Raw genomic sequence first — 55,710 nt, forward strand, 5'->3', positions numbered from 1 at the left:
AAACCCGACGTTAAGTGAGAGAGCGTCGCCCAAAACCCGACGTTAAGTGAGAGAGCGTCGCCCAAAACCCGACGTTAAGTGAGAGAGCGTCGCCCAAAACCCGACGTTAGGTGAGAGAGCGTCGCCCGAAACCCGACGTTAGGTGAGAGAGCGTCCAGGGGTTAGGCGTTGGCGATGGCCTCATTGAGCGCCCCCAGCACCAGGGTCACGGAGGCCGGGTTGGCATTCGGGCCCATCATGCCGATGCGCCACACGGTGTCCGCGAACTCCCCTACGCCCGAGCCAATTTCCATGCTGAAGTTCTCCAGAAGGTAAGCGCGGACGGCAGCCGAGTTGACGCCGTCGGGCACTCTGACGGTGGTGAGGCTCGGCAGTCGGGCGCCCTCGGCAGCGAACAGTTCCAATCCCATTTCCTGCAGCCCGTTCTGCAAGGCCGTGCCCGCTGCCCGGTGCCGGGCCTGCACCACGTCCAGGCCCTCGGCGAGGATACGGTCCAAGGCCGCTTCGAGTCCGGCGATCATGGTGACCGGTGCAGTGTGGTGGTAGGTTCGGGCCCCGCTGGCCGCGCCGACGTACCCGCCGAGCAACCCGATGTCGAGGTACCAGGACCGCGGATCCTTGATGCGGCGCTCGAAGGCGTGGTCGGACACCGTGAACGGCGACAGTCCCGGCGGGACACCCAGGCACTTCTGTGTTCCGGCGTATCCGACGTCGATCCCCCAGTCGTCTGCCAGGAGCTCCAGTCCGCCGATGGATGTCACGGCGTCGGCGATCAGCAGGGCGTCGCCCTTGCCGGCGCCCAGTGCGGCGATATCGGAGATGACGCCTACTGACGTCTCAGCGTGAACCGCGGCGATGACTTTCGGATTGGGGTGCGCCGACAGAACCCGGTCAGCGTCGATGGGCTGACCCCATTCGTGGTCGACGCGAACCACCGTCGCCCCACATCGCCGGGCGACCTCACACATCCGCGCCCCGAAAAGTCCGTTGACAGCGATCACTGCCACGTCGCCGTCGGACACGGTGTTCACGAAAGCCGCTTCCATCCCGCCGGAACCTGTGGCACTCAAAGGGAGTGTCCGCGCGTTGGAGGTCCCCCAGACAGTCCGAAGGCCCTCGCAGGTGTGGTCGAGCCGCTCGATGAACACCGGATCAAGGTGCCCCAGAACGGGGTAGGCCAAAGCAGCCATGGCTTCGGGGTAGCAATTGCTCGGGCCGGGACCGAACAGGAACCTGGACGTCAGAATGTCGGGCATGTGCGAACTCCTTCAGCTGGTTGAGGTCATTCTGCCCCAGCATGCTGTGCGGGGCGAGCCAAGCGTGCGCGGGCAGGCTTCCTGGGGCGCCGGAGCCGCTCCGTCCCCCAAACCGCAAAGGCCAGCAACGCGAAAAATGCCCCGAGAGCACTGGCCCCGGTCCAGCCCCATACGTCGTACACAGGCGCTACCGACGCAGCACCGGCCGCACTGCCCACGGAGTAGAACACCATGTAGCTGCCGATAATGCTGCTGGCGGATTCCTCGGCTCCGGTCACGATCATGGTCTGGCTGCTGACGTGGACCGCTTGAACAGCGGCGTCCAGCACGATGATGCCGGCAATGAACCACAGCAGCGACCAACTCCCCAGTGACAACGCCACCCACGAGCCAAGGAGCGCGGCCAGGCTGACTCCGGTGACCCGTTGTCCCCAACCCCGGTCCGCCGCAGCACCCGCCCGGGAGGCAGCCACGATCCCTATCAGCCCGGCCAGCCCGAAGAGTCCGATCAGGCTTGGCGGAAGGTTCCACGCCGGTCCGCTCAGCAGCAGTGACATACCGCTCCACAGCACCCCAAAGGACGCGAACAGCAGCATGGTGATGAGGGCACGGGTACGGAACACGGGACTGCTGCGGGTCAGGACCACGACGGACGAAACAGCCCGCCAGTAGCGAACATCTCCGCGGGCGCCACTGTCTGCCGGCAGGGCGCGGAAGGCGGCGATCGACAGGACTATCCCGGCCACCGCCGCGAGGACGTAGACCGACCGCCAGCCCCACAGCTCCGTCATACCTCCCGCCGCTGTCCGCGCCAGGATAATGCCACTCACGACGCCGGCAGTTACGGTGCCGATGCTCTCTCCCCTTTGGTCGGCGGTACTCGAGGCTGCGGTGTACGCCACGATAGTCTGCACCACGGAGGAAGCCACACCCAGGAACATGAAGCCGACGAGCAATGCAGTTTGGGATGAAGCCAGGGCCACAACACAGGCGCCCGCCGCGGTGGCCCCGATCTGCAGGGCGATGAGTGCGCGGCGGTCCACCATGTCCCCCAGTGGCACCAGGAGAACCAGCCCAAGGAGATACCCGGCTTGGGACGACGCCACCACCCACCCCACACCGGCCACGGCGATTCCCATATCCGCCCCGATGCGTTCAAGCAGGGGCTGTCCGTAGTAGAGGTTGGACACCATGAAGGCGGCCACGACGGCGAGCAACAGCAGGAGACGGCGGCTCAGGCCCCGCCTGGAAGACGTCTGATTGTTATTGCCCATGGTGCCGGCCTCCGAAAGATTGGTTTCAATATGCAACCAAATGAGCCTATGGGACAATGGTTTCATGTTGCAACCAAGCGATGTCGACTGGACTGACCCCGAATGCCCCGTTGCGAGGGCAGCCGACCTGGTGGGCGATAAGTGGATCCTGCTGATCATTCGGGACTCACTGGACGGCAAGCGCCGATTCTCGGAATTTGAGCGGTCACTGGGCGTAGCGAAGAACATTCTTTCGGACCGCCTGCGCCTCCTCGTGGACAGGGGCATCCTCACCCGGACTCCGAATGACCGTGGGACGCGGAGCGAGTATGAGCTCACAGGGGCCGGTCGCGATCTGTTCACGCTGATCCTCAGCCTCCGGCAGTGGGGCGAGCGAAATGCCTTCGCAGCCGGGGAGAAGCACTCCGTGGTGATCGACCACCTCACAGGTGAACCGGTCCCACAGCTCCAGCCACACAGGGAGGACGGCAGCGAACTCAGCCCCGAGCAGACGCTGCTCGTCAAAGTGGGCCAACCGCTACCCGAAAACGTGAAGTAGCTGCACCCCCAGGAAACCCCCAAGCCCAAACTGCTAAGGTTACTCACCAACACGGAGGCCGCCACGGACAGGGGACATGAGTGACGACTGAAGGTAAAGAGTCGGCGGAGACCGGCATACGGGGTGAAGTCAGCCAGGACCGGTTCGTCGCCGGACAGGACCTGACGCGCTGGAAATCCCCCGTCGGCCGGACCATGGCCCGGAGCGCCGAGTGGGCCACCAGGCTGCTGGGACCCTACGCCGCACTGGTCATCACGCTGGCGGCGGGGCTGGCCGTGGCATTGTCCCTCGCTTGGGCTTTTGGCGAAGTCTACGAGTCCGTGACGGAAGCCGACGGCGTGGCAGGCTTGGACGACCCCGTGCTGGCTGCAGCCAAATCAGTCCGATCCCCCGCCCTGGATGTCGCTGTCACGGCGTACACGAATATCGGCGGCACCGTGGGCATGCCCATCATTGCCGTGGGCATCATGATCTTCCTGGCCACCAAACGGCGGTCTTGGACGCCGGTTATCCTGATGCTCGCTGCCGGACTGGGATCGCTGGTCATTACCGTCCTGGGCAAGCCGATCTTCGGCCGGACCCGCCCGGACATGGCCGATGCAATTCCGCCTTACGAGCATTCCGCCTCATTCCCCAGCGGCCACTCCTTGAACTCGATCGTGATCGCCGGCATCGTGGCCTACCTGATCATCCTGCGGCTCAAGACCATGCAGGCACGGGTGATCACGGTACTCGTGGCCGCGGCGTTCGCCCTCACCATGGGCTTGAGCCGGGTCTACCTGGGCCATCATTGGCTCACGGACGTGCTGGCAGCATGGGCCATAGGCATCGCGTGGCTGGCCCTGGTGATCACCGCACACCGCCTTTACCTGACAGTGCGAACAAGAGGTCATGGCGCGGTAGTCTCTTGACACCGAGCCGCTCACTCAGCTTAACTGAATTACGTATGCTGAAATAACAGTTCCATGATGCGGAAGCTCGAAGCAAAGGCTTCCTCTTGCAACAGCAGGAGTTCCGCATAGCCCACACCATGGATGCCAGCATTTTTGCACGAGGATGACACAAGCATGGAGCTTGCAGTATTCAACAGTGTTGACCGGGACGAGGCCATCAGGACCCTGACCCCTTGCCTGGATATCAGCCGCTGGGTGGAGGCCATCGTGGACGCGCGCCCCTACGCCAGTGTCGACGAACTGCTGGGGCAAGCCCAGCGTGCCGCCGAGCCCTTCACCGCGGCCGAAGTGGAGTCAGCCATGGCCCACCACCCCCGCATCGGCGAACGCCCCAAGGCCCAAACCACCGAGGCCGCGATGTCGCGTTCGGAGCAGGCCGGCGTGGACCCGGGCGACAACCAAACCACCACCGCCCTTGCCGAGGGAAACCGCGCCTACGAGGAGAAGTTCGGCAGGGTCTTCCTGATCCGTGCTGCAGGCCGCAGCGCACAGGAGATGCTCGCCGCCCTCCAGGAACGAATCAGCCACACCCCCGAAGAAGAAGACACAATCGTGGCTGGCCAATTGCGGGAGATCGCACTGCTGCGCCTTTCCGGATTGATCAGCGAAGGAGTCAACGCATGAGCGTTTCACAAGTAACCACCCACATCCTGGACACCGGTTCCGGGCGTCCGGCGGCGGGTGTCGCCGTCGTACTCTACGTCCGCGAAGGTGACGACTGGACCTTGGTGGCGAAGGGTGAGACCGACGCCGACGGCCGCATCAAGACCCTCGGGCCGGAGCGGATCCCCGGCGGCGCCTACCGGCTGAACTTCGCCACGGGCGCCTACTACGAGGGCCTTGGCACGGAGACGTTCTTCCCGGAAGTGGATCTGAACTTCACAGTTTCCGACGCCGGTGAGCACTATCACGTGCCGCTCCTTCTGAGCCCGTTCGCGTTCTCGACGTACCGCGGCAGCTAACTCCAGGACTTTGTGTACAGATAATGCCCTTAAGGTGACTCCTTAAGGGCATTATCTGTACACAAACGCGGAACGGTACGCTTGAAGGCATGGCTTCAGAGGACACCACCCCCAACTCCGCCCGCCGCGAGATCACCGTTCGCAGGGCACCCAAGTTTGTACCCTTCATGATTTTGGGAGCAGTGGTTGGTGCAATTGTGGCGGCAATCATCGCTTACGGCCGCCAGGCCGACCCCGCCTTCGACGCCGGCACAGTCTTCGGCTTCTTCCTGATCGTTTGCGCCGGCGGCGGCGTCATTCTGTTTTCGATCCTCGCCCTGATCCTGGACCGCATCAGCGTCAAGCGATCACAGCGCGCCGTAGTGGAAGCCGTTCCGGATTCGGTTCCGGATGAAGGGCCAGAACACGACGACGTCCGCTAAGTTGGGCGCCCGGCCGCCTCTTTGGAGGGGAGCCAATGTGAGACACACCGCATTTTCGCCGGAACACGCCAGTTCTGCGCCCATTCCCAGGGTCACATAGGCCGCGAAGGAACTTACCACGGCCACAACATGAGACAATCGACCAGTGGCACGTGGCGACGGAAAACTTTCTCATGATCTTCTCCCCGGCGAAAAAGGCCCCCAGGACGCTTGTGGCGTCTTCGGGGTTTGGGCTCCCGGTGAAGAAGTAGCAAAACTCACCTATTACGGGCTGTATGCGCTGCAGCACCGCGGACAAGAATCGGCTGGTATTGCTACCAGTGACGGCAAGCGCATCAATGTCTATAAAGACATGGGCCTTGTGTCCCAGGTCTTCGATGAGACAACCCTGAACACCCTTACCGGGCACCTGGCTGTTGGCCACTGCCGGTATTCCACCACCGGTGCAAGCCACTGGGCCAATGCGCAGCCAACCCTGGGTGCGACCGCAACCGGCACGGTTGCTTTGGCCCACAACGGCAACCTGACCAACACCGCTGAGCTCCGGGAAATGATCCTTGAGCGCAACGACGGCCAGTTGACCGGTGAAATGAAGCAGGGCAATACCTCGGACACCGCTCTGGTGACCGCTCTCCTTGAGGGCGAAGAGGGCAAGACCCTGGAGCAGACCGCACTGGAGCTGCTGCCCAAGATCAAGGGTGGCTTCTGCTTCGTCTTCATGGATGAAGGAACCCTCTACGCAGCCCGCGATACCTACGGCATCCGCCCGCTGTGTCTTGGCCGCCTGGACCGCGGTTGGGTTGTCGCTTCCGAGCAGGCAGGCCTGGCCACCGTTGGTGCGAGCTTCATCCGCGAGATCGAGCCCGGCGAGTTCATTGCCATCGACGAGGACGGCGTCCGTTCGCAGCGCTTCGCCGAAGCAACGCCCGCTGGCTGCGTCTTCGAATACGTCTACCTGGCCCGTCCGGACGCTGCCATTGCCGGCCGCTCCGTGTACGAAGCCCGCGTTGAGATGGGCCGCCAATTGGCCCGCGAAAACACGCATGAGGCAGACCTGGTCATTCCTGTCCCCGAGTCCGGCACCCCCGCGGCTGTTGGCTACGCCGAGCAGTCGGGCATCCCGTTCGCGCACGGCTTCGTCAAGAACGCCTACGTGGGACGAACGTTCATCCAGCCGTCGCAAACCCTGCGCCAGCTGGGTATCCGGCTCAAGCTCAACGCACTGGAATCCGTGATCCGCGGAAAGCGCATTGTGGTGGTGGATGACTCGATCGTCCGCGGCAACACCCAGCGCGCCATCGTTCGGATGCTCCGGGAAGCCGGTGCCGCTGCGGTGCACGTCAAGATTTCTTCTCCCCCGGTCCAGTGGCCCTGCTTCTACGGCATCGACTTCGCATCCCGTGCGGAACTCATCGCCAACGGCGCCACCATCGAGGAGATCTCCCAGGCCATCGGCGCCGACTCGCTGGCCTACATCTCCGAGGACGGCATGATCGGGGCAACCCAGCAGCCGCGCGAACGCCTCTGCACGGCCTGCTTCACCGGCAAGTACCCCATCGAGCTGCCGCACGCGGACAAGTTGGGCAAGAACCTCCTGGAGCGCACCGACCTTGGCGGGCTACCTGCTGCCGAGGACACCGCCGTGGACGATTCCGAGGATCCGGCCGAGAAGCCGGGCGCCACGGGTTGCGATCCCGGGCCTGACGCTGAATTCGAAAACCTCCTTACCGACGCTGATCGTTTGACCGACGCCGACAAGAAAGAGTCTGTATGAGCTCCGCAACACCCGCCGCTGAGAACAACTCCGGTATCACCTACGCTTCTGCCGGCGTCGACGTTGAAGCGGGCGACCGCGCAGTCGAACTCATGAAGGGCGCCATCAAGGCGACGCACAACTCTTCGGTGATTGGCGGCGTCGGCGGTTTCGCTGGCCTGTACGACGTCTCGAAGCTCCTGACTTACAAGAAGCCGCTGCTGGCCACGTCCACCGACGGTGTTGGCACCAAGGTAGCCATCGCGCAGGCCATGGACATCCACGACACCATCGGTTTCGACCTGGTGGGCATGGTGGTGGACGACATCGTTGTAGTGGGTGCTGAGCCGCTCTATATGACCGACTACATCGCCTGCGGCAAGGTTGTCCCGGAGCGCATCGCTGACATTGTCCGCGGTATCGCTGCTGCCTGCTCCGTTGCCGGCACCGCCCTGGTGGGCGGCGAAACCGCTGAGCACCCGGGCCTCCTGGGTGAGCACGAGTACGACGTCGCAGGTGCCGCAACCGGCATCGTCGAGGCCGACGCCCTGCTCGGTCCGGACCGCGTCCGCGCCGGCGACGTCGTCATCGGTATGGCTTCATCCGGCCTGCACTCCAACGGCTACTCCCTGGTCCGCCGCGTCATCAACCACGCCGGTTGGGCCCTGGACCGCCAGGTTTCCGAGCTCGGCCGCACGCTGGGCGAAGAGCTCCTGGAGCCGACCCGCGTCTACGCAGCTGACTGCCTCGACCTTGCCCGCACCTTCCCCGTTGCAGGTGGCGCAGCCGTTCACGGCTTCAGCCACGTCACCGGTGGTGGCCTGGCCGCCAACCTGGCCCGCGTCCTCCCGCAGGGCCTGGTGGCCACGGTTGACCGCAACACCTGGGAACTGCCCGCCATCTTCAAGCTGGTTTCCGAGCTGGGCAACGTTCCGCTGGCCGACCTGGAGCGCACGTTGAACCTCGGCGTGGGCATGGTCGCCATCGTTTCCGCCGAAGCAGCCGACGCCGCAGTGGCCCGCCTCAACGACCGCGGACTGCCGTCCTGGGTCATGGGCACCGTTTCAGCTGACAGCGACTCGATCGACAAGACCGGCCCGGACTACGTCCAGGGTGCCAAGGGCGTCGACGGCGGCGCTGTCCGTTTGGTGAACGCCTACGCCTAAGCGGTATATCGCTTCATAAAGAGAGCGGCCGGGCAGTCTTGGACTGCCCGGCCGCTCTCTCTTTGCTGCCTGGTTCTATGTCTGGATCAGGCTCAGGATTCCGCCCTGCGGATCCTGAATGGTGGCGAGGGACCCCGCCTCAGGTTTCTCCTCCGGCTCCACCAGGAGCTCTCCCCCGGCCGCCACAGCAGCTTCGGCGGCCTTGCGGACATCCGCTACGCCGAAATAAATCTGCCAGGCGGCCTCGTCGCCTTCGTCGGCAGGGACAACACCTGCCACTTCGTCACCGTTGACCATCAGCGTGCTGTAGCTGCCGCCGTCGTCCTGGGGATATTCGGTAACCTCGTGACCGAAAAGCTGCTGGAAAAACGCGACGGCGGACTGCGGCTCAGGCGTCAACAGTTCAGCCCACGCCAACGCACCGGGCTCGTTGAACAGGTGGCTTCCCACATGCGTTCCAGCCTGCCAAACGCCGGTGGTTCCGCCGCCGGGAGGTTCAATGAACGCCAGGACACCGGTATCCGCAACAGCCTCGGGTCCGAACTGGAGCTTCCCGCCGGCATGGACAGCGTCGTCTGCAATTTCTTCAGTGTCCGTGGCGGCTATGTAAATGTTCCATTGGCCGTGCGTTCCCGCAGCCTCCTGCATGGGGTTCTGCGGTGCGATCACCGCCACTAACTGGTCCTTGACGAAGGCCTGCGCATAGCTGCGGCCATCAGGAGTGGGCAGGTCTTTGTACTTCCAGCCGAATACGCGCTGATAGAAGTCTTTGGCCGCGGCGACGTCCCTGGTCTGCAGGTCCGCCCAGCACGGCTCGCCGCTGGGGTAGTGCTGCCGGGCCGTCATGCGGTGAGGCCTGTCATGATGCTGAACGCCGCCCCGGCCGGATCCATGAGGACAGCCATGCGGCCAACGCCGGGCACATCGAAGGCGGGCGCGATGATATGGCTCCCCAACTCAACGGCCTGCTGAACTGCCGCATCCACTTCCTCAACGGCGAAGTAGGTCATCCAAAATGGCGATAAGCCCTCAATGGGCAACGTAAGCGCGCCGGCTATGCGCTTTCCTTCCACCAAGAGGCTGGTGTACTCCTGCAGGTCACCGGCCGGTTCAGTTTCGCTGGTGCACCCTGTCACAGCCTCATAGAACGCTACGGCCTTGGGGACGTCATTTGTTTGCAGCTCATTCCAAATCATGGTCCCCGGTTCATTGACCAGCCCTGATCCGGGGTGGTTGCCGGCCTCCCAAAAGCCGATCTGGGCCCCGGTGGGATCTGTGGCGAAGAACATCCGCCCGCTGCCGTTGGGCACCGAGTCGGGAGGGAAGAGAAGGGTTCCGCCAGCGGCTTCCACGCGTTGGGCGGCCTCGTCAGCGGAATCCACGGCAATATAGTTCGCCCAGTATGAAGGCATCCCCTCCGGAGCGTCGGGCATCTGCTGCATCATGCCGGCAACGTAGCGGCCCTGGAGCTTGGCCATGTAGTAGGTGGCGCCGTTCCCGGCGTCCATGGCGTCCAGCTCCCATCCAAAGAGGTCACTGTAGAACTTCCTGGACACGTCGATGTCGGTGGAGGACAGGTCCACCCAACACGGTGTTCCCTGCTTGTAGCTGTCGACCTCCGGCATGGATTTCCCTTTCGATGAGCTCGAACTCCAGCCTACGCAAAAAAGGGCCCTCAGGGTACGCCAATGAATGGCGTGCCCTGGGGGCCCTTTTTCAGAAGATATACGGCATCCGGAGATGCGCGATGACCTTGATGTACGACGGCGGTCCGCAACTCAGCACCTACGGCACCTGTTGGTTGCGACAGCTATCCGATTCGGCGGGTGTCAACCTCGTCGTCATCGTCTTCCGCGTACTTGTCCTCGTAGGCCGAATAGTCCGGCTCCGAGGGATCTTCGGGGAAGTGGCTCTTGACACGACTGGACGGACCCGTGAGCTCCCGCTCAAGTGCCGAATAGTCAGTGTTCGGGGAGTAGTACTTAATATCCCGAGCCTGCTTGGTAGCTTTTGCCTTTTGACGGCCGCGCCCCATGGCGTGACCCCCTTTTGTACTTGGACCGGAGGTGGTCACCTTGGCTATCGGTGAGGCCCCGGAATGTTTGGTCAATTTGTCGTATGTCTAGATTACATGCTTTCGGGAGTGCCTGCGCGCCACCACAGCGCGGCGCGAGGGCCGACTCCTGCCAAAACCAAGGCTGAACACCTCCCAGGGACTCGAAAATTGGGTAGAGTCTGCCTCAATGCGGCGTCACAGCAGGAAGGCACACCCAGAAAATGAGCCAGGACAACACTCCCCCGCGCGATGGTTCACCACGCGATCAAGCCAAGGATGGGGTGCCCCCCGCGCCCGAAACACCACCGGCAGCCGGTGAGCAGCCGCGATCTGAACCTTTGGTGCCACCGTCGGGCCTCGAGCCGGACCCTGCGCCCGAGATCGATCCCGACTTCGTGCCGAACCCAGGGGAACAGCCCGATCCCGCAGCGCCACCGACGGACGCCCAGGCACCTGCTTACCCCGCCGGGTATCCGGGACAGGAGTGGCAGCCTGAACCGCACGGAGATCCGGTCAAACGGCAAAGGCTGGTCATCGGCGGGATAGTAGTGGGCGTACTGGTGCTCATTGGCGTGGTGATCTGGGTGCTGCTCAATCTGCTGGGAACGCGGCCTGAAGCTGCGGTCACCACTCCGACTGCCACAGCGACCCCTGGCCCGCTTCCGCGTGACGCGAATGCGAAGGACTTCCTAGTGGGCGATTGCTTCGCTGATTTCGATCCCAATGCCAGTGTGGCAAGGGCCGTGGCCTGCGACACCGAGCACTCCGCCCAGCTCATTGGGGTCCACGCCTACCCGACCGACGATTCGTTCCCCGGAACCAACGCCATGCGGGACAAGGGCCGGGAAGTCTGCAAGGCAGCTGTGGCAAAGCTCAACGCGGCAGCCGGCAATTACGTCCTCCTTCAGCAGAACGTTTATCCGAGCCCCACCAGTTGGGATCGGGGCGACCGCCGCGTTGATTGCTTCATCGTGGTGGACTCAGGCAACACCATTAAGGAAGATCTCCTCCAGAAATAGCCCACCAGCCACCATTACTTCCTGCGAACCGTGAGTCCCGTCCCCGCGGGCATGCCGCCGTCGGGACCTGCCAACGACTCCAGACCCTCAATGGTGAGTTCGTCGAGGTCGGCGGCGGTGTCCACCAGCACGGTGTCGCCGTCGCTGATCTCGCCGGCGAGGATCTCCTTGGCGAGGCGGTCGCCGATCTCACGCTGAACCAGCCGACGCAGCGGCCGGGCTCCGTAAGCAGGATCGAAGCCGGACATGGCCAACCAGGCGCGGGCACCGTCAGTCACCTCGAGGCTCAGGCGACGATCGCGGAGCCGGTTGGCCAGTTCGGCCACGTGCAGCTCCACAATCCGGGCCAGTTCCTCCACGGACAGCGGATCGAAGAGCACGATCTCGTCCAGGCGGTTCAGGAACTCAGGCTTGAACGATGCCTGCACCACGGCCATGACGGCCTCTCGCTTGGCCCGGGCATCCAGCGACTGGTCCACCAGGAACTGGCTTCCTGAATTGGAGGTCAGCACCAGGATGGTGTTTCGGAAATCCACGGTGCGGCCCTGACCGTCGGTGAGCCGTCCGTCGTCGAGGACCTGCAGGAGGATGTCGAAGACCTCAGGGTGGGCCTTCTCCACTTCATCGAGCAGGACTACCGAATACGGACGGCGACGTACAGCCTCGGTCAGCTGCCCGCCTTCCTCATAGCCCACGTATCCCGGAGGGGCACCCACCAGGCGGGCTACGGCGTGCTTCTCGCTGTACTCGGACATGTCGATCCGGATCATGGCGCGTTCGTCGTCGAAGAGGAAGTCAGCCAAGGCCTTGGCCAGTTCCGTCTTGCCGACACCCGTGGGGCCAAGGAACAAGAACGATCCTGTGGGCCTGTTGGGATCGCTGATGCCGGCTCGTGCACGCCGCACGGCATCGGACACCGCCTGCACGGCTTTGGTCTGGCCGATCAGTCGCTTGCCAAGCTCTTCCTCCATGTGGAGGAGCTTCTGGGACTCACCTTGGAGCATGCGTCCGGCAGGGATGCCGGTCCAGGCGGAGATGACCTCGGCAATGTCGTCAGCGGTTACGTCCTCGGCCACCATGAGTTCCGGTTTCGAGTCGCTCCGGGCGGATTCCTCCTCAGCAGCGGCGCTCAGCTCCCGTTCGAGGGCAGGCAGCTCTCCGTAAAGGATCCGTGAGGCCGATTCGAGGTCGCCTTCGCGCTGGGCCTTGTCCGCGACGGAACGCAGTTCGTCGATCTTGGCCTTGAGGTCGCCGACGCGGTTCAGTCCGGCTTTCTCAGCTTCCCAGCGCGCGTTCAACGCACTGAGTTCTTCGTTCTTGTCCGCCTTGTCCGCGCGGAGCGCAGCCAGCCTCTCCACCGACGCAGGGTCAGTTTCGCCCTGGAGGGCCAGTTCTTCCATGGTCAGGCGGTCGACGGCGCGGCGGAGCTGGTCGATCTCCTCCGGTGCGGAATCGATCTCCATGCGGAGCCGTGACGCGGCCTCGTCCACCAGGTCGATGGCCTTGTCCGGCAACTGGCGTCCGGAGATGTAGCGGTTGGACAGCGTTGCAGCGGCCACCAGCGCGGAGTCGGCGATGGCCACCTTGTGGTGGGCCTCGTAGCGCTCCTTCAAACCACGCAGAATACCGATGGTGTCCTCAACGCTGGGCTCGCCAACGTAGACCTGCTGGAAGCGGCGCTCCAAGGCCGGGTCCTTCTCGATGTTCTCGCGGTACTCGTCCAGGGTGGTGGCCCCGATCAGGCGCAGCTCGCCGCGGGCCAGCATGGGCTTCAACATATTGCCCGCATCCATGGCGCTGTCACCTGTGGCACCGGCACCAACTACGGTGTGGATTTCGTCGATGAATGTGACGATCTGGCCGTTGGAGTTCTTGATTTCCTCGAGTACGGCCTTCAGTCGCTCCTCGAACTCGCCGCGGTACTTGGCGCCGGCCACCATGGAGGCAAGATCCAGTGCGATCAGCGTCTTGCCGCGCAAGCTTTCGGGGACGTCGCCGGCCACCATGCGCTGGGCAAGGCCTTCGACGACGGCGGTCTTGCCGACGCCGGGCTCACCGATCAGAACGGGGTTGTTCTTGGTGCGGCGGCTCAGGACCTGGACGACGCGTCGAATCTCGCTGTCCCGCCCAATGACGGGGTCCAGCTTGCCCGAGCGGGCCACCGCGGTGAGGTCAGTACCGAACTTCTCCAAGGCCTGGAAGGTGTTCTCCGGGTCCGGGGAATTGACGTTCCTGTCGCCCCGGACACCCGGCAGGGCGGCGAGCAGAGCCTCGTGGGAGGCGCCGGCGTCGCGCATTAATTTGCCGACGGAGTCACTTCCGGCCGAGAGGCCCAGCAGCAGGTGTTCGGTGGAGACGAAGGAGTCGCCGAGTTTGTCGGCCTCGTTCTGGGCAGCCTGGATGGCCTGCATGGACTGACGGGACAGCTGTGCTTGCTGGACCGAGCTGCCCGATGTGGACGGAAGCGCCTTGATGGCGGAGCTGGCCTGCACGCTCACGGCATCAGGATCGGCCCCGGTGGCGCGCAGAAGTGCCACGGCGACGCCCTCGCGCTGGTCCATGAGGGCTTTCAGCAGGTGGGCAGGCTCAAGCTGCGGGTTGCCGGCAGTTGATGCGTTCATGGCGGCCGCAGAAAGGGCCTCCTGGCTTTTGGTGGTGAATTTGACGTCCAAAGAGTGCTCCCTTTCTGGGTTAGACCAATACTTTCAAAGTTGAGTCTACTACGCTCAACTTTGAATTCAGGGTCATTGTGTTCCATGTTTGCCCACGGCGAAACTGCTGTCCAGAGTCCACCGGAATCGGGGGAAAGTAGGCTGGGGTCATGGACACAATCTCCAGTACGGAAGAACTCGAAGAGCTGATCGGATTGCCCCTTGATCGTGTGCGAAAGAAGGTCCGCACCTCGCTCAGTGATTTCGACCGGCAATGGTTGGCCGCAAGTCCCTTCTGCGTGATCTCAACGACTGACGCGCAGGGTCGCGTTGACGCCTCACCCAAGGGCGACCCCGCCGGATTCATCCTCGTCCTGGACGAACACACCATCGCCATCCCGGAACGCCCCGGAAACAAGCTCACCTTCGGCTTCCACAACATTCTGGAGAACCCGAATGTCGGCATCCTCTCGGTGGTTCCGGGCCGCACGGATACCCTCCGGATCAACGGGACCGCGCAGATTGTCCGCGACGCCGATTTCTTCGATCTCATGGTGGTCAAGGGGCACCGTCCGCGCGCCGCCGTGGTGGTTTCCATCGAAGAAGTGTTCACACACTGCGGCAAGGCGTTCATGCGCAGCGGCCTGTGGCAGCCCGGGACCTGGGAGACCGGCGACCTGCCGAGCATCGCGGTGCTTTCACAGGCCTACACGCAGCCGGAAACTCCGCTGGAAGAGCTGGAGACCTATTACGGGCCGTCCTACGCGGAGAAGATGTATCGGGAGTAGACAGGCTCAGGCCGGATAGACCGCCACCAGCGCAGACTTGACCACGAACCGCACGTCCATGCCCGGGACAAGTCCAAGGTCGGCTGACGCCGCGGGGGTGATGTCGGCGGACAATGCCTGGGCCGAACCGCCCGCGGCGCGGACCCGGATCTGGTCACCGTGCGGTTCAAGGTCCGTGATGGTGACGGGAAACGAATTGCGGGGGCTTCCGTGGACATCGCCCAGGAAGACGGAAACGCTCGACGGCGGGAACGCCGCCACACCTGCCTGGCCGGGCGAAGGTGACCAGCCGGAATCGTGTTGACCCGCGAAAACCCGGCCATCCGGCGTCGTGATTCCTTCCTCGGTGAGCGTCCCGGTGACGAGGTTCAGCCCGGCGAGTCCAGCTGCAAAGTGGCTCCTGGGCCGTTCGAGGACATCCCGGGTTGGGCCTTCTTCAACAATGCGGCCCTTTTCCACCACGATGACACGGTCGGCCAGCATGTAGGCGTCCAGGACATCGTGGGTGACGATGATGGCCTTCCGATCCTTCAAAACCCGCTTAAGCACGCGGCGAAGCAACGGTGCCGCATGGATGTCGAGGGCGGCCATGGGCTCATCGAGAAGGAGGAGCTCGGGCTCGGCGGCCAAAGCGCGGGCCACTGCCACACGTTGGGCCTGCCCGCCGGATAGTTGCGAAGGTTTTCGGTTGGCGAGGGGCATGGCGTCCACTTCGGCAAGCCAGTGCTGTGCGGTTTCCCGTGCCGCCACTTTGGAAGCTCCGGCACTCCGAGGTCCGAACGCCACGTTGTCCAGGGCGTTCAAATGTGGAAACAGCAGCGCTTCCTGGGCCAACAAAGCAGTCCCCCGCAGGTGGGGTGCCTTCCAAAGGCGAGTGCCGTCGTCGAGGTTGAACAGCTGTTTGTCGGCGATCCGTGCCGAACCGGAATCCGGTCGCAACAGCCCGGAAATCACACCCAGCAGAGTGGATTTGCCCGCACCGTTGGGACCGAGGATGGCCACAGTTTCGCCGTCGGCGAGGCTGAGTGACATGTCGAAGTTCCTGGCGTGGAGGCTGGCTTGCAGTTCGAAACTCATGCTTGGCCCCCCGAGGCCGCGCTGCCCCGCCGGCGACCATAGCTGAGCCCCACCACAGCCACCGCGACCGCCACCAGGACCAAGGACAGCGCTACTGCGGCGTCGGGGTCGGTCTCCCGCTGCAGATAGATCTCCAGCGGCAGCGTGCGGGTCACCCCTTCCAGGCTTCCGGCGAACGTCAGAGTCGCACCGAACTCCCCCAGGCTGCGCGCGAACGACAACACGGCTCCCGACGCCAGCCCCGGCAGGACCAGCGGAAGCGTGACGCGGCGAAGGACCGTGGTGGGTCGGGCCCCGAGGGTCGCCGCGACGGCTTCATATCTGTTTCCGGCCGACCGCAGCGCCCCTTCCAGGCTGACCACCAGGAAGGGCAAGGCCACGAACGTCTGCGCCAGGATCACGGCGGTGGTGGAGAATGCGATCTGGATACCCGCTACCTCCAGGGACTTCCCCAGGAGGCCCTGCCGCCCAAACGTGTACAGGAGCGCGATACCCCCGACGACTGGTGGCAGCACCAGCGGCAAGAGGACGAACGCCCTCAGGAGCCGCTGGCCCGGGAACTCGCCGCGGGCCAGCACCAACGCCAAAGGAACTCCCAGCACGACGCACAGCAGAGTGCTGGCGGCCGAGGTCCGCAGGCTCAGCCCCAAGGCGGCGAGCGAGGGTTCTGACGTGATGAGCGGAATGAACTGCGGCCAGTTGACCTTTGCGACCATAGCCACCAATGGAAGGACCACCAGCATCCCGCCCACGGCTGCCACAGCGTAAACCCACCGTGGGACACCGTGATAGCCAAAGGTGCTGCGCCTGTTCATGGGCTTCCTACGGGGTTCCGAAGCCGGCGTCGCTGAGAACCTTCTTGCCTGCCTCGCCGGTGACCGCCGCGATGAACGCCGCTGCCAGCTCTTTGTTCTTGCCGGTGCCAACAGTGGCAATCGGGTAGGTGTTGACGGCCTTGTCCGATTCCGGGAACGGGATGCCCTTGACCTTGTCCCCGGCTCCCTTGACGTCTGTGACGTACACCAGGCCCGCGTCGGCTTCACCCGAGGTGACCTTGCCCAGCACATCGGTCACGGACGATTCCTCGCTGACAGGACTCAACGGGATTCCGGTGGCCTTCTCAACGGTGTCCGTGGCCGTTCCGCAAGGCACCTGGCTGGCGCAGGTGACCACCTTGACTTCGGGTTTGGCCAAGTCGGCAAAGGAAGAGATCGACGCCGGATTGCTGGGTGGGACGGCAATCTCCAGGACGTTGGTGGCGAAGTCGGTCGCCGTACCATCCACGAGTTTGGCCTCGGCGAGCTTGGTCATGCTCTTGGTGTCGGCTGAGGCGAACACGTCAGCGGGGGCACCTTGGGTGATCTGGGTGACCAGGTCCGAGGAACCCGCAAAGCTCAGCGTCACCTTGGTACCCGGGTTCTTGGCTTCGAAGTCCTTGGCCAGCTGCGTGAACGTGGATTTGAGCGAGGCAGCGGCAAAGACTGTGACAGTTCCGGAGAGCTGCCCTGTGGCACTGCCGTTGGAAGGTTCCGGGGCGCCGGAAGCACAGCCTGCCAGGCTGGCGGCAAGGGCGCCTCCCAGCAACGCGGCGCTGAAGGAAGTACGCAGGATCCTCATATGATGCTCTTTCCCTGCGGAGTTTCGATAATGACGGTGGTGGCTTTGACCACGGCGGTGGCAACAGAACCGAGCTCGAGTCCAAGTTCCCGCACGGCCTCGCTGCTCATGAGGGACACCACCCGGAACGGACCACACTGAAGCTCCACCTGGGCCATGACCTTGTCCGTAGTGATCCCTGTAACCAGGCCGACGAACCGGTTGCGGGCCGAACTGCCCGGACGGGAGGGATCGTCCGGGAGGTGCGACTGGTCGCGGGCAAGCGTTGCGAGTTCCAGTCCGTCCACGGCGAGACGTCCAGCCGGGTCCTTCTGGGCGGTCAGCGTTCCGTTCTCCGTCCAGCGCCTCACGGTGTCATCGCTGACACCCAGGAAACGCGCGGCTTCGGAGATTCGTATTTGCGGCATGGAATGAGTTTAGTTCCGCATTTGAGGATTAAGCGATTCACATCATCCGCAAACGAAATATGACCAACGGTTCTTGCCGTGCGCGACTCAGTGCGCGGCCGCCGTCGTGAACGCAACCTCAGCACCTCGGATGAACTTGCTCCACCTCCAGGGTGAACCAGGGCCGAAACGGCACCGAAGCCGGAGTCCGACACCCTAGTGTTGAGGTCATGCCCACTCGAATCCAGGCTCTCCGCCCCGCCGCAGCGCCGATCGTTGCCGCTGCCATGCTCCTGGCGTTGATGATCCTTGACGAACGCGGCTTCGATGCTGCGAGCGCCGTGCTGTTGGCGCTGACGGCAGCGGTGGCTGCAGCGGAGCTGATCCCGGTTCCGGCGTTCATCTTCGCGTTCGCAGCCTTGGGACTCCAAGCATTCGGCATCTTCCCGAGCGTGATGGTCACCGGCGCAACCCAGTTCGTCATGCTTCCTGTTCTTGTCTTCTTCGCAACCCTGGGCTGGAGGGAACCACAACGGTGGCCGCTACCCGTCGCCGCTGTTGCCGCCGCCGGGATGGTTGCTGTGAACTGGTTCGCTGACACCAGCTGGATCAATTTCGTGTTCGGCAAGCAACTCGCCGAAGCGGGTACTTTCCGGATCGCGCTGTACGCCTTCCTGGTTTTTGCCTCCTTTTCGGCACTCACCCTGGCAGGGTGGGCTGCTGCGTCCGCGGTTCGGCAGGCCGCCATCAACCGGCAGGCCAAGGAACAGGCAGAATCGCGCCTCGAATCGACGGCCGGTGCCTTGATCGTTGAGCAGGAGCGCAACAGGATTGCCCGGGAACTGCACGATGTCCTTGCACACTCGCTGGCTGTGATCACGGCACAGGCCGAGGGGATCCGCTACGTCCACAGGACCGAGCCGGAGTCAGTGGAGGAAGCGGCCGGCATCATCGCGTCGTCAGCCAGGAGCGCACTGCAGGAGACGCGGCGGCTGGTGCAGAGCTTCGGCTCCGAGCTCGACGGCCCGGCCCCCGGAACAGCTGACCTGCCGGCCCTCGTGAAAAGGCTTAGCAGCAGCGGCATGCCCGTGGAACTTCACACCGGCGGCCTGGAAGGACTCTCGCCCGTGGAGGATCTCACCGTGTACAGGATTGTGCAGGAGAGCCTCACGAATGCCTTCAATCACGGAGACCGCAGCGCGGGCGCCACCGTGATGGCGGATCGTGACGGCACCGGCCTGCGGCTGACGATCCGCTCAAGGCTGGCCGACGGCGGAACGGGCGTATCGCCGTCGGGAACCGGCCGCGGCATCCCCGGCATGCGTGAACGCGCGACGGCGGCAGGCGGCTACCTGACAACGGTCACCAACGGCCAACTCTTCGAAGTGGAGGCGATCCTGCCATGAGTGCGGCAAAGATCCGTGTAGCGCTGGTGGACGACCAGCCCCTGTTCAGCGCAGGCCTGAAGATGATCCTTCGCAGCCAACCTGACCTGGACCTGGTGGGAGAGGCGACGGACGGCGAGCAGGCTGTTGCCCTCGCGGCGGACGTCGGACCGGACGTGATGCTGATGGATATCCGGATGCCGGTGATGGACGGAATCACCGCCACTCGGCGGATCACGGACAGTCCGGGCGGGACAAAGGTCATTGTGCTCACCACCATCCAGCACGATGAGGCAGTGGTCCGGGCCATTCAAGCCGGTGCCGGCGGGTTCCTGACCAAGGATGCAACACCGGAATTCCTGCTGGCAGCCATCCGGACCGTCCATTCGGGCCACGCGGTCATGGCACCGTCGGTCACAAATGAACTGCTTCGCGACTACACCACCCCTTCGGCCGCCAATTCGTCCGTCCTGGAGCCGCTGTCCGCCCGCGAGCGCGATGTGTTCATGCTGGCAGCCAAGGGCCTCGCCAACGGGGAGATTGCTGCGTCGCTGATGCTCAGTGACGCCACCGTCAAGACCCACATCGGCAGCATTCTTTCCAAGCTCACGCTCAAGAACCGTATTCAACTGGTGGCATTTGCCTACCAGAACAGGCTGCTCGGTTAGCTCAATCTGCCCTACAGAACGCCCCGGGACTACTGGGGCTGGCCACCGCATTGCCAAAAACAGACGATAATTCGTCACGAAGGAGAAACAGTGAAGAAGAAGACTATTGGGGCACTGATTCTTGCCGCCGGTGCAGCCGCCTCGTTGGCCGCCGCTGCCACACCTGGAGTTTCCTCCATCCTGACCAAGCCTGCCGAGCGTCCGGTCTCCGGCATCACCGCTGCCGCTGAGCAGTTCGCGTCCGAGGATGCGACGGCACAAAGAGGCGTGGCGGAAGCCGTCCGGCAGTGCATGGCGAAAGCCGGTTATGACTACACCCCCGTCCCATCAGGACAGCAGTCAGTGGATCTCAAACACCACATCGGTTTCACCACTCTTACCGTTGATACTGCCCGCGCGTCCGGCTACGCCTCTTTCAAGCCCCAGGGGCCCGGTGAGCCGGCCACGAACTCCGAACTGGGAAGGCTCTTTGCCGATCCTGCCTTCCAGACAGCATTGAACGGAGGCGGGCCCTCGGAGCAAAATGTGGTCCAGTCTTCGGAAGGGACAGGCATGCAGTGGGGAGGGTGCACGGCCGAGGCCATTACAGCCATCTATGGCAATGCCAATGACTACATGCGGGCCACCGGCTTGGCGTTAAACTCGTTGATGGTTGCCACGAATGCTGCGGCTGTGGACCTCGACATCTCAACCGCTGTGGAGGCTTGGAAAAACTGCATGTCCACCACGGCCTTCCCTTACAGCCTCCCGGGTGAGGCTGCTTCGGCCGGGATGGATGCCGGGGGCCAGAAGGAGCTCAAGATCGCCGTCACCGATGCCACTTGCCGCGCGGACACCAACTTCGATGCCAAGCTCACCACTGTCCTGGATAAATACCTGACCACACGGATGAAGGAACTTGAGCCCGAGGTGGCTGCAGTGCGCCAGATTCGCAGCGATGCTTCGGCCCGGGCAAAGGCGTTGCTCTAGCCCCAAAGGACCCGCCGCCGTACCCTGTTCTAGGGAGAGAGTCTTAGGCGCGAAGGAGCGTCCCATGGAATGGATTCGTCCGGACAACCCGAACTATGACGAGGCCCGGAAACTCTTCAATGCGATGATCGACCGCAGGCCGGCAGTCATCGCCAAATGCTCTGATCCCGGCGAGGTGGCTGAGGCCCTCCGCTACGCACACAACCATAATCTGGACGTGGCGGTGAGGTCTGGCGGGCATTCGGTAGCCGGCATGTCCACCAACGACGACGGGCTGGTGGTGGATGTCCGGCCCATGAAATCGATCAGTGTGGACCCCTTGGCGAAGACTGCCACCGCCGGCGCCGGACTTACCTGGGGCGAGTTCGACCACGCCACCCAACAGCACGGCCTGGCGGTCACTGGTGGCCGTGCTTCCACCACAGGCGTCTCCGGATTCACGTTGGGCGGCGGCTCGGGATGGCTGGAGCGTTCGTACGGATTCGCGTGCGACAACCTGCTCTCCGTGGACCTGGTCACCGCATCCGGCGATCGTGTGACCGCAAGCGCCGGCGAAAACCCGGAGCTGTTTTGGGCACTCCATGGCGGCGGCGGGAACTTCGGAGTGGCCACGTCCTTGACCTTCAAACTGCACGATCTTGGGCCCACCGTCATGGCTGGCCTCATGCTGTTTCCCGGTGAGGATGCCACGGATTTGTCCCGGGCCTACCGACAGCTTGCCCTTGACGCGCCCGACGCCGTAGGGACAGCACTCGTGTACCTCACCGCTCCACCGGAAGAGTTCGTCCCGGAAGACATGGTAGGCAAACTCGCCGTCGGCATGGCCTACATCCATGCCGGCGATGTGGAGGCCGGTGAAAAGCACGCGAAGCCGTTCCGCGATCTTGGCCCCGCTGTGGACCTGGTTTCTCCCATGGGCTACGCGGACTTCCAGTGCATGATCGACGACCCTCCGGACCACTACAACTACTGGAGCGCGGACTATCACAACGAACTCTCTGACGACGCCCTGGACGTTCTGGTGGACTCTGCCCAACGCCTTCCGGGACCGAGCTCCCAGCAATTGGTGGCACGTTGGGGCGGAGCAGTGGCTGGGCCTGCTGCGGCTGAGACGCCCCTGCAACACCGCGGTGCTGCATGGGTCAGCCACCCCTTCGGTTTGTCGGAAACACGCGAGGGCGGTCAAGAGGCCAAAGCGTGGGTCAAGCAGTTCCGGCAGGACATCGCTCCCCACACCACGGGCGGAGTGTGGTTGAACTTCATCGGCGACGAGGGCCAGGACCGGATCATGGCGGCCTACGGCGAGCAAAACTACCGGCGGCTGTCCTTGGTGAAGCGCGAGTTCGATCCCGACAACGTGTTCCGGGGCAACCAGAACATCCTGCCGGCGGAGCACTGACTCTCCCACGCTCCTTCCCAGTTGCCGCGGACAGCACGGGCAGTGAAGCCCGGGTTCCCGGGGCGGCAGCACGGCGGTAGACGCCCCGATAGCCGGCAACTGGGAAGGATCGCACGGGACTACACTTTGGCCATGGCCATCTACATCGATCCCCCTTTATGGCCAGCACATGGCACCGTGTTTTCGCACCTTGTTTCGGACGCATCGCTGGATGAGCTCCACGCCTTCGCGGCCGCTGCCGGAGTTCCGGAGAGGGCCTTCGACGGTGACCACTACGACGTCCCCGAACGGCGCTACGACGACCTTGTCCTTGCCGGCGCCATCCCTGTGGAGGCCCGCATCCTGGTCCGCAAGCTCATCGCCAGCGGCCTCCGCATCCCGGCGCGTGAACGGAGCAAGGCTTTGACGGTCCCCTTGATGGAGCGTTGGAACAGTACCTTCCCGGGCCACGAGGAACTGGGCCTTGAGCTGCTGGAGCGGTGGGGCGAGGATGGCCGAAAGTACCACAGCCGCACGCACCTCCTGGCGGTACTTGAGGCCCTGGACATCCTGACTGAACCGGCCCTGCCCGCACGGACCGTGTCCCTGGCAGCATGGTTCCACGATGCCGTCTATGAAGGCGTGGCCGGTCAGGACGAGGAAGACTCAGCACTCTTGGCCGGGGAGCGGTTGACGGCCGCTGGTCTTGGCGCTGCCGATGTGGCCGAGGTAGCGCGGCTCGTCCGGCTTACTTCCACCCACTCGCCCGAAACGGGTGACCACGCCGGCGCCCTCCTCTGCGACGCGGACCTCTCCGTGCTCGGGGGCGACGAACAGTCCTACGCACGGTATCTGGCCGCCGTCCGCGAAGACTATGCCCACGTCAGTGACGACGACTTCGCGAAGGGGCGCGCCGCCGTCGTGCGTCATCTTCTGGGACTGGACCCGCTATTCCATGGCGAACGCGCCAAGGCGCTCTGGCTCGACGCCGCCCGCCGGAACCTCGCCGGCGAACTCGCGTGAGTGATTCCCTGGCAGACCCGGGTGCGGCGCAACGGCAGCTTCCGTACTCGGTGCGATTCGAATGGGGCTCGACGGCGCCCGAGGGTATCGGCGCGTACAAGGTCCGGGCTAGCATAGAGGTGTGACCTCCTACCTCTCGGTTTCCGCCCGCCCTGAAACACCCCAGGCCCGTCCCGATGTTGAACATGTCCTGGCTGTCCGTGGCGTGGGCGGCTACCGTCAGTACCGCATTCCAGCCCTTGCCATCAGCACGCGGGGTACGGTGTTGGCCGCCTACGACGGCCGCCCCAACCTCGACGACCTGCCCAATCCCATCGACCTCCTCCTGCGTCGCAGCTACGACAACGGGGTCACTTGGGAGCCGCAGCAGCTTATCCGCACGGGTTCCGGGCTGCACGGTTTCGGTGATCCGAGCCTGCTGGTGGACGCCGAGACCGGCCGCATCTTCATGTTCCACGCCGCCGGGACGCATGCAGGCTTCTTCGAGGCCGTGGCTGGTTTGGAGCCGGATGACGACGTGCAGCATGCGGACGTCAGCTTCTCAGACGACGACGGCGACACCTGGCAGCACCGTCGGCTTACCGCGCAGCTCAAGGGGCGGGGAATGACAGGTCTTTTCGCTGCGGCAGGACAAGGAATTCAGATTCACGCAGGGGCTTATAAGGGCAGGTTGGTGCAGCAGTACGTGGTGTTGGTGGACGGTTCCATCATGGCCGCATCTGCGTTCAGCGACGACCAGGGCGAAACGTGGGCCTTGGGTGGGTTGATTGGTCCGGGTCCCTCAGGGATCGGGCCCAATGAAAACAAAGTCGTGTGCCTGGACGATGGCCGGCTGCTCCTGCATTCACGGGCAACGCCGTGCCGATTGTCCGCTGTGTCCGAGGACGGCGGGCTTTCATGGAGTCCCTTGCAGGCTGTTCCAGAGTTGCCGGACCCCAGCGACAACGGTTCCTTGGCGCGCTTCGACGGTCTCCCAGGTGTGGCTGCGTTTGCCACGCCGGAGACTTCATCCTGGCTGCTCGCGAGCAACAACCACGACCCGCATCTGCGTCGCAACACCGTCCTGAGCCTCTCCCCCGACAACGGCGCCACATGGCCCGCAAAGCTGTTGCTCTGCGGCGGTAGTTCGGCGTACTCGACGGTGACGCGGCTCCCTGACGGGAACATCGGGGTTCTCTATGAACGGCAGGGGTACCGGGAGATCGTGTTCGCATCGATCCCGGCCGAGCAGCTGACGGGGCAGCTATCCGCTGCTCCGCACCCAGTTTCGGATGCCTTGGAACCAGATGGCTTGGCGTTCGACATGGAACTGCGGTCCATCACCCCAGGCAGGCCCGCCGTCTGGCAGAACGCCGGCGACTTCCACGTGATCCCCTCCACAAGCGACGGCGAATGGGATGTACAGACCTGGAAGGAAATCGGCCAAGGCTACGCCGGGGACCAGGTTCTTGGCACGCGGGAGGCGCAGGACCTCAACTACGGCCCCATCGTCCCAGGCTACAAAGCCGGGGACATCCTCGCCTTCACCGGACGCGTCCGCAACGGAGGCACTAAGCCGGCTGCCGGCGTCGTACTTCTGGGACCGCACGACAACGCCGGTGAGTTCCCGCCCGCGGACCTGCTGCCCGGCGATCACGCTCTCTACTTCACGCCCACGTACACCGTCACCGAGACGGATCTGACCCTAAAAACGCTGGACCTCGTTTTCACGGCAGAGGCCGACGGCGGGACGGTGCGTCTGGAGCGGACGTTCCGTTTCGATCTGCGCACCGGGGCAGCTGCCGCTTCCTGACGCGAGTGCTTCCTAGCGGTAGGTGCTGACGAACGGCTGGTTGGTGGGCACAATCTGTTTGCCCAGCGGCATCAGCGATACCGGGATCAGCTTGAGGTTGGCGATGGCCAGCGGGATTCCAATGATGGTGATGGCCATGGCAATCGCAGTGACCACGTGACCGATGGCGATCCAAATGCCCGCCACCAACAGCCAAATCACGTTACCGAGGAGCGCGAACACCCCGGCTCCGCCCGGCTTCTCAACCACCATTTGGCCGAAGGGCCACAGACAGTAGGCGCCGATCCGGAACGATGCGATGCCCCACGGGATGGTCACGATGAGCACGCAGCAAATGATGCCCGCTGCGAAGTAGCCCAAGGCCAGCCAGAACCCACCGAAGACAAGCCAGATGATGTTAAGGAGCGTTTTCATACTCTTCATTGTCCCTTGTTGGCCTGACAAAAAGCCTAGGGGTCTGCCCTGAATCTTCCCTGACTTGTGCTCAGGCCAGCAGCTCGTCCAGCTTGTCGAAGGACGTGCCCCAGCCGTCGCGGGTCATCTCAACCCAGTCTTCGGAAGCGAAGGGGCTTTGGGTCAGGTGCATCCTGGTGCGGCCGTTGAGGTCCTCGAATTCGAGACGCATCTCTTCGAAGTCGTGATCGGCGTCAGGGGCTGCTTTCGCCGTTGAGACCAGGAGCGCGGGTGCGTCCAGCTCCTTGATGACGGCCTCGATGGGGGCTTCCTGCCGGCCATTCTCGTCCGTCCACACCATGGTTACTTCCCATACGCCGCCAACTTTGGGATCAATGACGATCTGTTCGCGGGGAGCATCAACGTCAACAGGCCCGAACCACTGCGACAGCAGGTCCGGGTTCATCCAGGCTTCAAAAACCTTCTCGCGGGGAGCATCGAACTCGCGGGTCATGGTCAGGGTGTACTGTTCCGTGCTCATTGCGTGACTCCTGGTTTCCGTGGCTTCGATGGGTTTCAGTGGTGGGCCTGCTGTTGGAGCGATTGTATGGTGTGCCCCCGACAACTCCGACCCTCTCTCACCAAATCACCCAATTCCCCAACCCTCTCTCACCAAATCACCCAATTCCCCCAACCCCCTCTCACCAAATCACGCAATTCCCCCAACCCTCTCTCACCACCGGAAGACCGTGGCGTGCGAGAGGATCGCCCAAAGAGGGGCGAAAGGTGAGAGAGAATCGCCCAAAGAGGAGCGAAAGGTGAGAGAGGATCGCCCAAAGAGGGGCGAAAGGTGAGAGAGGATCGCCCAAAGAGGAGCGAAAGGTGAGAGAGCGTCCTAGGGGCCGGGAGTTTTGACGGCGTCGACGAAAGCGCGGATCTTGGCCAGATCCTTCACGCCCCGCGATGCCTCGACGCCCGAGGAAACGTCCACTCCCCAAGCTCCGGCAGCAGCGGCAGCGAAGGCTACGTTTCCGGGTTCAAGTCCGCCGGCCAGGAGCCACTCCCTGCCGTCGAGCCCCTTGGCCCGGACGGATGCGTAGTCCCAAGACTCCCCCGATCCCGGCACGGCGGCATCAATCAGGAACACTTCTTCGCCCAGATCAGCGAACTCGTCCTGGGAGGCACCCATGGTGACGGCCCTGATGAGCCGCATCCCGGCGTCGTGCACTGTTTTGACGTCTTCGACAGTCCGATGGCCGTGCAGCTGAACCCACGTGAGTCCGGCTGCCCTCGCTGTAGCAACGGCGTCGCCGGCGGCCTCGTGCCGAAAGACCCCCACTGCATGAACACCGTCAGGCACCAGCGGCAAGAGTATACGGACCTGGTCCGGGCTGACTTCGCGCGGGCTGGTGGTGAGCACGAAACCGACGGCGTCTGCACCGGCGTCGACGGCTTCACGGACGGATTCCGGCGTGCTCAAGCCGCACACTTTGACGAACATTCCCGCGCCTCCAGCCAAACTCGCAACGTTTTCCACATATGACGTTAGCAAGCCACAATGCCAACGCAGAACCGATGTCCACCACTAGGCTGGTCGGATGGAGATCATCCGCTTTGCCGACATCCATCCCGAACCGTGGCGCAACGGGGGCGGGGTGACCCGTGAACTCGCCAGCCACCCGAAGGCCGCATCAGCCCAGGACGGGGCATGGGATTGGCGCGTCAGCATCGCCGACGTCTCCAAAGCCGGAGATTTCTCTGTCTTCCCGGGCATGGAGCGCGTGATCACCATCATCGAGGGCGAGTTGCTGCTGCTCACGGTAGACGGATCCGAGCACCCGCTGGAGAAGTACCGTCCGTTCCGTTTCTCGGGCGAAGCCGCTTCATCGGCCACCCTTCCCACTGGCGACATCCGTGACTTGAACGTCATCGCACGCACAGGCGCTTTCAAGGGCTACACCTCCATTGTGGAGATCTCCAAGAAGCGCGCCCACCCGGTGTTCGAAGGACAGCTTGCCATCCTGCTTGAGGGCAAGGCGACCGTGGCACCCGGCGCCGCACCGGACGAAGAATCCGACGGCGACGCCCCGGCAACCAGCGCGGCCGAACCTGTCGAGCTTTCACGGTACGACGCCGTAGTCGGCTCCGATACCCGGAGTCCGGAGATCTCGGGCCGCGGATTCATCGCTGTCATCTCGATCGACCACGTGGAGGCCCACGCCTGAGGTGGTGACGTTAACCACCAGAGGTGGCCACCCCGCGCGGGAGTTGCTAGCCTGAAGTGAAGGTTCCGCTCTGGAACCTCCGGACGACGGTTCAGTACCCGGAATGCGACAAGACTGGCCAAAGGAAATGTCATGTCGTGGATAATTCTCATTCTTTCCGGAGCACTCGAGGCCGTCTGGGCCGCAGCGCTCCACCGGTCCAAGGGCTTCCGTAAACCCGTCCCCACAGTCGTCTTCCTGGTGTCCGTTGTTGCCAGCATGGCCGGACTCGCCATCGCGATGCAGTCCATCCCCACAGGCACGGCTTATGCAGTGTGGGTTGGCGTCGGTGTTGTACTGACCGCAACGTACGCGATGGTCACCAAGGTTGAACGTGCGACGACGGCCAGGCTGCTCCTGCTTGCTGGAATCGGCGCGTGTGTGGTCGGCCTGAAGGTGGTGGCATAGCCATGACTGCTAAGACAAAGAACACCGGCAACGGAATCTCCTGGGCAATCCTCTTGGCATCGGCACTGCTCGAAGCCGTGTGGGCCACCGCTTTGGGGCTCTCCAATGGCTTCACGCAGCTCACGCCTACCTTGGTCTTCATCGTCACGGCCGTACTGAGCATGATCGGGCTGGGTATCGCAGTGAAGCGCATTCCCCTCGGCACCGCTTACGCCGTATGGGTGGGTATCGGTGCGGCGCTGACCGTTGGCTGGGCCATGATCACAGGCGTTGAATCCGCGAGCCCGCTGAAGCTGCTCTTCATCGCGGGAATCGTGGGCTGTGCTGCCGGTCTGAAGGCGCTGCCCGCCGACAAGCCTGTAGCCAAGACCAAGTAGCGAACACTCCGCCGCGGGCGCTGGTCCATTTCGATGGCCCGCTGCGCACTAGACGTCTCCTACCATCGAATGCGCAGCCAGCCATCGAATCGGGCAGGTCAAAACCGCACACTCACTCCAAGTCGGGGCCCCAGCAGGAATACCCGCCGCGGTTACAGAGTTCACGCCACAAAGGGCCCTCTGGAACACCTACGCGCATTGGAGAAGTTCATGACTGCAGTTCAACTCGGCGATGGCCTCAAGGTAAGCCCCCTCGGTTTCGGCGGGATGGCGCTGACCCCGGTGTATGGCGGAATCGATCCTGAAGAAGGGCTCAACACGTTGAGGCACGCGGTCGACGCGGGTGTCACGTTCATCGACACCGCCGATGTGTATGGTGCCGGGAGCAACGAGGAACTCGTGGGCAGGCTCCTGAAGGAGCGCCGCGACGAGATCCAAGTGGCCACCAAGTTTGGAATTGAGGGCAACCCCGCGGACGGGTACACGGGAGTCCGCGGGGATGCGCCCTACGTCAGGCAAGCGGCGGAAGCGAGCCTCCGCCGCCTGGACACTGACGTGATTGACCTCTACTACCTGCACCGCCGGGACCTCCGCGTTCCGATAGTGGAAACCGTGGAGGCCATGGCGGAGCTGGTCCGTGAGGGCAAGGTTCGGCACCTCGGACTGTCCGAAGTGACAGCCGGGGAGCTCAGGCAGGCCAATGCCGTGCATCCCATTGCCGCGGTCCAGAGTGAATGGTCAATCTGGAGCAGGGATGTTGAACTCAACGTTGTTCCTGCAGCCAAGGAGCTTGGCGTTGGGTTCGTGCCGTATTCGCCGCTGGGCCGTGGGTTCCTCACGGGAACCGTCAGCGCGGGCGACCTTGGCAAGAACGACTTCCGCCATAAGATCCCCCGTTTTGGCGACGAGGCACTTGATGCAAACCAGGCCGTTGTGGCCGCGGTTCGCGAGGTTGCCAGCGGGCTGGATGCAACTCCGGCCCAGGTAGCCCTGGCTTGGCTGTTCACCCAAGGTCAGCGCCTTGGGATTTCTGTGGTTCCCATCCCCGGTACGCGCAAAACGCACCGGATCGACGAGAACCTGGGGGCACTGTCCCTGCAACTGGGGACAGCACAACTTGAGGTGCTCGACCAAGCTGCGGCCGCCGTCGTGGGTTCACGCTCTGCCGACCCCAACTGGGTGTCGCAGGGCCGCGAAGCCAACCCGGCAACTGCATAGACTGAAGCGATGGATTCGCTTATTCACTCATTGCGTGACGTCACTATCCGCAGCATCTCGGTCAGCGAGATGAACAACAACGTGTACCTGTTGACCTCAAAGTCCACGGGTGCGCAGCTGTTGATCGATGCCGCCGACGACCTTCCGGCCATCCAGCAGCTGCTCGAGGACAGTGCCGCTGACACGGCCACGAAGCCGGAACTGGTCAGGATCGCTACAACCCACCAGCACTGGGACCACGTCCGGGCATTGCCGGAACTGGTCGCCGCTACCGGAGCCAGCACTTCCGCAGGAGCGGACGACGCCGATGCGTTGCCGGTTCCGGTGGATGTGCGGCTTGGTCAGGGCGACGTTGAGCGGTTTGACGACATCGAGATCAGGGCAATCCACCTGCGTGGACACACCCCGGGCTCGATTGCCTTCGTGTACCAGGATCCGGACGGGCCGGCCCACATTTTCAGTGGAGACTCATTGTTTCCGGGAGGCGTCGGCAACACACAGAAAGATCCTGCACGCTTCACTTCACTGTTGAACGACGTGTCGGAACGACTGTTCGACGCTTATCCGGATGAAACCCTGGTGCACCCTGGCCATGGATTGCCCACGACACTCGGCGCCGAGCGGCCACACCTGGAGGAGTGGCGCGCCCGAGGCTGGTGAGTGGCGTTAGCGGCCGCGACGCTCGTTGGACGCGGGAGCCGATGCACGACGGGGACCGCTGCGTGCCGGACGACCTGCGCCGGAGCCACCGCGACCGGAGTTACCGGAGGCACCCGAACCGTAGGATCCACCGGACGTAGCGCCCGTGGCGGAAGACCAAACGGCTTTGTTTCCGCCCGTGCGGGTGCTGGTTGTGGACGCCGTGCGCGGAGCCGAAGCTGAGCGCTGGCCGGTAGCCGGACGTCCGCTGCGGCCGTTCTGGCCCTGCGAGCCGGGAACGTCGTTACGGTGAGTGGAAGCTGCCTTGCCGCGACCGCGTGAGCTGCGGGCGACGTCGTCGTTCGCTGCTGCACGGCGATCCGCGCGGTTGGTGTCCGTACGAACCGGCTCAGCCCCAACCTTGCCGCGTCCGTTGCGACCGCCACGGCCACCAGCGGTGGGAGCAGCCTGCGTGGAACGGCGTGCGCGCTTGCGCTGCGCGTTGGCACCGGTGGACGTGCCGCCACCCTGCGGGGCTTTCGCCGCGAGGAGTGCAGCGCGGGTGCGGGGATCAACCTTGTCCGCGATGTCTCCCACGAGCTCGGCAACCAACGGGGAGTTGGCCGTGACGCGCTCGAAGTTCACGTCAACGCCGGCAGCCTTCATGAGCTTCTTGACGTCACTCTGCTGCTCGGGGAGCGTCAGGGTAACCACGGTGCCATCGGAACCTGCGCGGGCCGTACGGCCTGAGCGGTGCAGGTATGCCTTGTGCTCTGTGGGCGGGTCCACGTGGATGACGAGTTCGACGTCGTCCACGTGTACGCCGCGGGCTGCGACGTCGGTGGCCACCAGGACGCGGACGTCACCGTTGGAGAACTCGGCAAGGTTGCGGTCGCGGGCGTTCTGCGACAGGTTGCCGTGAAGGTCGACAGCGGGGATGCCGGCGTCGGTCAGCGTCTTGGCAAGCTTGCGGGCGTGGTGCTTGGTCCGCATGAAGAGGACGCGGCGGCCGGCGCCGGAGGCCAGTTCAACGATGAGCTGCTTCTTGACGGTCTGGTCGTTGACCACCAGGACGTGGTGTTCCATGGTGGTGACAGCGGCCTGGGGATCGTCCACGGAGTGCGTCAGCGGGTTGGACAGGTAACGGTTGACCAGCTTGTCAACACCGTTGTCCAGCGTCGCGGAGAAGAGCAGGCGCTGACCCTGGGTGGGGGTCATGTCCATGAGCTTCTTGACGACCGGGAGGAAGCCGAGGTCGGCCATGTGGTCTGCCTCGTCCAGCACGGTGACCTCAACGGCTTCGAGGGTCAGGATGCGCTGGCGGATCAGGTCTTCGAGACGGCCCGGGCAGGCGATGACGATGTCGACGCCGGCGCGCAGCGCCTTTTCCTGGCGTGCCTGGGAGATGCCACCGTAGATGACCGTGGTGTTCAGGCCCATGGCCTTGGCCAGCGGCTCGATGGTGGCGTTGATCTGGGTTGCCAGTTCACGCGTCGGTGCAAGGACGAGACCCATGGGGCGTCCCGGCTTGCGGAAGTGCTTGGCTTCGCGCTCGGCCAGGCGGGCCACGAGCGGGATGGCGAAAGCGATGGTCTTGCCGGAGCCGGTGCGGCCACGGCCCAGGACGTCGCGGCCTGCGAGGGTGTCCGGGAGGGTCTTCACCTGGATGGGGAATGCCTCTTCGATGCCATCTGCGGCGAGGGATTCAGCAATGGGCTTGGGCGTGCCAAGGGCAGCAAAAGTAGTCATAAACTTCATGTCTTTCGGGCGGTGTCCAAGTGCGGACATCGGCCCCCGACGCCGGTTGGGCCAGGGGTTCGCCGAGGAAAAGTCAGGTGATCTACCGGTTCGCTGCAACAGCGGTGGCCGGGACCAAATAGAACGCGTTCATCGACGCAGGATGTGCCTCTCACATGAAAAATGCCCCGTCGCGCAGCCTTCAGGCCACCTGCTTCAGGGCGTCACCGCACATCAAGTGTTCCCAGTCTAGCAGTGTTTCTTCGGTTGACCCGCATCGGGGCAGGTCAGGCCCCGTCCCACCCTGCGGTGCGGGCACCCCAGCAGGTAGCAGATCAGGTCGCTCCCAGCGTTGGGAACGACCTGATCTGCTCCCTACTTGGGCTGGGTGAGTGAGAGTTCGGGTTCGGCGTTCGAGGCGTCGGATTCGGATGCGGCAGCCCGGGCGGCGACCCTCGGCGCAATCAGAACCCCGACGACGGCGATCACTGCCGTCAGCGCGAAGACCCCCGCAAACGAGTTCGTCGTCGTAAATGCCGCGAAGACGAGTCCCGTGGCAGCCAGGGACAGTGCGCCACCAAGGGAATCGGAGATGGACATGGCGGCGCTGTTGAAGCCCTGGTTTTCCTCTGTGGAGAGTGCCAACGTCATGACCGAGAGCCGCGGGTACATGAGTCCCATCCCGCCACCGGCAAGGATCCAGCCGGCAATGGCCACGGCTGCGGGCAGGGCGAACGCTGCGGTCACCAAGGTGGAGATCACGGCTATCAGTACCAGAAGAGCGCCGATCTTCACTGCGAGATCGTCGGCAAGCTTGGCACCCAGCCGCCCCTGGATCGCAGACGCTCCCGCCCACGCCAGCGCAGCGCCGGTCAGTGTCAGTCCGGCGAACGTGGGCGTGAACGCGTAGCGCTCCGTCAGCAGGTATGGCAGGTACACCTCGGCACCAAAGAAGGCAGCCGACGCCAGCCCGCGCACCAGGATCACGCTGGGAAGGCCGCGGCGTGCGGTCAGGGTCCCCCGCGGAACCAGCGGGCGCATCGCCACCAAAGCAAGGACAAGCGCGACGACGGCAATCACCCCGCCCACGCCCGGCACCTCTGCGGACAGGTTCAGTCCCAGGACGGCAACGGCCGCGAGGGCTGCCCATCCCATCCGCCCGAAAGCCCAAGGAACGGGTTCGGCAGCGGGTTCGGAGTTCATCCCACGCACAGCCGGCACCACCATCAGCAAGGCCGGAAGAACCAGCCCCACCACTCCAAGGAACACCCAATGCCAACTGCTCAATTGGGCCACGACGCCTGCGGCGAAAGGGCCAACCAACGACGGCACTACCCAGGATGCAGCGAAGGCGGCGAAGATCTTGGGGTGCAGCGCCGGCGGGTACACACGGGCCACAAGCACGTAGAGGGCAACAGTCATCGCGCCGCCGCCAAGCCCCTGCACCAACCGTCCGAGCACCAGCATTTCCATGGTGCCTGCGGTACCGGCGATCAGCAGGCCAACGACGAACAGCGCCACCGAGGAGTACAGTGGCGCCGCCGGACCACGGCGATCGGACCAGTTGCCGGCCGCCACCATGCCCATCACGCCCGTTGCGAGCGGGCCCGCGAAGGCCAGCGCGTAGAGGCTGGCGCCGTCCAGATCGCGGCTCACGAGCGGCATGATGGTGGTCACCGCGAGGGACTCGAACGCGCTGAGGAATACGAGCGCGCAAGCCCCCACGGTGGCGAGCAAGTATGGGCGGCTCAGTATCCCGGCCGTTGAGGTGTCAGAGGTCATGGACGCTACCCTAGAACCTCAACTAATGTTGAGGTCAATCAGCCACTCCCGCCACCGGAAGCAATCCCATGCCACAAGCCGCCACCCACCGGCCCCTCACCATTGGTGAGCTTTCCGAACGCAGCGGAGTATCGGCGTCGGCCCTTCACTTCTATGAACGCAACGGGCTCATCGAAGCCGAGCGCACCGCCGGCAACCAGCGGCGATACCGACGCGACACACTGCGGCGCGTCGCGTTCATCAAGACCTCGCAGCGCGTGGGCCTGCCGCTCAAGGACATCCGCGAGGCACTGGACTCGTTGCCGGAGGGCCGGACCCCCACCAAACACGATTGGGCCAAGCTGTCGCTGCGATGGCGCAAGGAACTGGACGAGCGCATCGCCGCACTTCAGCACCTCCGCAACGACTTGGACGGGTGCATCGGGTGCGGCTGCTTGAGCTTGAAGTCGTGCACGCTGCAGAATCCGTCTGACGAACTCGGGGCCTCCGGCGCAGGCGCCCAGCGCTGGACCTTGCCGAAATAGCAAATAGCGTTGCCTTTCGCACGCGGCTCACGGCACGCTTGGCGTATGACTGAAAAGACGCACGACGGCGACACTCACCAGCACGGGCACCAGCACGAAGGCGCGCAGCAGGGCGGCCTGAACCTTCATGAGGACGCGGACAATGCTGTGGACATGTGGGACGGCATGTACCGGGAGCGTCCCAAGGTGTGGAGCGGAAACCCGAACCCGCAGTTGGTGGCCGAGGTCGCAGGTCTGAAGCCCGGCAGGGCACTCGACCTTGGCTGCGGCGAAGGCGGTGACGCGATCTGGCTCGCCCAGCAGGGCTGGACCGTCACCGCAATGGACGTGTCCGCCGTCGCGCTTGAACGGGCGGCCGCGCACGCAGCGGAAACCAGCCACGGGGACCGGATCACCTGGCAGCAGCAGGACCTCGCTGAGTGGACGCCGGAACCAGTTTTCGATCTGGTGTCGGCCCAGTTCCTGCACTCCCCTCTCCTGCCGTGGCGGGACTCGGTGGCTTCGGCAGCGGCCGCCGTGGCACCGGGCGGGACGCTCCTGGTGGTGGGGCACCACCCACATGGCCTTCCTTCGTGGAGCCATCACCACGAGAGCGGTATGTTCTTCACGCCGGAGCAGCTGGCCGGTGAACTGCGGCTGGATCGCGAGCCATGGTTCGTGGACGTCCTGACGGACAGGGCACGGGCAGTGAGTGGCCCCAACGGAGAGTCCGGCACAACCTTGGACACCGTCCTGAGGGCAACCAAGCGCGCCTAGATGCCGGCCGGCAGCAGCTCCCCGTAGGGCGGAACCACTCTGCCCGTAGCGGTCGAGTCCGGATTCAGCATCCATCCAACGCGCTTCGCCGTGTTCAGCATGACCACGCTTTCCACCAGTTCGATGCCCGGAATCCGTTGCTGGATGGTGAGCTCCATTTCCATGACATCGGCCAGGGATCGCAGCCACATGATCAGGGTGAAGTTGGTACGGCCAGTGGTGGACGCGGAAAACCGTATGTTCCGGATAGCTCTCAGTTCCGTGGCGGCGGCTTCGTGTTCGCCCGCAGGAACGTTCGCGAACCATTGGACTGTGATGGGGAAGCCGGAAAACTGTTGGGCGATTTCGCAGCGGAAGGACAACATCCGGCTGTTGAGGACCCGCCCCAGTTGGCGCTGAACCGTGGCGGGGTTGCGTCCCAGGGCGCGGGCAATCTCCGCCGCCGTCGCGCGGCCATCACGCGCCAGGAACGGGATCAGCGCCAAATGGCTTTCCGGGAGCGGGACCACGATGGTGTCGGGCGCTGAAGGGTTGGCCGACTCGGGGCCGGCGAGCGCCCGCAACGCCTGCTGTTCTGCCTTGGTGAGGACGTTGAGCCGCCAGGCATATCCGCTGGTGTGGATCCGGGTGCAAAGGGCCGTGTGGTACTTGGTGAGGCCGCGGATTTCCTTGAGCCTCGGCAACAAATGCGTGCTGAACTGTTCAAGATCCTGGGTGATGACCGTCAGCGTGAGGTCTCGGTTGCTGGCGGCCTCCTCCACGGTGATGACCTCGGGAAGTTGGGCAACCGCGGCTGTGACGTCCGGCCTAAGGTGCATTTCGCAGTCGATATCCACCATGGCCAGGCACATATCCTTCGGATCCCCCATGAGGTGGGCCGTTGTCCACGCCGCGCCGGCCCCCCTGAGTCGCTCCCAGCGGGACGCCAGTGTGGTGGCGTGAACGCCGAGGACTTCGCCGGCGTCGGACCAGCTGATCCGGGGTGATATCTGCAAGGCGTTGATCAGCCGCAGATCTTCTTCACTGAGCTCCATGAGTCTATTCTCGCAGAATGATGCATGATTCCTGCCGAAATCTTGTTCTCTATGCATATTTTCAGATCTTTCAGAGGGTGTGAATCACGTCACCCCAGAATGGCATAAGGAACATATTCACCGGATAGACCAGGAGCACAGATGACCATCGCTGCCGACGCCAAGGAACTGCAGGACGACATCGTCCGCCTCCGCCACGACCTCCACCGCGAACCGGAAACCGGCCTGCAGCTCCCCCGGACCCAGGAAAAGGTTCTCAAGGCGCTGGACGGACTGCCGTACGAGATCACCCTCGGCAAGGAAACGACGTCGGTCACTGCGGTCTTGCGTGGCGGCGCGGCTCACGCCTCGGCCGAGAAGCCCGTGGTGTTGTTGCGGGCCGACATGGACGGGCTCCCGGTCCAGGAGACCACCGGCGTGGACTACACCTCCCGTGTGGATGGCGCCATGCACGCTTGCGGGCACGACCTCCACACCTCCATGCTCGCTGGCGCTGCCACCCTCCTGGCTGAGCGCCGTGATCAGTTGGCCGGCGATGTCATCCTGATGTTCCAGCCCGGCGAAGAAGGCTTCGACGGCGCCAGCTACATGATCAAGGAAGGTGTCCTTGACGCAGCCGGGCGCCGCGCAGACACCGCCTACGGAATGCACGTCTTCTCCTCGCTGGAACCGCACGGCCAATTCGTCACCAAGCCGGGTGTGATGCTCAGTTCTTCGGACGGACTCGTGGTGACCGTGCTGGGTGCCGGAGGCCATGGCTCAGCCCCATACTCAGCAAAAGACCCCGTCACGGCAGCCGCCGAGATGGTCACCGCACTCCAGGTCATGGTCACGCGCCAGTTCAACATGTTCGATCCCGTAGTCCTGACCGTCGGTGTCCTGCACGCAGGAACCAAGCGCAACGTCATCCCCGAGACCGCCCGCATCGAAGCCACCATCAGGACCTTCTCCGAAGAGTCCCGCCGGAAGATGATGGAAGCAGTACCCAGGCTTCTGCACGGCATCGCGGCAGCCCACGGCTTGGAGGCGGACGTGCACTACCAGGAGGAATACCCCCTCACCATCAACGACGAGGACGAAACCACCACCGCCGAGAAGGTCATCGCCGGAATGTTCGGCGAGTCCAGGCACACCCGCATGGCCACGCCCCTCAGCGGTTCCGAGGACTTCTCCCGCGTCCTCGCCGAAGTTCCCGGCACCTTTGTGGGACTCAGCGCCGTTGCCCCCGGCGCCGACCACACGACGTCGCCGTTCAACCACTCGCCTTACGCACTGTTCGACGACGGCGTCCTCACCGACGGCGCCGCGCTCTACGCAGAACTTGCCGTATCCCGCATCGCTGCCCTCGCCGGCAACTAACTCCCCTTCCCCAGACCCTCCCCACTTTGGAGAACCACATGACCGCCACCGTAGGAACGTCCCCCGACGTCAAGGTCCACAAGTCGCACATGCGAACGCTGGTCGGCACCGGCATCGGCAACGCCGTTGAATGGTACGACTGGGCGATCTACGCCACGTTCTCGCCGTTTATCGCGAGCGCACTGTTCAGCCAGGCAGACCCAACGTCGGCCGTGCTGTCCACCTTGGCGATCTTCGCCGTCGGGTTCGTTGCCCGTCCGTTCGGCGGTTTCGTGTTCGGCTGGATCGGCGACCGGATCGGGCGCAAGACGTCCATGACCGTGGCTGTGGCATTGGGCGCGGTGGGCAGCCTCCTCATCGGCATCGCCCCAACGTTCGCTGCTGTTGGCGCCTTCGCTTCGGTGATGCTGCTGGTGGCCCGGCTCATCCAGGGCCTCGCCCACGGTGGTGAGTTGCCGTCGTCGCAAACGTACTTGTCCGAGATGGCACCCAAGGAACACCGCGGCTTCTGGGCGACCCTCATCTACACCTCCGGCACCGCCGGCATCCTGGCCGGTACGCTGCTGGGTGCCATCCTCACCGCCACCCTCAGCAAGGACGACATGAGCGCCTGGGGTTGGCGCATCCCGTTCCTGATCGGTGGGGCGCTGGGCATCTACGCGCTGTTCATGCGGGCCAAGATGAAGGAAACCGAGGCTTTCGAGGCCGAGGCACCCAATGAGAAGCGCCTGCCCATCTGGCCGCAGATCGTGAAGTACCGCAAGCAGGCCCTGCAGGTTATCGGGCTCACGGTTGGCCTGACCGTTGTGTATTACATCTGGGGTGTCGTGGCTCCGAGCTACGCCGCAACTTCGCTGAAAATGGACCGCGGTGAGGCACTCTGGGCAGGTGTGGTGGCCAACGTGGTGTTCATCGCCGCCCTGCCGTTCTGGGGCAAGCTGTCGGACCGCATCGGCCGCAAACCTGTGATCATCGTGTCAGCCGCGGGCGCCGCCCTGCTGCACTTCCCCATGACGTGGCTGCTCAAGGACTCGCCGTGGCAGCTCGCCGTGTCCATGTCCGTGATGCTCTTCTTCATCGCCGGCAGCGCTGCGATCGTCCCGGCTGTCTACGCCGAACTGTTCCCGACGCACATCCGCACCATCGGCGTCGGTGTTCCGTATTCCATCTGCGTCGCCGCTTTTGGCGGCACGGCTCCGTACCTGCAAACGTGGCTCGGCACCATCGGGCAAGCTCAACTGTTCAATGTGTACGCAGTGATCCTGCTGCTGGTGGGCATCGCGTTCGCATTCTCCATCCCCGAGACGAAGGGCAAGGACCTGACCGTCTAGCTACTCCGACTTTCGTTGCGAGGCCCGTTCTGCGCTCTTCCCTGGGTTTTTGGGATGCAGAGTGGGCCTCACAACGTTAAACGAAGCGGTCGCGGCCTGCCCGGTATCCGAAGAACGCGGCCAAGGATCCGACCACCAGGAACAGGATTCCAGCCGCTGCGAATCCGCCCGTTGCCTGGTGGAGTTGGCCTACCATCAACGTGCCCAGCGAACCCACCCCGTAGCCAACTCCCTGCATCATCCCGGACAGGTGAGCGGCCGTGTGGGCGTCGCGGGTACGGACCATGATCATGGTCAGCGCTACCGCAGTGAGTGACCCCTGACCCAGCCCGTTGAGTCCGGTCCATACCCAGATGAGCTCGGTGGGGCCAAAGATCGTGAGGGCAAAACCACCACCCGTCATGAGGGCCACCACCATGTTGATGATGCGTTGGTCCTTGAACCGTGTGGCCAGCGCCGGGGCAAACAGTGAGCCGAGCATCTGCAGCACAATCGACACCGAGACGATCAGCCCGGCCGTGCTCCCGTCGATCCCCCGGTCACGCAGGATAGGCGCCATCCAGGCAAACACGCTGAACGACATCATGGCCTGCAGCACCATGAACAGGGTCACCTGCCATGCCACGGCTGACCGCCACACGTTCACGCCGCCGTGGACTGCCTGGTGCTTTACCGACGGCTGGCGGATTGCCAGCGGCAGGAAAAGCAGAAGTACGACGGCGGCCGGCACCGCCCAGAACCACAGCGCCGAGGTCCAGTGGCCGGTTGCCGTAAACACCGGATACGTGAAGCCCGCGCCAAGGGCAGCCGAAGCGCAGATCGCAGTGGTGTACAGGCCGCCCATCAAGCCAAGCCGGTGCGGGAAGTCCCTTTTGACGACACCCGGAAGGAGGACGTTGCAAAGCGCTATTGCGGCACCGCAGGCAGCTGTTCCGGCCAGAAGTGCGGGCAAGTGACCCATGCCCGGGAACTCCACGGGCCGCAGCAGCAAGCCCATCGTGAGGACTGCCATGGCCCCCAAAAGCACGCGTTCAGCACCGAACCTCCGGGCGAGGATGGGGGCAAGCGGTGCGAAGACGCCCAGCAAGGTGACCGGCACCGTGGTGAGGACCACCAGCGACCAGCCCGGCAGACCGGCGTCGGACGTTATTTCCGGAAGGACGGCGGAGAAGCTGGAGAAGACCGTGCGGAGATTCAGGCCGATCAGAACCAGACAGATGCCGAGGTACACGAGCCCGCGCTTGCCCCGTAGTTGCGTGGGGTCCGCTGCCGGCTCGTCGTCGATCTCGGCGTCCACCGCTATGTCAGGGAGCACGGATTTCTCCGGGTAGCCGGGGGTCTTGGAGGAGGTCACACGTCCTATTCTGTCAGCCACGGGTCTGGGACGCCTGATGGGGTCATCTCTGCGAGCGTGCACTGCGTTCCCAGCCCGTGGTGGACAGCAAAACGGGAGCACCCTCGTGGGCAGTAGACCATGCCGTGATGGCCCAGATACCTGGGCCATTCGGGGAGGGGAATCTATAGTTGTTTCACAAAGGGGGCGCCATGGAGTTGCTAGGAGTGGCAATTGCGGCAGGATTGTTGATCGTTGCGTCGATCGCGGTTTATCTGTGGAGGAGGACGAAGCAGCGGCGGCCGGTCGATTCGGATCCGGAGTCGGAACGTGCACTCCGGGATTTCCGCCGTGGAAAGACCCTCGGTCAGTCCCATTACGGCGGGCTGGATAACACGGGCCACGGGAGGTAGCCGGGTATAAACCGGGAAACGGAGCGAAAGCGCGAAGGCGTTGGAGTCATCACTGGACGCCATCAGCGAGCTGTTGCCCAGCGTGCATTGCGGCGTACCGGGCACTCGGCGGCGGGCTCTGCAGAGCCGCCAACCGGAACCAAAGTATTCTGGAAGCGATGAGTGAAACTCCAGATTCCCCACGGCCCGTCACGCCCGGCAGCCAGGCTTCCTTCGGTACCTATGGCGGCCGGCCCGTCAGCTTTGTGCGTCGAGGCACCCGTTTGCAGGGCCGCAGGCAGGCAGCGTGGGAAGAGCACGCCGAGCGTTGGGCCATCCAGGTTCCCCGGCACGTCGCCAACACCTCCGTGCACCCGGACTACACCTTCGACGCCGAGGCCGTCTTCGGGCGCAAGGCACCCCTCATTGTGGAGATCGGCTCGGGTTTGGGTGACGCCGTGGTTCACGCCGCTGAGCAGAACCCGGACAAGGACTTCCTGGCCGTCGAGGTCTACACCCCTGGGCTTGCGAACACCATCATCAAGATCAACAGCCGCGGGCTGACGAATGTGCGTGTGGTGGAAGCCAATGCCCCCGAGGTCCTCGAGTCGATGCTCCCGGAGGGTTCGGTCAGCGAGCTTTGGGTATTCTTCCCGGATCCATGGCACAAGGCCCGGCACCACAAACGCCGGCTCATCCAACCCGCTTTCGCCTCGGTCGCCGCCAAGGCACTCAAGAAGGGCGGCTACTGGCGCATTGCCACTGACTGGTCCAACTACGCGGTGCACGTGCGCGAAGTGCTGGCGGATTCCACTGAGTTCGAGAACATGCACGAAGGCGAGCGCAGCGGCGAGGAGAGCCCGCTGACGCAAGTGTGGCAATCCGGCGTCGAATCCGTTGTGGGAGGTGCGCCGGTCAGGGAAGGCCGCGCACCCGTCAGCACCGAACACACCGGCCCGAACGAAGGTGTGGACCAGGAAGGCGGCTGGGCTCCCCGCTTCGAGGGGCGCATCCGGACGAGCTTCGAAAACAAAGCCCACGAGGCCGGACGCATGATCTTCGACCTTACCTACCGCAAGATCTAGCCAAAGGACCTTTGGGGGGAACCATGAGCTACCAGCCGCCAATCGACTACTACCAGCAAACCCAACGAACGGGTAATCGCGGCTTGGGTGCCGGTATCACGAGCATCATTGCCGCTGTCCTTTCACCCATCGCAGCCGTAGTCAGCATTCCCTTGGGCATCGCAGCCATCGCTTCCGCAATGAGCCGCTACAACCAGGGCAACGACGCGTGGTGGGTCGGTGCGCTGGTGCTGGCCGGGGTCGCTGTGGTGCTGGCGATCGTTGCTGTGGTCACCGGGTTGATCGCCGTGTTTCGTGCCGGGCGCATGAATGCTGGGCGCATCACAGGCATCATCGGACTGGCCATTATGGGGGTCAACATCTTTGGCATTGTCTTCATGGTGTTCCTGGTGCTCGGCTCAGGTCAGGGGTTCTAATGCCGCAGGTGCGCGCCGAACGATTCATCCGGTTGGATCCGGAGACCGCCTTCGCGCTCTCCCAGACCACCGGCGATTTCCGGCTCAAATGGGACCCGTTCATTTCCGCCCAAGGGTTTCTGGACGGAGCCACATCAGCTGGCAAAGGGGTGCGGACCCGGACTGTTTCACGCATGGGTTTGAAGATGGTCAGCGAGTACGTCTCCTACACACCGCCCAAGAACGTTGGCATGACCATGGTGTCCGGGCCGTGGTTCTTTGAAAACTTCGGCGGCGGCTGGCGGTTCACACCGGACGACGGCGGCACCCGGGCAGTCTGGAAGTACACCTTTTCCTGCCGCCCGGCTTTCCTGAAGCCCGTGGCTGAGAGGATTGGGAGCTGGCTGCTGGGCCGGGAGATCGAGCGGCGTATCGAAGCGTTCGCCCGGGCCTGCGAGAACCCGGCGCTGGTGGCGGAACTCCGCTCGCAAGGCGAAGGCGTGCCCGGCACCGGCGTCACGGAGCACTAAGCCCTACGGCACCGAAATCGACGCGACCGTCTTCTCGGCTTCGTCGCGGAGTTCAACGCCGGCTATGCCCGCCAACTGCACTGGTGTGGCACCGGTGATCTTGATCCGGCCACTCGCGGTGGCCGTCCAGCCACACGTGCGTTCCTCGGCGCCATCCCTGCCCTTCACCCACAGGTAGAGAGTGCCTTCAAGCGGCATGGACCGGCCCTCGACCTCGAGCTCAGTGCCCCAATTCTTCTTCACCATGCCCACGGTCAGCTGCAGCCCGGTCTCCGACTGCACCGAATAGCTTGCATCTGGTTTGGGAGGCTGGTTCAGCAATGGACCGCCGAAGAATCCCGCGACCAGGCACGCTGCGGCAACGGCACCCACCAAAGCCGCCCATCGCCGTCGTGATTTCCGCCGGCGGACCGACAGGTCCACCAGAACCTTTTCGGGGAGTGGTTCCGGCGCAGCTTCGATCGGTGCGAGCACGTTGGCGCCACCAGCAACGGTGAGGGCCACAGCGTCGGCCGCCGGAACAGCGTCAAGCAAGGCAGGCAGGCTTTCAAGCTCCTCAAGTTCGTTTCGGCACTCTGCGCATGTGGCGAGGTGGTCCTCAAACGTACGGGCTTCCCCGGGCTCAAGCCCACCCAGCAGGTAGGCGCCCAGTAATTGGTGGACGGAATTGCCGTTCATCGTTCCACCCCCATTTCATCAAGGATTGTTCGGAGGGCTTTCACAGCATAGAAAGCCCGGGATTTCACGGTTCCCGCAGGGATGTTCAGCTGCAGTGCTGCCTCGCTGACGGTGAACCGTTGATAGTGAAGGGCCACCAGGACTTCGCGGTGCTCATGGCTGAGGCGGAGCAGCGCTTCTTCCATCAGCACCCGGTTCAGGAGCTCGTCAACGCGTTCGGTGGCCGCATGGTCCGGAAGGTCATGCTCGCCAGCCTCCAGTGGCCGGCGTTGGGCTTTACGGTAGTTGTCGATGATGACGTTGCGGGCCGTCCGGAAGAGATAACTGCGCAAACTTCCCGTGATCTGCGGAGCGTGCTGCCACACCTTAAGGATGGTTTCCTGAACCACATCGTCGGCTTGGTGGACATCCGAAGTGCAGCTCAGCACGAAGCGCTTCAGGGCTGTGCCGTGGTCGCGGTAGATCGCCGCCACCACGTCTTCGTCCAACGGCATAACCACCTCCCTCGCACTCTTTCCGCTGTCCCTTCGCCTATACGACGACGCGCATCTGGAAAAGGTTCAGGTCCATGAACCATTCTTCCCCCACCGGCGTCGTAGGGGTTAGCGCCGACCCCTCCCGGCCGGTTCGTCAAAGGAGCTGGACATGAAGAAACCACTTAGCCTTGGATTCGCAGCATTGGTCCTGACTGCCGCATTGGCGGGGTGCGGCGGAAGCCCGGGAACCACCACCACATCCGCTCCACCACCAGCCGCTACCTCGTCGGCGGCACCGACCTCCAGCGCACCGACCTCCAGCGCACCGGCCACCGCGGCCGGTGCCGAAATGATGGTTGTGTCCTCCAGCGCAGGTCAGATTGTGGTGGACAGCAAAGGCATGAGCCTCTACTTCTTCACCAAGGACGTCAAGGACTCGGGAACCAGCGCGTGCACGGAAGCCTGCCTGGCGGCCTGGCCAGTTTTCACCACGACGTCGGACGCCCCCACTGTTGATGGCGTCACCGGCACAGTGGGAACCATCTCTTCGCCGGACGGCAAGAAGCACGTGACCCTCAACGGCATGCCCCTGTACTACTACGCCAAGGACAAGGCGCCCGGCGACGTCACCGGCCAGGGCGTAGGCGGCGTCTGGTACCTGGTGAGCCCGGCTGGGGAGATGATCAAATAGCCCTTTGCCGTTGCGGTCTGCCTCAACGGTCGCCGTCTTCAGGCGAAGTCGCGCGAACGACGAACCAACTCAGAACCGCTAGACTGCAAGCCACTCAGTGGGGAGAGAAATGGCAGAACAGAAAGCAAACGTCCGACGCCCGACCCTCGCGGCCCTCATCACGCAGGAGGTCGCCTGGCTCCTCGGGTTCCTGGCCATGATGCTCAATGCAGCCGACCATGGTCCCAACTGGATTTGGATCGGCCTGCTTACCTTGTGGCAGGCCATGATCGTCTGGCAGTTGGTCAAACTCCGGCGCGGTCAGCGCCGATCCACGTAGCCTGAAATCGCCGGAAACGCGTCGAGACCGCCGGAACGCTACGGCGATTCCGCAGCGTTCCGGCGAGCTCGCGCGGCGAAAGGTTTAAGCGTCGGCGAATTCCTCGGACTCTTCGAACTCCACGGCTGCGATGATTTCCTTCGTTTCCGGGTGGATCATGAAGGCCTCGTCGTCGTCTTCCACCATGATGTAGTCGCCGTGATCCGTGGTGAAGTGCCAGGCGAGGGTCTTCACGCCGTCGTGCTCGTAGTTGGGATCGCCCATGGTGATCTTTTCCAGGGCGTAGCCGGCCACGTCGCACAGTTCGCGGATGATGACCTCGAATTCCGGGGCGTTGGCGAGGGCTTCTTCCTCGGCCTCAGCCTGGCGTTCAGCGCGGTCCGGGATCAGGGCAACGCGCTCGGCGATGTGCGCTTCGATTTCTTCGTCTGTCAGGACCAGCAGGCCCGACTGGTCGCGGAGGTACGCAGCGTTGAGCTCGATGATGTCCTCTTCTTCCAGAAGGGCCTCAAACTCGCCGTCGAGTTCGTCCAAGGTACCAACAGCCGCGGGCGGTGTTTCGGACTCGTCCAGCTCACCGTCGAGGTAGGCCTCTGCTTCGTCCTCTGTCAGCGCATCGAACGTGGCCGCGGTGCGGTTGAAAAGGTCAAGGTGCCGGGTGGCCCCCATCCCTTCGAGACCGGCGCGGACGTAAGCATCAACTTCTTCACGCTCCGGCGCGGTGAAGACGTACTGGGCAAAGCCGCCGGACAGCGCCTGCGTCAGGTAGAAATCCACAAAGAAACTGTTGAGTGCAGCGGGCGCGATCTCGTCGCTGTTGAGGAGCTCCTGGTACATCTCGTTCACGACGTTGACGTTGGAATCCACAACATCCGCATTGCCGGCTTCGAAGCTGGTCTTGTTCAGGACGACGGGGTACTCGTTGGTAGTCATGGGAAATCCTCACTGCTGAAAGCTGGTGGTGCTCCGGACACTTTCAACGTACGCGTGGGAGCGGCGCCGCAATCGAGGAAGAGGTTAACGGAGGGCGAAGTTTGGGAGCCGTTTTCTGCTGACTAAGATTGAGCAGATAACCTCCTGCCGAAAGTAGCCCGACGCATGCCGTCCCACACAGACGAAACCTGGGAACTGGCCATTCAGACTCCTGCCATTAACGACCGCTCCTTGGCGGCCGGACTGGCCTATGCCATGGGCAGCCGTGTGAGCGGGATTTCGTTCGATTCGGCCACCGGCCTCCTGATGGGCAAGGTCCGCGGAACCGGTCCGCAACCATATTCGACGTCGGCAAAACTGGTCCGCAAGTCCAGCGGCTGGAGCTGCACCGTAGGCATCTGCAGCTGCCCGGTCCGCAAAGACTGCAAGCACGTCGCCGCACTGCTCTTCACCGCTGAAGACCACCCCACCATCCGCGCCCAACTCCTGTCCCAGGCGCCGGGGATTCAAACCTCGCGCTTAGGCTCCATGGAGCAGGGCGGCTCCGCCCGGCCCGCTTGGGAACAAGCCCTCAACCGGCTGATCGCAAAGCCCGGCACCGCGCCGACTACTGCAGGCATCCCCCTTGCACTCCAGTTCGAAGTGGAAGAGCCCGCCGCGCACTTCTCCTACACAGGCCGCCGCGACCCCATGCGCAGCGTCCGCCAGCTCAAGGCCCGTCCCGTCATGATGGGCGCCAAGGGTAAGTGGATCCGCGGGGACGTCTCCTGGAACAACCTCAGCTATGTCAGTTTCCGGCGCGAATTCAACGAGGTCCATGTCGAATGGCTTCAGACTTTCCTCGCCGCGCACGGTTCCAGCAACGGCCGACAGCAACCGTCCGGGGCCATGTGGCTGAGCCTGAACGACTTCGCGGCCAAGAATCTTTGGACCCTCCTTTCCGATGCCGCCAAGGCGGGCATTCCGCTCATTCACTCGGCTGGTAGCGAACCCGTCCGCGTGGAGGCGCAACCCGCCGTCGTCGGGCTTAGTTTGGCGCGGCTGGACGCGAACGGAACCGAAAGCACAACGCCCGACGGCGGCCTGCAGCTCGCGCCGTCAGTGACAGTAGGCGGGGAGCCGGTTGATGCCGGAACTGTGGGCTTCCTGGGGAAGCCGGCCAACGGGATTTTCTTCACACATTCCGGCGAAACGTTGCCCGGAGTGCCCCAGCAAAAGAACCTGATCACCCTGGCCCCGATCGAGGGTGGCATCACTGACGAGCTCCTGGAATTCGTCATGGACGGCCAAACGCTTCAGATTCCTGCCGAGGATGAGAGCCGGTTCCTGACGTCGTTCTACCCGAAGCTGAGGCAGTCCACCCCGGTCCAGGCTGCCGACAAGTCTGTTGAGCTGCCCACGCTGGCGGTTCCAACCCTGTCCTTGCTGGCCAATTACGGCAACGACCACAAGGTCCGGCTGCACTGGGAGTGGCACTACAAGTCCGGCACCCTGGTCACGGCGCAGCCGCTCTGGCGGCACCCGGACGACCGTGGTTACCGCGATGACCCCGAGGAAGCCCGCATCCTGGAGTCGCTGGGGCGGCCGTGGGACGTTGTTTCGGCGTTGGCCGAGTCTGCCACGGGCGGCTGGGGTGCACCGCGCCTCGCTGCATCCGTGGAACTTGGAGGACTCGACACTCTGGCGTTCACCGAAGAGGTGCTGCCCGCACTCAGGGAACTGCCCGACGTCGTGGTGGAAACGTCCGGTGACATCGCAGATTACCGTGAGGCTGCCGAAGCGCCCGTGGTGTCCATTTCCACGAAGGAAACGGCCAGCGGCGACTGGTTCGACCTCGGCATCGTGATCACCCTCGAAGGCGAACCCGTCTCCTTCGCCGCGGTGTTTTCTGCCCTGGCCGCCGGGATGAGCCGCATGTTGCTGCCCAGCGGCGCGTACTTCTCGCTGGATCTGCCCGAACTGCACCAGCTCCGCGCACTGATTGACGAAGCCCGCTCCCTGCAGGACAACCCAGACAACAAGGACGGCACCCTGCAGATCAGCCGCTTCCAGGCCGGGCTCTGGGACGAGCTCGCCCAGCTGGGGATTGTGGACGAGCAGGCCGCCGCATGGCGTGAGGCTGTGGGCGGATTGCTCGACGACGGCGTGACCGGGCTGCCGCTGCCGGCCGGCCTTAACGCTGAGCTGCGTCCGTACCAGTTGGAGGGTTTCAACTGGTTGAGCTTCCTGTACAAGCACAGCCTTGGCGGTGTGCTTGCGGACGACATGGGCCTGGGTAAGACGGTTCAGGCCATTGCACTGATCTGCGCAGCGAAGGATCTGGCTGCGGAGACTGCCGCTGCCGCCCAGGGTGATTCTGTTGAGGTGACTCCGCGAGCTCCCTTCCTGGTGGTTGCCCCTACCAGTGTCGTGAGCAACTGGGCCTTGGAAGCGCAGCGGTTTGCTCCCGGGCTCGTAGTGCGGACCGTCGGTGAAACCTTCGCCAAGAGTGGACTGTCCCCTGTGGAGGCGTTGGCAGGCGCCGACGTCGTCATTACCTCGTATGCCCTGTTCCGCATTGATTACGATGCCTACGCGTCGTTCCACTGGGCCGGATTGATGTTGGACGAGGCGCAGTTCGTGAAGAACCACCAGTCCAAGGCGTACCAGTGCGCCCGGAAGCTGCCGGCCAGGTTCAAGCTGGCCATCACCGGCACGCCGCTGGAGAACAACCTCATGGAGTTCTGGGCGCTCACCTCCATCGTGGCGCCGGGCCTGTTCCCGAGCCCCAAACGTTTCGCCGAGAACTACCAAAAGCCGGTCGAAAAGAACGGTGACTCCGCGCAACTGGGCAAGCTCCGTCGTCGTGTCCGTCCGCTCATGATGCGCCGCACCAAAGAGCAGGTCATCAAGGACCTCCCGCCGAAGCAGGAGCAGATCCTGGAAGTGGTGCTGAACCCGAGGCACCAGAAGGTTTACCAGACCCACCTGCAGCGCGAGCGGCAGAAAATCCTCGGCCTGATCGACGACGTGAACAAGAACCGCTTCACGATCTTCCAGTCATTGACGTTGCTGCGGCAATTGAGCCTGGATGCGTCGTTGGTGGACTCTTCACTCTCCGGGGTTCGGTCCTCAAAGCTCGATGTGTTGTTCGAGCAGCTGGAGGACGTCATTTCCGAGGGTCACCGGACGCTGATCTTCAGCCAGTTCACGGGATTCCTGGGGAAGGTCCGCGAGCGTCTGGACGAAGAGGGCGTGGAGTACTGCTACCTCGATGGCAGCACCCGGAACCGTGGCGACGTGGTCAGCGAGTTCAAGAACGGGGCTGCTCCGGTGTTCCTGATCTCGCTGAAGGCCGGTGGGTTCGGGCTCAACCTGACGGAGGCCGACTACGTGTTCCTGCTGGACCCTTGGTGGAACCCCGCCTCCGAAGCCCAGGCCGTGGACCGCACGCACCGCATTGGCCAGGCCCGGAACGTCATGGTCTACCGGCTGGTTGCCAAGGACACCATCGAGGAAAAGGTCATGGCGTTGAAGGCCAAGAAATCACAGCTGTTCGCTGACGTGATGGAGGGCGACGCCCTGGCCGGTGGCTCGCTGACCGCGGATGACCTGGCGGCGCTGTTCGCGGAGTGACCTCCCCGAACAGCGCGCACTAGTTGATGTTTGGACGTGGAACAGCGGCGGTGACGCGAATCTCGGCGCCATCGTGCAATCCAAACAGTCGCCTACCCCCACCATTTGCGCGGATCCATACGGCACTCCCGTCAGGCATGACGTCGGAGACCACACCTTTCATCGTTTCTCCACCGGCCAGTGAAACCGTCACTTGGTCACCCGGCAGGAAGTACTCCCAGCCCATGTCGTAGTGATGAGGCAGAGCTTCGGGTTCCTTCAGTACGAACACAGTATTTTTTTGTCCTTGCAAAGCTCTCTCCTTCATCCACCTATCGATCAGTCAGTGGAGGAAAGGGGTAGATCATGACGGCTGAACGGGCAAGGACCTATTGGTCATCGTGGCAGGGACCAGCCGGATCATCCGGCCGCTTCCGGTCCTACGTCTGGTTCAGTCGACCCGTGTGGAAGCTGACTGAATGATCTTGGCAAGGTCGCGGGGGCGGCTCCACATGGGCCAGTGACCCGTGGGGAGGTCAATGACCTCAAGGTGCTCGATGTTCGCGACTTCAGCAAACATGGGATGGCCTGCGTGGGCCAACTCCAGCACCTGCGCACCAGGGATGGAGCAGCACACCAGGGTGGTCCGGACCTTGCCACGGGCGTCGTTCACGAGCTCCACGGGCTGACGAAGCACGGGGCCAGGCTCGGGGACGGCACGGATCCGAAAACGCTCAAGGACTTCTGCGCTCAGGCCGTCGAGGCTAGCCTGCTGCCCGAGGACGTCAAAGGACGGCAACGGAAGCTCATCCACTTCTTCCGGCAGCTCGGGGGCGAACACGCTTCCTGTCGCCAGAGGACCTGAGTCCACCCACACCACCCCATGAACAAGCTCTGGGTGTCGGTCCAAGACCAGGCTCACCGGGGCGTTGGCCCCGCTGTGGGCGACGATAGTGGCGGGCTGATCTCCGGAAACCCCGTATTGCGCAAGAATTTCCAGGATGGCTGCAGCTTGATCGTCGAGGGTCTTCGTCACCCGGTCAGGATCGTTCCCGTCGAGACCGGGGAGCGTCACCGCAACTGCACGGGAATGGGCGGTTTCCAGGTGTTCAAGGACGTCGTCCCACGCCCAGGCACCCAACCAGTGGCCGGCGATGAGAATGATGTTGTGACTGCTCGTAGTAGTTGTCATGTCACTACCCTCGCAGGCGCTATGGACAAGGGTGTGTCACTATTTATGTCATGAATTCGATGCGGGCTGACAGTTGAAGCGTGCAGAACGCCTCCATGCTATCTCCGAGTTGCTGCGTCGCAGCGGAGCGCGGGGGGTCTCCGCCGAGCGGTTGGCGGGAGAGTTCGAGGTATCCGTACGCACAGTCAAGAGGGACTTGGACGCGTTGGAGAGCAGCGGTGCGCCCGTTTGGTCGCGCCCGGGACCGGGCGGCGGGTACGGGTTGGCCGCTGGCGCTTCCCTGCCGCCTGTCAGCCTTTCCCCAGCACAGGCCGTAGCGCTCATGGCAGCCGTGTCCGCTGCACCCGACGCCCCTTATGCCGATCTGGCAGCAGCCGGGATCCGGAAGATCGTAGATGTCCTCGATCCCAAGACCCGGGCAAGAGCCGACGAACTGGCGGGCCGCGTGTGGGTGAATGCGGCTCCACCCTCCTCGCGCACCATCAGGTCGGCTCTGGAGGAGGCGATGTCCGAGCAACGAGTAATCCGCATGCGCTACACCTCGGGGGATGGGAGTACCACCATCCGCGACGTCGAACCGGTGCTGTTCGCCTCAACGAACGGCCAGTGGTATTTAGTTGGATGGTGTCGACTTCGCGACGCCATGCGGTGGTTCATCGTGTCCCGCATCGAGCGGGCCAGCGTCACCAAAACGGCTTGCAGCGGCCATACCATCCACGAGGTCGGGGAACCTCCGGCGAACGCCAGACCTGTGCACGGTCGGGGCGCGTGAGTCGCTCAATCAACCTTTCAGGTCAGTTCAATCAGTCGTCCAGCCGTACACCGCGCAGCAACAGCATGGTCCCGCCCACAGCAACCGCGGATGCCAGAAACACTCCCGCGGCACCGAGCCCCACCGCCACAACGCCGATGACGCTGGGCAACACCACTTGGCCCACCCTGTTCCCGGCAAGCCGTAGAGCCAGCGCCCGCCCGCGCTGGCCTTCCGGCGCTTGGGCCGAAAGCCAGGACATGGTGAGGGGCTGGCCGATTCCCAGGCCAAGGCCGAGGAACGCCATGACGACAAACAGCGACCACTCGGGCATCGGGATGGCGGCCGCACCCAAGGACACGGTGGAGATGGCCAGGCTCAGGAGCAGCAGCTTCATGCGTCCCAACTTGCGGGAAACGGTGCCGAGCCCCAGCCTGGACACCATGGAAAACACCGCACGGACGGTCAGCATCAGGCCCACTGTTGCAGCTGTCAGGCCCCGTTCGGCGCCGAGTGCAGGCAGGTAGACGACGGTCAGGTCCACGACGGCCAGCACGGTGGCGCTGGTAGCCAAGGCACGGACCACCCCGGGTGTCCGGAGGAGTGCTGCCGCGCTGCCCTTGGTAGCGCCCTTGGCTGTGCGCCTGCCCCGGCTGACCTTTGAAGAGATCACGAACGTGGTCAGGAACAGCACCAAGCTCATGGCAGTCGCGAGGAGGAAGATCGCCTGCGTGTTCGGGCGAACAGAAGCACCGCCCACCACGGAAATGGCCAACGGTCCGAGGGCCTGGCCCAGCGACGCGGCGAAGGTCAGGTACCCGAAGGCAGAATCCAAACGCGACGATGCAGCGTTGTTCGCGACCACGGCCTGCTGCCCCACTACGCAGGCCAACTGCCCCGCACCCAGCAGCGCTGTGCCGGCCACCAGTGCGGGGACTGACGTCCCCCAGAACAGCAGAAAGGCAGAACAACCCAGTACGACGGCGGACCCGATCGCCATGAGCCGACGCTCACCAAGACGGTCCACCAGCCCGCCGATGGGCAGCGCGAGCAGCAACGGGAAGACTGCGTAACTCGCGGCAAGAAGGCCCAAAGCGAAGCCGGGGACATCCAGTTCCAGTGCGCGGTAGGTGGTGGCGGGCCGGACCAGGAACGTCACAGCCTGGATGAGGGCCGAGTGCACCAGGAGTGCCGTGGACGAGCGCCGTCCGAGTTCGCCAATCATCCGACAACGAGGCCGGTGCTTGAGATAACCCGCAAGGTCTCATCGCGTGCGCCGATCACGTGATCGAAAGCGACCTTGGCCGCTTTCTCCGCATCCTTGGAAGCGATGGCTTCGACCAGGACCCGGTGGTTGGCGAGCGCCTCATCACGTCGTTCGGGAGCGTTGTTGGTGAAGTAGCGGTAGCGCTCAACCTGGCTGGCAATCTGCTCATGGAAGCGCAGGGCCCAGGAGTTCCCTGCGATCCTGGCTACCGCAGCGTGCAGGGCAACTCCGTACTTCATGGCTTCGTCGGCGAAGTCCACCATCGCTGCGTTGCGGGCTACGATCCCCCGTAGTTCTTCGAGGTCCGCCGGACTCGCATTAGCGCACGCTTCACGTGCCATCAGTGATTCCAGGGCAGCACGGACGTCGTACAGCTCTGAAATCACCTTTTCATCCAGTGCCGGCACCAGCACTCCCCCGGTGGTTTGCTGCTCGAGCAAGCTCTCCGAAATCAAGCGTCGAATGGCCTCACGGAGGGGCGTGCGGCTGACCTGAAGGGCCGCCGCCATGGCTGGTTCGTAGATGCGCTCACCCGGTTTCAGCTCGAGGCTGAGGATCCGGCGCTTCAACTCGCCGTAGACAAGATGCGCCCCCGTGTTTCGTGGTTGTTCAGCCATGTGGTTCCGCCCCGTGGAAAAGTGTACTTGTATACATCTATACAACCACGGGTCAGCGCAGGGCAAAGTTGTTACACCTCTGACCACTTCTGACTGACCACGAACGAGCGTGTTCGAGTGCCTTGTGACGCTCCCAACAGCCTCATAGTCTCGGCTTGCCGGGCCTTCCTGCGAAGCCCTGCACCATCACCCCGAACCCCGACGATGAGGTCCACCCATGGCGTTTTCCGCGCGAAGAATCCGAAGGCCAGTGGCAGCACTGGCGGCAGCCGTCACAGCAGCCGCCGGCCTGGCACTCATGCCCGCAACCACACCACAAGCACAGGCAGACGACGCAACAGCGGTCACCATCACCCCGAACCCCGCCACCCGCGGCGAAGCGTTCGAAGGGTGGGGAACCAGCTTGGTGTGGTTCGCGAATGCGACGGCGGGCTACTCCCCCGAGCTGCGGGAGGAGCTGTACCAAAAGGTTTTCGGGGAGGACGGACTCAACCTCAACATCGCCCGCTACAACGTGGGTGGCGGCAACGCGTCAGACGTCGCCAACTACCTCAACGACGGCAGCGCTGTAGAGGGATGGTGGAAGCCGGTGGCTGAAGCGCAACCCGGCCAGCCGGCGTCGAACCTTTACAACCCGGACGGATCCGTGGACAAGACGCAGGCCAACAAGCTCGCGTTCTTGGACGAGTGGGATCCGGACGACCCAGCGTCCTACAACCCCGATGCCGACAAGAACCAGCGTTGGTGGGTGGAACGCCTCGCCGCAGACCAGCAGATCACCCACTGGGAAGCGTTCAGCAATTCCCCTCCGTGGTTCATGACCAAGAGCGGCTATGTGTCCGGCCAAGTGAACACCGCCAAGGGTGAGAATCTCCTGCCCGAAGCGGAAGCCAAGTTCGCCGCCTACATGAGGAACGCCGTCGAGCTCCTCGAAAAAGGCAGCGGCATCACTGTGGACACCATCGATCCGTTCAACGAGCCGAACTCGGGCTACTGGGGCACGGACATCAATGCTGCCACCGGCAAGCCGCCCACCACGTACACGCAAAAGCAGGAGGGTGCGCTGATCTACCCGGCCGCCCAGGACCGCGTGACCAAGTTGCTGGCCGCTGAGCTCAAAAAGGGCACCACGGACGCCGTCATTTCCGCGATGGACGAGACCGACCCCAGCAAGTTCATGACCAACTGGAACGGCTACAGCCAGGAAGCCAAGGACGCAGTGGCGCAGCTCAACGTCCACACCTACGGCACCAACGATCGTCGTCGGGTCCGCGACCTCGCCAGTTCCACCGACAAGCCGCTATGGATGAGCGAGGTTGGCGGGTTCTGGACCGGCAACCCGGTGCTCGGCGACTCCACCAGCGGCTGGGACCGTTCGAACATCACCAACGGCCTGGGCATCGCCGGCCGGATGGTCAACGATCTCCGTGAACTCGACCCCAACGCGTGGGTCTTCTGGCAGCCCGTGGAGGACACGTATAAGCAGGAGAAGGCAGACAAGGGCTGGGGCTCCATCTACATCGACTTCGACTGCAATTACGAAGGCCGCGAAGGCTTCTCCAACCGCCGCATCAACGACGGCGCATCCCCGGAACAAGCCAAGTGCAAGGTCCTGACCAACCAGAAATACAACACCACCAGGAACTTCACGCACTACATCCGGCCCGGCGACTTCCTCATCCAGAACGACAACGCCAAGACCGCCAGCGCCCTCCGCGCCGACGGCAACGGCGCAACGCTGGTGCACTTCAATGACACCCCGACGGCGGAAAAGGTCACCATCGATCTCAGCCGCTTCGGCAGCATCGCACCCGGCGCCAAGGTCACTCCCGTGGTCACCACGAAGTCACCTCTGGATGACATCGAGAAGAACGCACTCGTCAAGGGCGCGCCAGTCGCCGTCGACACGGCGGCCAAGTCCGCCACGCTTGAGGTACCTGCCGCGTCGGTGGTGACATTCGTCGTCGACGGCGTCAGTGGAGTTTCAGAGGATGCCGCGCCTGTGCAGGACGGCCACAGCTACCACCTCAGCGGTGAAGCGAGCGGCAAGTACCTGACCGGGCGTGCGAACGGAACTGCATCGATCGAGGACCTGGGCACCGACGCGGCAGGCGTAGCGCCGCAGATGTGGACGTTCAACGCCGTGGGTGCAGACGACGTCGCCAACGATCGCCGTTGGGTTGTTTCCAGCGCGGACGGGCGTGTTCTCACCGGCAACGGCGGTGTGCTGAACGGCAGCCAGAGCGGCGCGGCTTCACTCGCTTCCCTGACGTTGGACCAGGCCAAGACGACTCCCTCTGCACAGTGGATTGTCACCACTGAGAACGGCAAGCAGTGGTCCCTGGTCAACGCGGGTGCCGCGATTGCCTTGCAGGTTTCGGGCAACCAGACAGCTGCGGGAACGTCCGTGGCGTTGGCATCCTCTACCGGCACCACCGCAACCGCCTCGGCAAGCCCGCACCAGGCATGGGCTTTCACGGACATTGCGGACTTGAAGCTCCT

General features: G+C 63.8%; 56 protein-coding genes and 1 riboswitch (1 of these 57 only partly in view). Of the genes, 32 read left to right on the plus strand and 24 right to left on the minus strand.

Annotated elements, in window-relative coordinates:
* Positions 1 to 161: 161 nt before the first annotated feature.
* Both N7568_RS15210 and N7568_RS15215 read right to left on the minus strand, forming a co-directional pair.
* A complete protein-coding gene (locus tag N7568_RS15210; protein ID WP_261610636.1) occupies positions 162 to 1,256 on the minus strand; it encodes a pyridoxal-phosphate-dependent aminotransferase family protein in 1,095 nt (364 codons plus the stop codon).
* A gap of 26 nt (positions 1,257 to 1,282) precedes the next feature.
* A complete protein-coding gene (locus N7568_RS15215; RefSeq protein WP_261610637.1) occupies positions 1,283 to 2,530 on the minus strand; it encodes an MFS transporter in 1,248 nt (415 codons plus the stop codon).
* 64 nt (positions 2,531 to 2,594) lie between these two features.
* Here N7568_RS15215 and N7568_RS15220 point away from each other — a divergent pair, with 64 nt between their 5' ends.
* From N7568_RS15220 to purM, 7 genes are all read left to right on the plus strand, one after another.
* The gene (locus N7568_RS15220) at positions 2,595 to 3,068 is read left to right on the plus strand and encodes a winged helix-turn-helix transcriptional regulator (protein WP_261610638.1); all 474 of its coding nucleotides are present in this window, start codon (positions 2,595 to 2,597) and stop codon (positions 3,066 to 3,068) included.
* Between the two features lie 80 nt (positions 3,069 to 3,148).
* Positions 3,149 to 3,979 carry a phosphatase PAP2 family protein gene (locus N7568_RS15225; RefSeq protein ID WP_261610639.1) on the plus strand — a complete coding sequence of 277 codons (831 nt, stop codon included), beginning with the start codon at positions 3,149 to 3,151 and terminating at the stop codon, positions 3,977 to 3,979.
* Positions 3,980 to 4,135: 156 nt separating this feature from the next.
* Positions 4,136 to 4,645: a 2-oxo-4-hydroxy-4-carboxy-5-ureidoimidazoline decarboxylase gene (gene uraD / locus N7568_RS15230; RefSeq protein WP_261610640.1), complete on the plus strand. Its 510-nt coding sequence runs from the start codon at positions 4,136 to 4,138 to the stop codon at positions 4,643 to 4,645.
* Complete coding sequence (gene uraH, locus N7568_RS15235) at positions 4,642 to 4,983, plus strand: hydroxyisourate hydrolase (protein WP_017199951.1); 342 nt, start codon at positions 4,642 to 4,644, stop codon at positions 4,981 to 4,983. The genes uraD and uraH overlap by 4 nt, the downstream gene beginning before the upstream one ends.
* 89 nt (positions 4,984 to 5,072) lie before the next feature.
* The gene (locus N7568_RS15240; RefSeq protein WP_261610641.1) at positions 5,073 to 5,405 is read left to right on the plus strand and encodes a hypothetical protein; all 333 of its coding nucleotides are present in this window, start codon (positions 5,073 to 5,075) and stop codon (positions 5,403 to 5,405) included.
* 145 nt (positions 5,406 to 5,550) lie between these two features.
* Positions 5,551 to 7,179 (plus strand): amidophosphoribosyltransferase, encoded by a 1,629-nt coding sequence (gene purF, locus N7568_RS15245; RefSeq protein ID WP_261610642.1) that lies wholly within the window; start codon positions 5,551 to 5,553, stop codon positions 7,177 to 7,179.
* Complete coding sequence (gene purM / locus N7568_RS15250; RefSeq protein ID WP_261610643.1) at positions 7,176 to 8,324, plus strand: phosphoribosylformylglycinamidine cyclo-ligase; 1,149 nt, start codon at positions 7,176 to 7,178, stop codon at positions 8,322 to 8,324. Before purF ends, purM begins: the two co-directional genes overlap by 4 nt.
* 75 nt (positions 8,325 to 8,399) lie before the next feature.
* On the opposite strand, the gene N7568_RS15255 is transcribed toward purM, so the two are convergent.
* The 3 genes from N7568_RS15255 to N7568_RS15265 form a co-directional block, all read right to left on the minus strand.
* A complete protein-coding gene (locus N7568_RS15255; protein WP_261610644.1) occupies positions 8,400 to 9,170 on the minus strand; it encodes a VOC family protein in 771 nt (256 codons plus the stop codon).
* Positions 9,167 to 9,949, minus strand: coding sequence for a VOC family protein (locus N7568_RS15260; protein WP_261610645.1), 783 nt, complete (start codon positions 9,947 to 9,949; stop codon positions 9,167 to 9,169). The genes N7568_RS15255 and N7568_RS15260 overlap by 4 nt, the downstream gene beginning before the upstream one ends.
* 185 nt (positions 9,950 to 10,134) lie before the next feature.
* Positions 10,135 to 10,359, minus strand: coding sequence for a DUF3073 domain-containing protein (locus N7568_RS15265; protein ID WP_261610646.1), 225 nt, complete (start codon positions 10,357 to 10,359; stop codon positions 10,135 to 10,137).
* A gap of 242 nt (positions 10,360 to 10,601) precedes the next feature.
* On the opposite strand from N7568_RS15265, the gene N7568_RS15270 reads away from it, so the two are divergent.
* Entirely contained in the window at positions 10,602 to 11,399 is a 798-nt protein-coding gene (locus N7568_RS15270) for a septum formation family protein (RefSeq protein WP_261610647.1), read from the plus strand.
* A 14-nt stretch (positions 11,400 to 11,413) separates the two neighbouring features.
* On the opposite strand, the gene clpB is transcribed toward N7568_RS15270, so the two are convergent.
* The gene (gene clpB, locus N7568_RS15275) at positions 11,414 to 14,071 is read right to left on the minus strand and encodes an ATP-dependent chaperone ClpB (protein ID WP_261610648.1); all 2,658 of its coding nucleotides are present in this window, start codon (positions 14,069 to 14,071) and stop codon (positions 11,414 to 11,416) included.
* Between the two features lie 149 nt (positions 14,072 to 14,220).
* On the opposite strand from clpB, the gene N7568_RS15280 reads away from it, so the two are divergent.
* Positions 14,221 to 14,838 carry a pyridoxamine 5'-phosphate oxidase family protein gene (locus N7568_RS15280; protein WP_261610649.1) on the plus strand — a complete coding sequence of 206 codons (618 nt, stop codon included), beginning with the start codon at positions 14,221 to 14,223 and terminating at the stop codon, positions 14,836 to 14,838.
* A gap of 6 nt (positions 14,839 to 14,844) precedes the next feature.
* On the opposite strand, the gene N7568_RS15285 is transcribed toward N7568_RS15280, so the two are convergent.
* From N7568_RS15285 to N7568_RS15300, 4 genes are read right to left on the minus strand one after another with little or no spacing between them, the layout of a single operon-like run.
* Complete coding sequence (locus N7568_RS15285) at positions 14,845 to 15,915, minus strand: sulfate/molybdate ABC transporter ATP-binding protein (RefSeq protein ID WP_261610650.1); 1,071 nt, start codon at positions 15,913 to 15,915, stop codon at positions 14,845 to 14,847.
* Positions 15,912 to 16,730, minus strand: a complete 819-nt coding sequence (locus N7568_RS15290) for an ABC transporter permease (protein WP_261610651.1) — start codon at positions 16,728 to 16,730, stop codon at positions 15,912 to 15,914. Before N7568_RS15290 ends, N7568_RS15285 begins: the two co-directional genes overlap by 4 nt.
* A gap of 7 nt (positions 16,731 to 16,737) precedes the next feature.
* On the minus strand, positions 16,738 to 17,532 hold the full coding sequence (gene modA, locus N7568_RS15295) for a molybdate ABC transporter substrate-binding protein (protein ID WP_261610652.1): 795 nt from the start codon (positions 17,530 to 17,532) through the stop codon (positions 16,738 to 16,740).
* Positions 17,529 to 17,939, minus strand: a complete 411-nt coding sequence (locus tag N7568_RS15300; protein ID WP_261610653.1) for a TOBE domain-containing protein — start codon at positions 17,937 to 17,939, stop codon at positions 17,529 to 17,531. The genes modA and N7568_RS15300 overlap by 4 nt, the downstream gene beginning before the upstream one ends.
* Positions 17,940 to 18,148: 209 nt before the next feature.
* Between N7568_RS15300 and N7568_RS15305 the strand changes: the two genes are divergently transcribed.
* The 6 genes from N7568_RS15305 (at position 18,149) to N7568_RS15330 (ending at position 25,133) form a co-directional block, all read left to right on the plus strand.
* Positions 18,149 to 19,324, plus strand: a complete 1,176-nt coding sequence (locus N7568_RS15305) for a sensor histidine kinase (protein ID WP_261610654.1) — start codon at positions 18,149 to 18,151, stop codon at positions 19,322 to 19,324.
* Complete coding sequence (locus N7568_RS15310) at positions 19,321 to 19,971, plus strand: response regulator (protein WP_261610655.1); 651 nt, start codon at positions 19,321 to 19,323, stop codon at positions 19,969 to 19,971. The genes N7568_RS15305 and N7568_RS15310 overlap by 4 nt, the downstream gene beginning before the upstream one ends.
* Before the next feature lie 90 nt (positions 19,972 to 20,061).
* Positions 20,062 to 20,940: a hypothetical protein gene (locus N7568_RS15315; RefSeq protein WP_261610656.1), complete on the plus strand. Its 879-nt coding sequence runs from the start codon at positions 20,062 to 20,064 to the stop codon at positions 20,938 to 20,940.
* Between the two features lie 64 nt (positions 20,941 to 21,004).
* Positions 21,005 to 22,339, plus strand: a complete 1,335-nt coding sequence (locus N7568_RS15320; RefSeq protein WP_261610657.1) for an FAD-binding oxidoreductase — start codon at positions 21,005 to 21,007, stop codon at positions 22,337 to 22,339.
* 132 nt (positions 22,340 to 22,471) lie between these two features.
* Positions 22,472 to 23,341: a DUF4031 domain-containing protein gene (locus N7568_RS15325; RefSeq protein WP_261610658.1), complete on the plus strand. Its 870-nt coding sequence runs from the start codon at positions 22,472 to 22,474 to the stop codon at positions 23,339 to 23,341.
* Between the two features lie 121 nt (positions 23,342 to 23,462).
* Complete coding sequence (locus N7568_RS15330; protein ID WP_261610659.1) at positions 23,463 to 25,133, plus strand: sialidase family protein; 1,671 nt, start codon at positions 23,463 to 23,465, stop codon at positions 25,131 to 25,133.
* 12 nt (positions 25,134 to 25,145) lie between these two features.
* Here the strand turns inward: N7568_RS15330 and N7568_RS15335 are convergent, their stop codons facing one another.
* From N7568_RS15335 to N7568_RS15345, 3 genes are all read right to left on the minus strand, one after another.
* Positions 25,146 to 25,547 carry a YccF domain-containing protein gene (locus N7568_RS15335; RefSeq protein ID WP_261610660.1) on the minus strand — a complete coding sequence of 134 codons (402 nt, stop codon included), beginning with the start codon at positions 25,545 to 25,547 and terminating at the stop codon, positions 25,146 to 25,148.
* Positions 25,548 to 25,617: 70 nt separating this feature from the next.
* Positions 25,618 to 26,067, minus strand: a complete 450-nt coding sequence (locus N7568_RS15340; RefSeq protein WP_261610661.1) for an SRPBCC family protein — start codon at positions 26,065 to 26,067, stop codon at positions 25,618 to 25,620.
* Positions 26,068 to 26,421: 354 nt separating this feature from the next.
* Positions 26,422 to 27,027 (minus strand): phosphoribosylanthranilate isomerase, encoded by a 606-nt coding sequence (locus N7568_RS15345; protein ID WP_261610662.1) that lies wholly within the window; start codon positions 27,025 to 27,027, stop codon positions 26,422 to 26,424.
* A 97-nt stretch (positions 27,028 to 27,124) separates the two neighbouring features.
* Here N7568_RS15345 and N7568_RS15350 point away from each other — a divergent pair, with 97 nt between their 5' ends.
* The 5 genes from N7568_RS15350 (at position 27,125) to N7568_RS15370 (ending at position 30,453) form a co-directional block, all read left to right on the plus strand.
* Positions 27,125 to 27,751 (plus strand): HutD/Ves family protein, encoded by a 627-nt coding sequence (locus N7568_RS15350; protein ID WP_261610663.1) that lies wholly within the window; start codon positions 27,125 to 27,127, stop codon positions 27,749 to 27,751.
* A gap of 57 nt (positions 27,752 to 27,808) precedes the next feature.
* Positions 27,809 to 27,874, plus strand: a riboswitch (guanidine-III (ykkC-III) riboswitch).
* Between the two features lie 9 nt (positions 27,875 to 27,883).
* Positions 27,884 to 28,198 carry a DMT family transporter gene (locus N7568_RS15355; protein WP_089596307.1) on the plus strand — a complete coding sequence of 105 codons (315 nt, stop codon included), beginning with the start codon at positions 27,884 to 27,886 and terminating at the stop codon, positions 28,196 to 28,198.
* 2 nt (positions 28,199 to 28,200) lie between these two features.
* Positions 28,201 to 28,575 (plus strand): DMT family transporter, encoded by a 375-nt coding sequence (locus tag N7568_RS15360; RefSeq protein ID WP_306422955.1) that lies wholly within the window; start codon positions 28,201 to 28,203, stop codon positions 28,573 to 28,575.
* A gap of 210 nt (positions 28,576 to 28,785) precedes the next feature.
* The gene (locus tag N7568_RS15365) at positions 28,786 to 29,793 is read left to right on the plus strand and encodes an aldo/keto reductase (protein ID WP_261610664.1); all 1,008 of its coding nucleotides are present in this window, start codon (positions 28,786 to 28,788) and stop codon (positions 29,791 to 29,793) included.
* A 9-nt stretch (positions 29,794 to 29,802) separates the two neighbouring features.
* On the plus strand, positions 29,803 to 30,453 hold the full coding sequence (locus N7568_RS15370) for an MBL fold metallo-hydrolase (protein ID WP_261610665.1): 651 nt from the start codon (positions 29,803 to 29,805) through the stop codon (positions 30,451 to 30,453).
* A gap of 6 nt (positions 30,454 to 30,459) precedes the next feature.
* Here the strand turns inward: N7568_RS15370 and N7568_RS15375 are convergent, their stop codons facing one another.
* Together N7568_RS15375 and N7568_RS15380 are read right to left on the minus strand one after the other, a co-directional pair.
* Positions 30,460 to 32,181, minus strand: a complete 1,722-nt coding sequence (locus N7568_RS15375; protein ID WP_261610666.1) for a DEAD/DEAH box helicase — start codon at positions 32,179 to 32,181, stop codon at positions 30,460 to 30,462.
* Between the two features lie 363 nt (positions 32,182 to 32,544).
* Positions 32,545 to 33,951 carry an MFS transporter gene (locus N7568_RS15380; protein ID WP_261610667.1) on the minus strand — a complete coding sequence of 469 codons (1,407 nt, stop codon included), beginning with the start codon at positions 33,949 to 33,951 and terminating at the stop codon, positions 32,545 to 32,547.
* Between the two features lie 68 nt (positions 33,952 to 34,019).
* Here N7568_RS15380 and soxR point away from each other — a divergent pair, with 68 nt between their 5' ends.
* A complete protein-coding gene (soxR, locus tag N7568_RS15385) occupies positions 34,020 to 34,475 on the plus strand; it encodes a redox-sensitive transcriptional activator SoxR (protein WP_261610668.1) in 456 nt (151 codons plus the stop codon).
* Between the two features lie 45 nt (positions 34,476 to 34,520).
* Positions 34,521 to 35,231, plus strand: coding sequence for an SAM-dependent methyltransferase (locus tag N7568_RS15390; RefSeq protein WP_439898990.1), 711 nt, complete (start codon positions 34,521 to 34,523; stop codon positions 35,229 to 35,231).
* Here the strand turns inward: N7568_RS15390 and N7568_RS15395 are convergent.
* A complete protein-coding gene (locus N7568_RS15395; RefSeq protein ID WP_261610670.1) occupies positions 35,228 to 36,265 on the minus strand; it encodes an Lrp/AsnC family transcriptional regulator in 1,038 nt (345 codons plus the stop codon). The genes N7568_RS15390 and N7568_RS15395 overlap by 4 nt on opposite strands.
* A 141-nt stretch (positions 36,266 to 36,406) precedes the next feature.
* Here N7568_RS15395 and N7568_RS15400 point away from each other — a divergent pair, with 141 nt between their 5' ends.
* Positions 36,407 to 37,624 carry a M20 metallopeptidase family protein gene (locus N7568_RS15400; RefSeq protein ID WP_261610671.1) on the plus strand — a complete coding sequence of 406 codons (1,218 nt, stop codon included), beginning with the start codon at positions 36,407 to 36,409 and terminating at the stop codon, positions 37,622 to 37,624.
* Between the two features lie 38 nt (positions 37,625 to 37,662).
* Positions 37,663 to 38,955 (plus strand): MFS transporter, encoded by a 1,293-nt coding sequence (locus N7568_RS15405; RefSeq protein WP_261610672.1) that lies wholly within the window; start codon positions 37,663 to 37,665, stop codon positions 38,953 to 38,955.
* A 76-nt stretch (positions 38,956 to 39,031) separates the two neighbouring features.
* Here N7568_RS15405 and N7568_RS15410 read toward each other — a convergent pair whose 3' ends face one another.
* Complete coding sequence (locus N7568_RS15410; RefSeq protein ID WP_261610673.1) at positions 39,032 to 40,309, minus strand: CynX/NimT family MFS transporter; 1,278 nt, start codon at positions 40,307 to 40,309, stop codon at positions 39,032 to 39,034.
* Between the two features lie 550 nt (positions 40,310 to 40,859).
* On the opposite strand from N7568_RS15410, the gene trmB reads away from it, so the two are divergent.
* The 3 genes from trmB to N7568_RS15425 are packed head-to-tail and all read left to right on the plus strand — an operon-like array spanning position 40,860 to position 42,690.
* Positions 40,860 to 41,765, plus strand: coding sequence for a tRNA (guanosine(46)-N7)-methyltransferase TrmB (gene trmB, locus N7568_RS15415; protein ID WP_261610674.1), 906 nt, complete (start codon positions 40,860 to 40,862; stop codon positions 41,763 to 41,765).
* Between the two features lie 23 nt (positions 41,766 to 41,788).
* Entirely contained in the window at positions 41,789 to 42,181 is a 393-nt protein-coding gene (locus tag N7568_RS15420) for a hypothetical protein (protein WP_261610675.1), read from the plus strand.
* Entirely contained in the window at positions 42,181 to 42,690 is a 510-nt protein-coding gene (locus N7568_RS15425) for a type II toxin-antitoxin system RatA family toxin (RefSeq protein WP_261610676.1), read from the plus strand. The genes N7568_RS15420 and N7568_RS15425 overlap by 1 nt, the downstream gene beginning before the upstream one ends.
* 3 nt (positions 42,691 to 42,693) lie before the next feature.
* Here the strand turns inward: N7568_RS15425 and N7568_RS15430 are convergent, their stop codons facing one another.
* Complete coding sequence (locus N7568_RS15430) at positions 42,694 to 43,368, minus strand: anti-sigma factor family protein (RefSeq protein WP_261610677.1); 675 nt, start codon at positions 43,366 to 43,368, stop codon at positions 42,694 to 42,696.
* Entirely contained in the window at positions 43,365 to 43,862 is a 498-nt protein-coding gene (locus N7568_RS15435; protein WP_261610678.1) for a sigma-70 family RNA polymerase sigma factor, read from the minus strand. Before N7568_RS15435 ends, N7568_RS15430 begins: the two co-directional genes overlap by 4 nt.
* Before the next feature lie 151 nt (positions 43,863 to 44,013).
* On the opposite strand from N7568_RS15435, the gene N7568_RS15440 reads away from it, so the two are divergent.
* Both N7568_RS15440 and N7568_RS15445 read left to right on the plus strand, forming a co-directional pair.
* Positions 44,014 to 44,535 carry a COG4315 family predicted lipoprotein gene (locus N7568_RS15440; RefSeq protein WP_261610679.1) on the plus strand — a complete coding sequence of 174 codons (522 nt, stop codon included), beginning with the start codon at positions 44,014 to 44,016 and terminating at the stop codon, positions 44,533 to 44,535.
* 109 nt (positions 44,536 to 44,644) lie between these two features.
* On the plus strand, positions 44,645 to 44,854 hold the full coding sequence (locus N7568_RS15445; protein WP_253464591.1) for a hypothetical protein: 210 nt from the start codon (positions 44,645 to 44,647) through the stop codon (positions 44,852 to 44,854).
* Positions 44,855 to 44,938: 84 nt separating this feature from the next.
* On the opposite strand, the gene N7568_RS15450 is transcribed toward N7568_RS15445, so the two are convergent.
* Positions 44,939 to 45,787 carry a DMP19 family protein gene (locus N7568_RS15450; protein WP_261610680.1) on the minus strand — a complete coding sequence of 283 codons (849 nt, stop codon included), beginning with the start codon at positions 45,785 to 45,787 and terminating at the stop codon, positions 44,939 to 44,941.
* Between the two features lie 165 nt (positions 45,788 to 45,952).
* Here N7568_RS15450 and N7568_RS15455 point away from each other — a divergent pair, with 165 nt between their 5' ends.
* Positions 45,953 to 49,402 (plus strand): DEAD/DEAH box helicase, encoded by a 3,450-nt coding sequence (locus N7568_RS15455; protein ID WP_261610681.1) that lies wholly within the window; start codon positions 45,953 to 45,955, stop codon positions 49,400 to 49,402.
* A gap of 19 nt (positions 49,403 to 49,421) precedes the next feature.
* Here N7568_RS15455 and N7568_RS15460 read toward each other — a convergent pair whose 3' ends face one another.
* Positions 49,422 to 49,694 (minus strand): hypothetical protein, encoded by a 273-nt coding sequence (locus tag N7568_RS15460; protein ID WP_261610682.1) that lies wholly within the window; start codon positions 49,692 to 49,694, stop codon positions 49,422 to 49,424.
* A gap of 138 nt (positions 49,695 to 49,832) precedes the next feature.
* Positions 49,833 to 50,573: an alpha/beta fold hydrolase gene (locus N7568_RS15465; protein ID WP_261610683.1), complete on the minus strand. Its 741-nt coding sequence runs from the start codon at positions 50,571 to 50,573 to the stop codon at positions 49,833 to 49,835.
* A 73-nt stretch (positions 50,574 to 50,646) separates the two neighbouring features.
* On the opposite strand from N7568_RS15465, the gene N7568_RS15470 reads away from it, so the two are divergent.
* Complete coding sequence (locus N7568_RS15470; RefSeq protein WP_261610684.1) at positions 50,647 to 51,345, plus strand: helix-turn-helix transcriptional regulator; 699 nt, start codon at positions 50,647 to 50,649, stop codon at positions 51,343 to 51,345.
* Between the two features lie 31 nt (positions 51,346 to 51,376).
* Here N7568_RS15470 and N7568_RS15475 read toward each other — a convergent pair whose 3' ends face one another.
* Both N7568_RS15475 and N7568_RS15480 read right to left on the minus strand, forming a co-directional pair.
* Positions 51,377 to 52,549 (minus strand): MFS transporter, encoded by a 1,173-nt coding sequence (locus N7568_RS15475; protein WP_261610685.1) that lies wholly within the window; start codon positions 52,547 to 52,549, stop codon positions 51,377 to 51,379.
* A complete protein-coding gene (locus N7568_RS15480; protein ID WP_261610686.1) occupies positions 52,546 to 53,208 on the minus strand; it encodes a GntR family transcriptional regulator in 663 nt (220 codons plus the stop codon). The genes N7568_RS15475 and N7568_RS15480 overlap by 4 nt, the downstream gene beginning before the upstream one ends.
* A gap of 250 nt (positions 53,209 to 53,458) precedes the next feature.
* On the opposite strand from N7568_RS15480, the gene N7568_RS15485 reads away from it, so the two are divergent.
* Positions 53,459 to 55,710 carry the 5' portion of a discoidin domain-containing protein gene (locus N7568_RS15485; RefSeq protein ID WP_261610687.1) on the plus strand. Its footprint extends 1,234 nt past the window's final position, so only the first 2,252 of its 3,486 coding nucleotides appear in the window; its start codon is at positions 53,459 to 53,461; the stop codon falls past the right edge of the window.

This window comes from Paenarthrobacter aurescens (assembly GCF_025421775.1).
GTDB lineage: Bacteria > Actinomycetota > Actinomycetes > Actinomycetales > Micrococcaceae > Arthrobacter > Arthrobacter aurescens_B.

Excerpts from the sequence above, each read along its gene's own strand:
- uraH (WP_017199951.1), top strand. The coding sequence starts at position 4,642 with ATGAGCGTTTCACAAGTAACCACCCACATCCTGGACACCGGTTCCGGG.
- N7568_RS15365 (WP_261610664.1), top strand. The coding sequence starts at position 28,786 with ATGACTGCAGTTCAACTCGGCGATGGCCTCAAGGTAAGCCCCCTCGGT.
- N7568_RS15220 (WP_261610638.1), top strand. The coding sequence starts at position 2,595 with ATGTTGCAACCAAGCGATGTCGACTGGACTGACCCCGAATGCCCCGTT.
- N7568_RS15400 (WP_261610671.1), top strand. The coding sequence starts at position 36,407 with ATGACCATCGCTGCCGACGCCAAGGAACTGCAGGACGACATCGTCCGC.
- trmB (WP_261610674.1), top strand. The coding sequence starts at position 40,860 with ATGAGTGAAACTCCAGATTCCCCACGGCCCGTCACGCCCGGCAGCCAG.
- N7568_RS15455 (WP_261610681.1), top strand. The coding sequence starts at position 45,953 with ATGCCGTCCCACACAGACGAAACCTGGGAACTGGCCATTCAGACTCCT.
- N7568_RS15280 (WP_261610649.1), top strand. The coding sequence starts at position 14,221 with ATGGACACAATCTCCAGTACGGAAGAACTCGAAGAGCTGATCGGATTG.
- N7568_RS15290 (WP_261610651.1), bottom strand. The coding sequence starts at position 16,730 with ATGAACAGGCGCAGCACCTTTGGCTATCACGGTGTCCCACGGTGGGTT.
- modA (WP_261610652.1), bottom strand. The coding sequence starts at position 17,532 with ATGAGGATCCTGCGTACTTCCTTCAGCGCCGCGTTGCTGGGAGGCGCC.
- purM (WP_261610643.1), top strand. The coding sequence starts at position 7,176 with ATGAGCTCCGCAACACCCGCCGCTGAGAACAACTCCGGTATCACCTAC.
- N7568_RS15325 (WP_261610658.1), top strand. The coding sequence starts at position 22,472 with ATGGCCATCTACATCGATCCCCCTTTATGGCCAGCACATGGCACCGTG.
- uraD (WP_261610640.1), top strand. The coding sequence starts at position 4,136 with ATGGAGCTTGCAGTATTCAACAGTGTTGACCGGGACGAGGCCATCAGG.
- N7568_RS15445 (WP_253464591.1), top strand. The coding sequence starts at position 44,645 with ATGGCAGAACAGAAAGCAAACGTCCGACGCCCGACCCTCGCGGCCCTC.
- N7568_RS15475 (WP_261610685.1), bottom strand. The coding sequence starts at position 52,549 with ATGATTGGCGAACTCGGACGGCGCTCGTCCACGGCACTCCTGGTGCAC.
- N7568_RS15395 (WP_261610670.1), bottom strand. The coding sequence starts at position 36,265 with ATGGAGCTCAGTGAAGAAGATCTGCGGCTGATCAACGCCTTGCAGATA.
- soxR (WP_261610668.1), top strand. The coding sequence starts at position 34,020 with ATGCCACAAGCCGCCACCCACCGGCCCCTCACCATTGGTGAGCTTTCC.
- N7568_RS15380 (WP_261610667.1), bottom strand. The coding sequence starts at position 33,951 with ATGACCTCTGACACCTCAACGGCCGGGATACTGAGCCGCCCATACTTG.
- N7568_RS15480 (WP_261610686.1), bottom strand. The coding sequence starts at position 53,208 with ATGGCTGAACAACCACGAAACACGGGGGCGCATCTTGTCTACGGCGAG.
- N7568_RS15305 (WP_261610654.1), top strand. The coding sequence starts at position 18,149 with ATGCCCACTCGAATCCAGGCTCTCCGCCCCGCCGCAGCGCCGATCGTT.
- N7568_RS15340 (WP_261610661.1), bottom strand. The coding sequence starts at position 26,067 with ATGAGCACGGAACAGTACACCCTGACCATGACCCGCGAGTTCGATGCT.
- N7568_RS15355 (WP_089596307.1), top strand. The coding sequence starts at position 27,884 with ATGTCGTGGATAATTCTCATTCTTTCCGGAGCACTCGAGGCCGTCTGG.
- N7568_RS15435 (WP_261610678.1), bottom strand. The coding sequence starts at position 43,862 with ATGCCGTTGGACGAAGACGTGGTGGCGGCGATCTACCGCGACCACGGC.
- N7568_RS15210 (WP_261610636.1), bottom strand. The coding sequence starts at position 1,256 with ATGCCCGACATTCTGACGTCCAGGTTCCTGTTCGGTCCCGGCCCGAGC.
- N7568_RS15430 (WP_261610677.1), bottom strand. The coding sequence starts at position 43,368 with ATGAACGGCAATTCCGTCCACCAATTACTGGGCGCCTACCTGCTGGGT.
- N7568_RS15310 (WP_261610655.1), top strand. The coding sequence starts at position 19,321 with ATGAGTGCGGCAAAGATCCGTGTAGCGCTGGTGGACGACCAGCCCCTG.
- N7568_RS15270 (WP_261610647.1), top strand. The coding sequence starts at position 10,602 with ATGAGCCAGGACAACACTCCCCCGCGCGATGGTTCACCACGCGATCAA.
- N7568_RS15465 (WP_261610683.1), bottom strand. The coding sequence starts at position 50,573 with ATGACAACTACTACGAGCAGTCACAACATCATTCTCATCGCCGGCCAC.
- N7568_RS15265 (WP_261610646.1), bottom strand. The coding sequence starts at position 10,359 with ATGGGGCGCGGCCGTCAAAAGGCAAAAGCTACCAAGCAGGCTCGGGAT.
- N7568_RS15345 (WP_261610662.1), bottom strand. The coding sequence starts at position 27,027 with ATGTTCGTCAAAGTGTGCGGCTTGAGCACGCCGGAATCCGTCCGTGAA.
- N7568_RS15240 (WP_261610641.1), top strand. The coding sequence starts at position 5,073 with ATGGCTTCAGAGGACACCACCCCCAACTCCGCCCGCCGCGAGATCACC.
- N7568_RS15420 (WP_261610675.1), top strand. The coding sequence starts at position 41,789 with ATGAGCTACCAGCCGCCAATCGACTACTACCAGCAAACCCAACGAACG.
- N7568_RS15320 (WP_261610657.1), top strand. The coding sequence starts at position 21,005 with ATGGAATGGATTCGTCCGGACAACCCGAACTATGACGAGGCCCGGAAA.
- N7568_RS15360 (WP_306422955.1), top strand. The coding sequence starts at position 28,201 with ATGACTGCTAAGACAAAGAACACCGGCAACGGAATCTCCTGGGCAATC.
- N7568_RS15375 (WP_261610666.1), bottom strand. The coding sequence starts at position 32,181 with ATGACTACTTTTGCTGCCCTTGGCACGCCCAAGCCCATTGCTGAATCC.
- N7568_RS15405 (WP_261610672.1), top strand. The coding sequence starts at position 37,663 with ATGACCGCCACCGTAGGAACGTCCCCCGACGTCAAGGTCCACAAGTCG.
- N7568_RS15255 (WP_261610644.1), bottom strand. The coding sequence starts at position 9,170 with ATGACGGCCCGGCAGCACTACCCCAGCGGCGAGCCGTGCTGGGCGGAC.
- N7568_RS15370 (WP_261610665.1), top strand. The coding sequence starts at position 29,803 with ATGGATTCGCTTATTCACTCATTGCGTGACGTCACTATCCGCAGCATC.
- N7568_RS15425 (WP_261610676.1), top strand. The coding sequence starts at position 42,181 with ATGCCGCAGGTGCGCGCCGAACGATTCATCCGGTTGGATCCGGAGACC.
- N7568_RS15350 (WP_261610663.1), top strand. The coding sequence starts at position 27,125 with ATGGAGATCATCCGCTTTGCCGACATCCATCCCGAACCGTGGCGCAAC.
- N7568_RS15300 (WP_261610653.1), bottom strand. The coding sequence starts at position 17,939 with ATGCCGCAAATACGAATCTCCGAAGCCGCGCGTTTCCTGGGTGTCAGC.
- N7568_RS15215 (WP_261610637.1), bottom strand. The coding sequence starts at position 2,530 with ATGGGCAATAACAATCAGACGTCTTCCAGGCGGGGCCTGAGCCGCCGT.
- N7568_RS15260 (WP_261610645.1), bottom strand. The coding sequence starts at position 9,949 with ATGCCGGAGGTCGACAGCTACAAGCAGGGAACACCGTGTTGGGTGGAC.
- N7568_RS15335 (WP_261610660.1), bottom strand. The coding sequence starts at position 25,547 with ATGAAAACGCTCCTTAACATCATCTGGCTTGTCTTCGGTGGGTTCTGG.
- N7568_RS15285 (WP_261610650.1), bottom strand. The coding sequence starts at position 15,915 with ATGAGTTTCGAACTGCAAGCCAGCCTCCACGCCAGGAACTTCGACATG.
- N7568_RS15450 (WP_261610680.1), bottom strand. The coding sequence starts at position 45,787 with ATGACTACCAACGAGTACCCCGTCGTCCTGAACAAGACCAGCTTCGAA.
- N7568_RS15440 (WP_261610679.1), top strand. The coding sequence starts at position 44,014 with ATGAAGAAACCACTTAGCCTTGGATTCGCAGCATTGGTCCTGACTGCC.
- N7568_RS15390 (WP_439898990.1), top strand. The coding sequence starts at position 34,521 with ATGACTGAAAAGACGCACGACGGCGACACTCACCAGCACGGGCACCAG.